The sequence below is a fragment of the Streptomyces sp. NPDC014727 genome, assembly GCF_043083485.1.
GTDB lineage: Bacteria > Actinomycetota > Actinomycetes > Streptomycetales > Streptomycetaceae > Streptomyces.
This window is the reverse complement of record NZ_JBIBYR010000011.1, coordinates 170114-227784: the sequence shown is the minus strand read 5'-3', so window position 1 is coordinate 227784 and position 57671 is coordinate 170114. Positions and strand designations below refer to the sequence as shown.

Genomic DNA, 57671 nt, shown 5'->3' with positions numbered 1-57671 from the left:
CCTCGGGTTCACCGTCATGCCGGAGCGGATGTACGGCCTGAGCTGGGCGATCTGCGCGATCGGTGCCTGGATCATCGCCTCGACGTGGGTCGTCGGCAGTGGCCCGGGCCTCGGCGTCATCCTCAACAACGTCATCATCGGCGGACTGACCGTGCTGCTGGGTCTGGTCTGCGTGGGCGCATCGATGAAGACCGGCAGGAAGACGGTCTGAGACAAGGCGCCCCGGCCGGTCCGCGTGGAGCGGACCGGCCGTCGGCGGACGGGAACGGTGACGCCGGTCAGATGCCCGGGTCCATGGGTGGTCAGGCCTGCCGGAACGGGAGGTAGTCCACGTCGTACCCGAAGTACCGCGGCCCGGCGAGGGCCAGACCGCCCGGGGTGGTCCAGCGCGGGTCGCAGGGGGCCGCGAGGACGCTGACACGCAGGCCGTAGCGCAGGCCCTCCGTCGTCACCGGGTCACCGGTGTCGGTGTCCAGCACGCAGATGAGGTCGGGCGTGGTGGCGACCGTCTCGCCGTCGCGGGTGGCGAGCAGGTGCTCGTTCTGGAAACCGAGTTCCAGGACCCGGCCCGCCTCGTCACCGATGCCCTCGATACGGGCACCGCCCCGGGCGAAACCGCCCTGGGTGCGGCGGCTGACGTAGACGACCTTGCCGGTCAGCAGATGGGTGCCGGACAGCATGGCACGGGCCGCGCCCACCGGGTCGGCGTGTGCCGCACGCGCCTCGCGGACGGCCGCGCCGAGACGTTCGGCGAGCGTCATCGTGGCGGGGACGAGACCGTCGGCGAGCTGGTCCCCCCGCATCACGGTGTCGGCGCTGGAGATCTGACAGCCGAGCTCCACGCAGACGGCTCGGGCGATGCGCTCGGCGGCGTGGTTGGAGACGGCGTCGACGATGATGCTGTTGCCCTTGTCGTCGGCGAGCGCCATCGGCGTGTTGGCCACTCCGATCAGGCCGGGCAGCACCATCTGCGCCTCGGGAAACGCACGGCCCATGGCATCGCCGTCGACCAGCGGCAGCCCCGCCTCGGCGGCGCAGGCGATGGGGAGCATGGAGTTGACACCACCGACCTCGATCGGGGCGATGTGGGTGGCGGAGCGGCCGATGTGCTTCTCCAGGGCCCGCAGCGCCGCGACTTCCTCGCCGCCGGCCGGGACGCGTTCCAGCAGCACCGTCGGCGCACCCATGCCCGAGACGGGTACGACGGTCGCGTCGGCCGGCACCTCGTCGAAGGCGACGAGCCGGACCGGGCCGTATGCACGGATGGCCTCCCGCGCCAGCAGCTTGCCGATGTACGGGTCGCCGCCCCCGCCGGTGCCGAGGATGCCCGCGCCGCGGGCGATGTCGTCCAGATTGTCGAGGTTGATCTCACGCATGTGACGCTGCTCCACGGGTGTCGCGCGCCCCGGCCGGGGCGTGGGTGCTGCCGATGCCGTTCAGGTCGAGGTCCCCGACCGCCTTGACCCTGATGCGGGTCGCGCCGCCCGGCAGATAGGCGAGCGGCACCTCCTCCACGTCGACGATGCGGACCGTGCCGGGCCTGGCGCCCGCGCTCTCGGCCCGCGCCACGGCCTCCTCGCGGGCCTCGGCGAGTACGGAGTCCCGACGCCCCTCGGGGACCTGGAAGACCCGGTCCACCTCTCCGCCGACCTGGGCGATGGCGGCGCCCACGGCGTTGGCGACGCCGAAGTGGCCGGGGCGGCGCACATCGTCGAAGCCGGGCAGCACCGAGGGCACCAGTACGCTGCCGCCGCCCACCGCGACGACCGGCAGCGGCCCCGCCGAGGTGCGCATCCGGTCGACGGTCTCGGCCAGCCGCTCGGCGATCCGGTCGAGGGCGCGGGCGGTGAACTCACGGTCCAGGTGGGCCACACGCGAGCGGTCGCCGATGTCGGCGCGTCCCGCCGCGACCGCGAGATCGGTCGCCGTCAGGGTGCTGCCGCCGAAGACGAGCGCCTCCTCGGTGAGCCGGAAGCCGACCGAGCGGGGGCCCGTCTCGCCGTCGGCCGCCACCAGGGATCCGCCACCGATGCCGAGCGAGAGGACATCGGGGATACGGAAGTTGGTGCGGATGCCCGCGGCCTCGCTCTCGCCCGCCGCCTCGCGCGGGAAGCCGCCGGCCAGTATGCCGACGTCCGCCGTCGTACCGCCGACGTCCACGACCGCGCAGTCGCCGAGACCGGAGAGGAACGCGGCGCCGCGCATCGAGTTGGTGGGCCCGGAGGCGAAGGTCGCCACCGGGTAGGCGCGGGCGAAGTCCACGTCCATCAGGGTGCCGTCGTTCTGCGACAGGAAGAACGGGGCGGTCAGCGAGACCTCGGCGAGCGACTTGGCGAAGGACTCCACGATCGCGGTCGCCAGGTCCCGCAGGGCCGCGTTGATGATCGTGGCGTTCTCCCGGGCCAGCAGCCCGACCCTGCCCAGTTCGTGCGAGAGCGAGAAGTGGACGCCGGGTCCCAGCTCCGCACCGAGGATCTCGGCGGCCTGGCGCTCGTCGTCCTCGGCGACCGGGGAGAACACGGACGAGACGGCCACCGAGGTCAGTCCGCGCGCGGCGATGTCGGCGGCGATGCGCTTCAGTTCCTCCGGGTCGAGCGGCGACAACGGCCGCCCGTCGAACTCCCGTCCACCGTGGCAGAGGTAGCCGTGTCCGCCGACGGCCGCCCGCTGGCGCTCGGGCCAGTCGGTCATCGGCGGCAGAGCGGCTGTCGCGGGCAGGCCGAGGCGTACGGCGGCGACGGGTGCGAGGCGGGCGCCCTCGATCAGGGCATTGAGGAAGTGGGTGGTGCCGATCATGACGGCGTCGACGGAGTCCATCGGCGGGTCGAGCGCCCGGATCGCCGCGGTGACGCCGGAGGTGATGTCGGAGGTGGTGGGGGTCTTCGCGGTCGCGATGATGCGGTCGTCGTCCTCCAGGAGGGCGGCGTCGGTGTTGGTGCCTCCGACGTCGATTCCGATGCGCATGGTGTGTCCGTCTTTCGTAGGGGGTGAGGTTTCAGGTGAGGCGTACGGGTCAGGCGGTGGCCTTCGACGACCAGGCCATGCCCGCTTCCGCCTCGATCGCCGCGGCAGGGCGTGCGGGCTGGTCGAACGGCAGTTCCCGGGCGCCACGCACCAGGCCGAGCTTGCCGAGGACGACATAGCCGAGCCCGGCCAGCAGCAGGGAGTCGAGCGCCGGAATCCCCCACCACTGGTAGTGGTCGCCGAGCCAGCCGAACAGGGATGCGGCGGCCCACAGGACGATCGTGGCCGGAACCCAGCCGGGTTCCGTCTCGGGCAGCCGTCCGAGGGAGCGGGACGCGTCGAGCTGCGGGCGCCACTTCTTCACCACGAAGTACTCGGCGACCATGATCCCGGCGACCGGCGGGGTGAGGACGCCGAGCACCGTCAGGAAGTCGGTGAAGCGGTCCAGGATTCCGGCCGCGGCGGCGAGGCTGCCGAGCACACCGATCGTGACGGTCGTACCGACCCGGTTCAGCCGGACCTTGAAGAGCGCCTCGACGGCGCCGATCAGGCCGAGCGAGGACGAGTACAGATTCCAGTTGTTTATCTTCACGGTGGCGGAGACCAGGACGATGACGCCGATGACGCCGGAGGAGGACGTGATGATGGCGATCAGGTCGGAGGACTTCACCGCGTAGGCGAGCAGCACACCGCCGAGGCCCAGGACGTACTCGCCGAGGCTGATGCCGACGACGGTCTGCTTGACGACATCGCCGGTGTTGCGGTTGAAGCGGGTCATGTCGGGGGTGGTGACGGCGCCGACGATGTACGAGCCGGCGACTATCGTCGCGCCGGTGGCGATGGACATGTGGGCGCCGAACGGCGCGGACGCCACCAGATCGCCGATGTTGTGCCGGGAGAACTCGACCGTCATCGCCCAGCCCGCCAGGCCCAGGAAGGCGGGGACGGTGACGAACGCGGTCCAGCCCATGGCGCGGAAGCCGCGCAGCACGAGCGCGGTGACCCCGAGTCCGCAGATCAGGCACCACGCCCAGACGGGCAGCGCGGGGACGATGGAGTGCAGTCCGGCCGCGAACACGGCCGTCTGGACACCGAACCAGCCGAAGAGGCTGACCGCGATGACGAGTCCGATGAGGGTGGAGCCGTAACGTCCGAAGCCGGTCCAGCGGACCAGCATCGAGGTGGACAGGCCCTCCCGCATACCGGCGATACCGACGAAGATGCAGACGATCTCCAGGATCACCGAGCCGAGCGTGAACGCCCAGAACGCGCCCCAGAAGGAGAGTCCGGCGCCGAGCGCGGCGCCCAGCAGGAACTGGGTCAGGTCGGAGAGCTGGCCGAAACGCTGCACGGCGACGTTGAACCAGGAGTAGCGGGCCGCGCGCGGCACCCGCTCCAGCGGGTAGTCGTCGTCCGCCTGCGACTCCTGTCGCTCCGGCTGCCGGCGTACGGATGGCTGTGGTTGCACATCGAACTGCTGGGTCATGGGGACGGTCCTCGGGTGGGCGGGGCGGGCAGGAGGGCGCAGCAGCACGGCACCGGGCTGCTCCGAAGGGGAGAAATCGGGGATGGGGAGCGGGGTTCAGAGCGGGAGTGGCGGTCCTGCGGCTCGTGCGCGAAGGAGCACCGCACCCGGCAGATAGGGCACCGGCAGGTCCGGTTCCGCGTGGGTGTGCACGCGCCGGGGATCGGCCCCGGCCCGTACGGCACCGGCGCGGGCCAGGTCCCGTACCTCGTCGCGTACGGCGTCGAGGCGACGGCCGGGGCCCCGGCGGACGATGCGGTCGTACTGCCCGCCGACCGGGCTGGCCGCCGCGCCGAACGCCCCGGCGACGCCGCCGTGTTCGGGCCGTACGACGTCGAATCCGGTCAGGGCGCGGCCGGGCACGCCGCCCGCGCCGCCGCCGACCAGGATCAGCGGGAGCAGGCCGGCCGAGGGGCGCATCCGGTCGGCTGCCTCGGCCAGTTCGCGGTGTGCGCCGGCGCCCACGGTGATCAGGTCGGGGAAGCGCAGGGCGACCGGGACGCCGCCGATGCGCTCGCCGGGACCGGCTTCCTGCGGGTAGCCGCCGGTCAGGGCGCCGACCCGGGCGCGGAGTTCACCGATGTCGGCGACCACGGCGTCGCGGAGTCCGGCCAGGAGCCCGGCGCCGCGGATGGTGCAGGCCGGGCCGCTGCCCAGGCTGAGTCCGGGCTGGCGGCGCAGATACTCCAGGCTCATCAGCGTGCCGTCGCTGCGGGTGACGAGGACGGCGGCGCCGGGGGCGAGGCCGAGGCCCGGCAGAGTGGCGGTCAGTTCGTCGGCGACCCGCGCCACGAGCACGGACAGCGCCGCGTCGAGGACCGTGGCGTTCTCGCGGGCCAGCAGGTCGAGGGTGCCGACGTCGCTGGAGAGCAGAACGGTCGTCTCCGGGCCCGTCTCGGCGCGCAGGATCTCCGCGGCCTCCCGCTCCTGGCTGCCGTCGACGGGCGAGAACACGGCGGTGACGGCGAAGGCCTCGGCACGGCCCGCGAGCGCGGCGCCGAACCGGGCGACGGCGTCGCGGTCGAGCGGTGTGGTGTCACGCGGTGCGAGGCCCCCGCCGCCCGCGACGTTCGCGGTGCCGGCGCACACGGCGTCGCGCAGCGCCTCGGGCCAGCCGAACAACGGCCGCACGGCGTCGGCGGCGGCGCCTCCGACGCGCAGCACTCCGACCCGGGCCAGTCCGTCCCGCTCCCGCACCGCGCGGGCGGCGACCCGCAGACCCACCGCGAGCTGGGTGGCACGGCGGCGCGGTTCGGCGGGCAGCGCACCGACGGCGGCGGCGAGCGACCCTACGGCGTCGCCGGGGATCGAGGGCACCTTGACGGCCCGTACCGCCCGGTCGCCGTCGAGCAGGACGGCATCGGTGTTGGTGGGTCCGACATCCACTCCGAGGATCACGGCGTGCCTCCCAGCGACGGGCGGCCGTCGGTGCTCGAAGAACCGTCCCGCACACGTCCACGGGGTCCCGGGGAACCATCGGCCCCTCCGTCGGCCCCGAGGCCCGCGAGGCCGAAGGCGGACGGGCCCGCCAGGCGCAGGCCGCTCGGCGTGTACCAGGCCGGGGCGGAGGACATCGTGACGAGATGGACGCGCAGACCGTAGCGGACCTCCTCGACCGGAACGGCCCAGCCCGTCCGTACGTCGACGAGGGCGATCACGTCCGGCACGACGGCGAGCGGTGTGCCGTCCTCCAGGGCCGCGACGAATTCGCTGCGGCACTCGACGAGCACCAGCCGTCCCGCGTCGGGGCCCGCGCCCTCCAGCAGGACGCCCGTCGCGTCGTCGCCGTCGGCGTCCTCGGTGGCGTATCTGCGGACCGAGGAGACCTTGCCGGTGAGCAGCGGGGCAGGCCCCTCACCGCGGCCGAGGGCGAGTGCGCGCGTGACCGATCCGGCGACGGCGTACCGGGCCGCCTGCCCGGCGGTGAGGGGGTAGTCGGTGGAGGCGGCACGCCCGCCGAAGGCGACGACGGCGGCGCGGGCGAACCGTTCGAGGTGCGCGCCGTCCACCTCGTCGATGACGACGGTGTGGCCGTGTTCGTCGGCGAGGACGGCCGGTCCCGGGCGCAGCCCGGCGAGTTCCAGGACGTTCTGGTCCATGCGGGGAAAGGCGCGCCCCATCGAGTCGGCGTCGAGCAGCGGCAGACCGAGCCGGGCCGCCCAGGCGACGGCCACACAGCCGTTGAGGCCGCCGATCTCGCTGCTCATCACCGCGGCCACCGGCGCACCGTGCAGCGCCTCGAAGCGGGCGCGCAGGCGTGCGGGTTCCTCCCGGCCGCCGATCCGCTCGGCGGCGACCGCGGGCGACCCCACCAGCCCGATGGGCATGACGAGCGCGTCCGCGGGCAGCGTGGCCGGGTCGACGACCGGCACCGGACCGCACTCCTCGATCGCCTGTCCGGCGACGGGAAGGGTCACATCGGCGGGTCCGCCGCCCCCTGATCCCAGGACGGCACAGCCCCGCGCGAAGTCGGCGAGTGCTCCGGCGTCCACGTTCATGAATCCAGCGTAGGGAGACGGAACACCTCTCGAATGGGCCAGCAGCCCATGATTGAACGGGACGATGTGCTTCCGGCACACTGGACGCATGCCGAGCATCCTGGAACTCCTCTCCTCCCCCGGACTCGACGAGGTCCGCCCGCTGGTGGGTCCGCTCGACGCGACGGAGGTCACGGGGGTGCGTCTGGAGGCGCGCCCGGACCGGCTCGCCGCCATGCCCACCGGGACGATCGCCGTGCTGTTGACGCCGGTGCCGGGGCATCTGCTGGACGTGGCGGTGCGGGACGCGGCGGCGGCCGGGGCCGCCGCGCTGGTGCTGACCGGCGTGACGGAGACACCCCACGGTCTGCCCGCCGAGGTGACGGCCACGGCACGGGCGCTCGCCGAGCGGGGCCGCGTCGCGGTGCTGTACGCGGAGGGGGATCTCGCCGCGCTCGTGGTGGCCGTGGAACGGGCGGTGGCCGGGTCCGCGGCCGACGCGCTGGCCCGGGTCGCCGCCGCGGCGCGGGAGGTGACGACGGTCGCGGGCGACCCGGACCGGGTGGCCGCGGCGGCGGCCCGCGCCCTCGGCGTACCGGTGGAGCTGCGGACAGCGGGTCCGGGCGAGGAGGGTGCCACCGCCGCGGGCCCGGACGGCGAGATCCGGCTCGCGGCCCCGGCCCGCCCCGGTCACGCGGGAGTGGCGGTGCGTTCCGTGCTCGCGCTGGCGGCCCTCGCCGCGGCGGGCGGCGGCCACGGCGACGTCCCTGTGCGTTCCCGTGGCCGACTGCTGGCCGAGCTGCTCGTGGCGCCGCAGGACCAGGCCGCCCGGCTGGCCGCCCGGGGCCGGGCGCTCGCGCTGCCCGTGGACGGCTGGCACATCGCGCTGCGGGTGGAGGCGAACGGCCTCGACGCGACGGACCGGCCGAGGACCCTGGACGCGGTGATGTCCCAGGCACTGACCCTGCTGCGGACCTGGGACCGGCCGACGCCGCCTCCCGGCACGCCCGCTTCCCCGTCCACGGACACCGTTCAGTGGAACGCCGCCCTGGTCGACGACGCCCTCGTCCTGCTGAGCACCTGGCCCGCCGATCCGGGGGCGGACGGGCGGCACGCCACTGTGGCCCGTGCCCGGCGCGTGGTGGACCGGCTGGCCGGACTGCGTCCGGAGGCCGGGCTCAGATGCGGTGTGGGCTCACCGCACCGGGGCCCGCTGGGTATCCGCACCTCCGCCCGTGAGGCCCGCGCGGTCGTACCGCGCGGCGCGGGGGCGGCGGTGGCCGCGCATGACGCGGTGGGCCTCGACCGCATGCTGCTGGAGTGGTACGCCTCGGACACGGCGCGCGAGGCGGTGGCCGAACTCCTCGCCCCGGTCCTGGCGTTGGGTCCGGAGCGTGCCGAGCCACTGCTGCGCACACTCCAGGGGTACCTGGACCACAACAACTCGCCCGCCCGAGCGGCACAGGCCCTGCATCTGCACCGGAACGCGGTCGGTGCCCGCATCCGCAGGATCGTGCAGCTCACGGGCGCCGATCTGAACGAGCCGGATGTCCGTCTCGCACTCCAACTGGCCTGTCGCGCGGGCCTGTCCACGCGCCCCGCCGAGCCGTCCGCACCACCGGCCGCCGGGCCCTGACCTCCGCGATGCCCCGAACGCCGCCGGGCGTACCGGGCCGTCGACGCCAGAACCGGTTGACGCGGCGCACCGAACGCTGGCACGGATCAAGGCCCGCAAGGCCGGCGCGCCGCCGAACCGCCGCCACCCGTGGAACAGCCCGAAGAACGCCGGCTCCCGACGGCCTCTGGCAGTGGCCGCCGAGGGGGAGCGCCACGACCGGGCGCTGTGGACACCGACCGCGGCGGAAACCGGCGGGGCCGGCAACTCGACGGCCCTGGTGGGCACCCCTGAGACGGTCGCGCAGGCCCTGCTCGACTACTACGACCTGGGCGTGGAGATCCTGTCCGCCCGTGGCTACGACCTGCTGGACGACGCCATCGACTTCGGACGGCGCGTCATCCCGATCGTCCGCGAGGAAGTGACGAAGCGGGACGCGGCCCATACAGCCGCGTAGTACCGGCGGTGCCGGGCGGCCCGGTGAAGCCCACCCCCGCCCGGCGCCCCCGCCGCTCCGGCTCGCCCGGCGGGGAAGGGCAGAACCGCCGCAGGTTCACCCCCGCGTCCGGCTCCGCCCGCAACACCGCGCCCTCACCCCACGGAGCTGTAGGCCACGACTCCACGCAACACCGCGTCCACCGCCTTGCGCGCACTCCGCGCCACGGAACTCCCCTCGCGCGGGGCCGCCGCCGCGATCTGCCCGAGCACGTCGATCACCTGCTTGCACCACCGCACGAAGTCGCCCGCCGGCATGTCCGCCTCGCCCAGCACCTCGTCCAGCGTCCGTCCCGACGCCCACATGTAGACGGCCCAGGCGAACCCCAGATCGGGTTCGCGCTGCCCGACCCCCTCCGCCTGGTTGATCTTGAAGTCCTCCTCCAGGGCGTCGAGCCGGCCCCAGATCCGAACCATCTCGCCCAGCGCCGTCTTCGCGGGCCCGGACGGCAGCTTGGGCGCCACCGCGTCATCGGCCTGCCGCGCCTCGTACACCAACGCGGAGACGCACGCGGCGAGTTCGGCGGGGTTCAGGCCCTCCCACACCCCGGCCCGCAGGCACTCGCTCGCCAGCAGATCCAGCTCGCCGTAGAGCCGCGCCAGCCGCCGCCCGTGCTCGGTGACCTCATTGCCGCGCAGGTAGTCGAGCTCGGTGAGCAGTGCGACGATCCGGTCGAAGGTACGGGCGATGGTGTTCGTCCGTCCTTCGATCCGCCGCTCCAGTTGCCTGGTGTCGCGCTGCAGCCGGTGGTAGCGCTCGGCCCATCGCGCGTGGTCCTCGCGCTCGTCGCAGCCGTGACAGGGGTGTGCGCGCAACTCCGCCCGGTAGCGGGCGATCTCACGGTCGTCGGCCGCGACGGAGCGCCCCTTGCGGTGCCGCTCGGGCGTTAGGTGCCCGGCCTTGGTCCGCAGCGCGGAGGCAAGATCGCGACGTGACTGCGGTGAGCGCGGATTGAACGACTTCGGCACCCGCATCCGCTCCAGGGCCGCCACCGGAACGGGGAAGTCGATCGAGGCGAGCCGCTTGACCTGACGCTCCGCGGTCAGCACCAACGGCCGCGGTCCGTCATGGTATTCGAGCCCGCGGTGCCCGTGCCCGTTGGTGCGTCCCGCGGAGAGCCCCGGGTCGAGGACCAGTGCCAGTCCGGCGAACTTTCCGGTGGGCACATGGATGACGTCGCCGGGCTTGAGCTTCTCCAGGGAGGCCGCGGCGGCGGCCCGCCGCTGCGACGCGCCCTGCTTGGCCAGCTCGTTCTCCCGCTCCTTGAGGTCGCGGCGCAGTCGCGCGTACTCCTCGAAGTCACCGAGGTGGCAGGTCATGCCCTCCCGGTACCCCTCCAGTCCCTCTTCGTTCCGCTGGACCTGCCGGGAGATCCCGACCACCGACCGGTCGGCCTGGAACTGTGCGAAGGAGGTCTCCAGCAGCTCGCGCGAACGGTGCCGACCGAACTGATGCACCAGATTGACGGCCATGTTGTACGAGGGCCGGAAGCTGGAGCGCAGCGGATACGTCCGCGTGCCCGCGAGTCCGGCCAGGGCGCCCGGGTCCATGCCGCGCTGCCACAGCACCACCGCATGGCCTTCGATGTCGATGCCGCGCCGCCCGGCCCGGCCGGTCAGCTGCGTGTACTCGCCGGGAGTGATGTCGGCGTGCTGCTCGCCGTTCCACTTGACGAGCTTCTCCAGGACGACCGAACGCGCGGGCATGTTGATGCCGAGGGCGAGGGTCTCCGTCGCGAAGACGGCCTTGACGAGCCCTCGTACGAACAGTTCCTCGACGACTTCCTTGAAGGTGGGCAGCATGCCCGCGTGGTGCGCGGCTATGCCCCGCTCCAGCCCTTCGAGCCATTCGTAGTAGCCCAGGACATGGAGGTCCTCGCCGGGGATGGACGCGGTCCGCTCCTCGACTATCTCGCGGACCAGGCGCCGCTTGTCCTCGTCGTTGAGCCGCAGTCCGGCGTGCAGGCACTGCTGCACGGCGGCCTCGCAGCCGGCCCGGCTGAAGATGAAGGTGATGGCGGGGAGCAGCCCCTCGGCGTCCAGCCGGTCGATGACCTCGGGCCTGGCCGGGGTCCAGATCCGGGCGCGCTCGCGCCGCTCGCGCTCACGATCCGCCTCACGGACCATCTTGCCGCGACGGCGTTCACGCGGGTTGTATCCCCGCTGGTTCTCCATCCGGGCGAGCCGCAGGAGGTCGGGGTTGACCTCACGGCGCCCCGTGCCCCGGCCGCCGTGATCGGTCTCCTCCTCGAAGAGGTCGTACATCCGGCGGCCCGCGAGCACGTGCTGCCAGAGCGGCACCGAGCGGTGCTCGGAGACGATGACCTCGGTGTCACCGCGGACCGTGTCGAGCCAGTCGCCGAACTCCTCGGCGTTGGACACGGTCGCCGACAGGGACACCAGGGTCACGGAGTCCGGGAGGTGAATGATCACTTCCTCCCAGACGGCGCCCCGAAAGCGGTCGGAGAGGTAGTGCACCTCGTCCATCACCACATAGCCGAGGCCGCGCAGCGCCTGCGAACCCGCGTACAGCATGTTCCGCAGCACCTCGGTGGTCATCACGACCACGGGGGCATCGCCGTTGACACTGTTGTCCCCGGTCAGCAGACCGACCTTGTCGGGCCCGTAGCGCTTGACCAGATCGGTGAACTTCTGGTTGGACAGGGCCTTGATGGGGGTGGTGTAGAAACACTTGCGGCCCTGTTCGAGGGCGAGGTGCACCGCGAATTCGCCGACGATCGTCTTGCCCGAGCCGGTGGGAGCTGCGACGAGCACCCCCTTGCCGGCCTCCAGCGCCTCACATGCCTCGATCTGGTAGGGGTCCAGATCGAACTCGTACAGCTCGCGGAAGGGTGCGAGTGCGGTGGCCAGCTCGGCGGCGCGGATCCGAGAAGCCTGGTATCGCTCAGCTGGTGAGAGGTCCTCTGTCATCTTGCTTACGAGCCTACCCGCCACCTCCGACAGTGACGCGATCTTTAAATCCCGCCGGGAGAACCTGGGGCCAGCACTCGCACCGCACCCGGCACACAGGTCGCGGTGAGCGGCAGCGCCCCGAGTGGTTCACCGTCCGCGTACGCGGTGACACCGGCCGCGGCGAGCTCGATCGAGGTGACCCGGTGCACGGTGACCCGGGGGTGGCTGAGGTGCGTCCCCTTGTAGACGCGGGGGAAGACCGTGAGGAGCGTGGTGCGGCTGCAGTCCCCGACGACGGTCACGTCGAAGAGGCCGTCGTCCATGGCGGCGTCCGCGCAGATCCGCATGCCTCCGCCGTAGGTCGATCCGTTGCCGACGGCGATGAGCGTGGCCTCGATCTCCCGGACCGGTCCGCCGTCCAGCCTGACGCGGTACGGGATGGGCTTGAACGCGGCGAGTTCGGCGAGGATCGCGAGGTCGTACTTGAACCGTCCGCCGACCCAGCGCATCCGGTTGCCCCGGTCGTTGACCCGGGAGTCGAAGCCGGAGGCGAGCACGGAGCCGAACCACCGCTCGCCGACCCTGCCCAGGTCGACCTCGCGGACGGCACCGCCCTTGAGCGCCTCCGCGGCCAGCCGTCCGGCAGCGGCCGGATCCCGTATCGGCATCCCGAGCGCGCGGGCGAAGTCGTTCCCCGTCCCCACGGCGACGACCCCGAGCGGCGTCGTCGTCCCGGCAACGGCCTGCAGGGCGAGGGACATCATGCCGTCCCCGCCCACGGCTATCAGCGCTCCGGTCCCACCGGCGACGGCCTCACGGGCCCGTCGCAGCGCGTCCTCGGCGTCCTCGCCGAGAACCGTGCGTACAGAGAATCCGGCGTCCCGCAACGCGGAAGCGGCCGGCTGCGCGGCGCGCGCGCCCCGGCCGCTTCCTGCGGTGGGATTGACGAAGAGGGTGATCTCGCTGGTCACCCGGGGACCCTACAGGTCAGGTGATGTCGTCGTAACCGTTGACCCGGTCATGGTCCGAGTTCGCCTGGTTGGGCAACGAACGGCCGGACGAGACGGGTTCGATCTCACCGATGTCCTCGGGGGTGAGGTCCAGCTCCGACGCCTCGTCGTCGGCGGGCCCCGCCGCCGCGCGCTCTGCCTTGCGTCGGTCGTTGAGCAGCGAGATCGCCGTGGCCACGAAGTAGAGCAACCAGATCGGTCCGGCGAGCATCAGCATGGTCATCGGGTCGGTGCTGGGGGTGGCCACCGCGGCGAAGACCGTGATGCCCATGATCATGCCCCGCCACCAGCCGAGCATCCGCTTGCCGGTGAGGACCCCGCCGAAGTTCAGCATGACGAGCAGCAGCGGCAGCTCGAAGGAGAGCCCGAAGACCACCACCATGCGCGTGATCAGATCGAGCAGTTCATCCAGCGGCAACTGGTTGTCGACGCCGCCCGGCGAGAAGTCCAGGAGCACCCGCGCCATCGTGGGCAGGGTCTTGTACGCGAAGAATCCGCCGGCGAGGAAGAGCGGGAAGCCCGCGCCGACGAAAGCGAGCGAGTACTTCTTCTCGTGCTTGTGCAGTCCCGGCGCGACGAAGGCCCACAGCTGGTAGAGCCAGACCGGCGAGGCAAGGACGATGCCTGCCATCAAGGAGACCTTGAGTGCGAGGGTGAACGGGGTGAGGAGGCCGTTCAGGACGATACGCGCGCACGTACCGTCGTCCTTCTTGGCGAGCTCGGCGAAGCTGGACTCGCAACCGACCGACTTCAGTACCGGGTCGGTGAAGAACTCGATGATCCCCTTGTAGAAGAACGCGGCCACGATCGTGACGACGACGATCCCGAGCAGGCCTTTCGCCAGCCGGTTACGCAGTTCACGCAGGTGCTCCACCAAGGGCATGCGGCCCTCTGGGTCCGTCTCCTGCTTGCGGGCAGACTTGAGCAACCCACGTCCTCATCTCGTGCAGCAGGCCCCACCGGTCACGGCGCCTGCGTCGGCCCGGTTCTTGTCAGCGCTTGGTCGAGTCGGTCGGCTCGGCGACCGGCCGCGAACTGGTCACGTCACCGGGCGCGGCCTTGATGGTGCGCGGGGCGGCCTGGTCCTGGGCGGCGGTGTCGTTCGCCGGTTCGGCCGGGGTGGCCGACGGGCTGCCCTCGGACTTCATGGCCTTGGCCTCGCTCTTGAGGATGCGGGCCGACTTGCCGAGCGAGCGAGCCATGTCAGGAAGCTTCTTCGCGCCGAACAGCAGAACAATGACGACGAGGATCAGGATGATCTCGGGAGCGCCGAGCCTTCCGAACATATGCGTGTACCTTCTCACCGAGGCAGCAGGGGTGGGGCGGACCGAACGTCGGACGGACGTCCGATCGTCGTACTGTCAGCGATCGTATCCCGCAGGAGTAAACGCAGGGCAATACCCATGCATCCTTGCGATTACGGCCCATGCCTCGCTCTCAGGGCCGCCGTCAGCAGCGTACCCTCCGAACCCGGGAAACTGGAGGCCGCGCCCGCGCCGATCCATCGGCCCAGCTCACAGCCTCACACGAACGTGGGGCCGGTGGATCCGGGGTCGTCCGTCCGGCACACGAGCCCGGCAGGATCCGAACGGGGGACCCCAAGGGCCGTCCCGTGAATCCTGACGGGCGCCAGGGGCCACGGGACAGTCCTCAGCGCAGCGATTCACCCGTGGCGGCAAGATCCGTCGCGGCCCGTTCGAGGACCTCGGCCGCCCGGTTGATGCGCTGGGTGGTCCGGGTCACCTGGCGGCCCAGGCGCTGGGCCTCGACGAATACCTTGACGGCCAGCACCCCGAGGACGGCGATCCCGAGAAACCCCAGGGCGATGGCGAGCATGGGCCAGAACATGCGCAGAGCCTCAATGTGTCTAGGTGTCCGAAGTTCCGAGGTCGACCGGTACGCCGGTCGGCCTAAAGGCTGGTGTGGAGACGCAACGTCCGCACCCCGCCGACGGTGAGGAGTTCGACTATCCGTTCTCCGGCGGGCTTGCGGACGGCCGCGCCGCAAGCCGGGCAGGTGAACGAGTAGAACGTCGTCCGGCGGCTGGCGCCCACGGCGAGGCGGATGGCACCGGCGGCCAGTTCGAACCGTTCGCGACAGTCCGGGCATGCTGCCTTGAACCGTACGGATTCGGGCACCACCACGGTCGGAACGCCTGACACCACAGGCATATAGCTCATATCTCCCTCGGGTATCCGCTCAGGCCGGGTCGTCGTAGGCGGCGAGCGCCGAACGGGCCGCTCTCCGCGCGCTCTGTGCCAGTTCCGGCGGGGAGACGATGCGACCCTCTCCGCCGAGCCGCAGCGCGAGTCTGCGCAGCGAGGCCGGCTCGGGGGTGCGCAGGGTGATCCGCAGGCCTCCGTCGGGCAGTTCCTGGGCGCTGTCGTGCGGATAGTACTCGGCGACCCACCGTCCGCCGGGGCCCACCTCGACCACGACCTCCGGGTCCTCGGCCGCCGGCTGGACGAGTCCTTCGGACAGATCCCGCAGTTCGAGCTCGGGCGGTGCGGCCGGCTCGTCCAGCAGCCGGATCTCGGCCACCCGGTCGAGTCGGAACGTACGCCGGTCCTCCGAGGACCGGCACCAGGCCTCCATGTACGTGTGCCCCACGGCGAACAGCCGGATCGGGTCCACCTCGCGCTCGGTGAGTTCGTCGCGCGCGGGCGAGTAGTAGCGCAGCCACAGCCGGCGCCGCTCGGAGATCGCCCGGTCGACGTCGGCGAAGACACCGCCCTCGGACTCGAAGGTGACCGAGAGCCGCGAGCTCGCCGCTCCGACCTCGCCGGCCGCGGTCTCCAGCTTCGCGGTGGCCCGCAGCAGCGCCTGCCGGTCGCTCTCGCGCAGCCCCGGCAGCGTGGCCACGGCGCGGGCGGCGACCAGGAGCGCCGTCGCCTCGTCGGCTGCGAGCCGCAGCGGCTCCGCGACGTCGTCCGGGTTGTGCCACCAGATCCGGTCGCCGTCGGTGTCGATGTCCAGCAGGTCCCCGCCCCGGAAGCTCGTACCGCACATGGGCAGCACGTCGAGGTCCGAGATCAGTTCGTCCTCGCTGATCCCGAAGGCGCGGGCCACGTCCTGGACGTGGGCACCGGGGCGCTCACGTAGATAGGTCACCAGGGAGAGCATCCGGCGGGTCTGGTCGATCGCGTTCGTGGCCATGATCGGGTCCCCTTCAGTCCTTGGCCACGGCGCGCAGCCGGTCCACCACATCGGCCCGCAGATCGGCGGGTTCCCGTACGACGACGTCCGGACCGAACTCGACGAGCCAGGCGTCCAGACCGTGTCCGTACGGAATCTCCAACTCGTCCCATCCGTCCCCGAGTTCCCGGACCGATATGGCGCGCGAGCGCAGTGGGTATCCGGCACCGGTCCGCAGCCTGATCAGCGCGGTCCGCGTCGCCGTCTCCCCCGCCCAGCTCTCCACCGTCTCCCGGACGGTCACGACGTCGGGCACCTCGGCGGTGAAGGTTCCGGCCCGGGAGCGGACCCGGCCGGTGATCCGGGAGAGGCGGAAGACCCGTTCGGCGCCGCGGTCCCGGTCCCAGCCGGCCAGGTACCAGTGGCCGCGCCAGCACTCCAGCGTCCACGGCTCGACCTGGCGCTGCTCGGGCCGGGCGGCGTTGGCCTTGCGGTAGTCGAAGGTCACCGGGCGGCGGTCCCGGCAGGCCAGCATCAACGGCTCGAACGCGGCCTCGTGAACGGGGATACGGGGTTCGAGGGCACTGTGCACCTCGTAGGTGTCCTCGGCCTCCGGCATGCCCGCGGCCCGCAGCTTCTGCAGCGCACCGCTGGCGGCACCGGCCAGCCGCGCCTGCTGCCAGACCTTGGCGGCCAGTCCCAGCGCGGCGGCCTCCTCGGCGTCCAGCGTGATGGGGGGCAGCCGGTTGCTGTCGCGGCGGGCGAGATAGCCCGTGTCGCCGTCCAGGCTCTCCACGGTCTCGATGACCAGACCGAGTTCGCGCAGGTCGTCCTTGTCGCGCTCGAACATCCGGTTGAAGGCGTCGTCGGAGCCCGCTTCCAGATAGGCCTCGATGGAGCCGCGCAGTTCGCGCTTGCTCAGCGGGCGCCGGGTCCCCAGCAGACACAGCGCCAGGTTCATCAGCCGCTCGGCCTTGGCGATCGCCATCGACGCCCTTTCTGTTTTGCTCTACGACCATCGACCGTACCGCTACGCGGTGTCCGGGCAAAAGCGAGGGCCCGCGCCTTGCGGCACGGGCCCTGGCGGCGTATGGGCGCGGATCAGACGGCGACCAGGTCGCAGACGAAGATCAGCGTCTCGCCGGGGGCGATACGGCCGCCACCGGCGCCGCGGTCGCCGTACGCGAGGTGCGCGGGAATGGTCAGCTGGCGACGGCCGCCGACCTTCATGCCCTGCACGCCCTTGTCCCAGCCGGAGATGACCTGGCCGGCACCGAGCTGGAACTGCAGCGGGGCGCCACGGTTCCAGGAGGCGTCGAACTCCTCGCCGGTGGAGAAGGCCACGCCCACGTAGTGGACGGAGACGGTGGCGCCCGCCTCGGCCACCGCGCCGTCGCCTTCCCAGATGTCCTTGATCTCCAGGTCGGCCGGCGGCTCGCCACCCGGGAAGTCGATCTCGGGCTTCTCGATGCTCACTGACTTGCTCCTCTTAATGATGAACTGGGCAACCGGGACAGTCTTACATCTTTGCCAGGATGTCCACGGCGAAGACCAGCGTGGACTTCGCCGGAATGGTCTGCTGCGCCTTGTCCCCGAAACCCTGGTCCGGCGGAATGACGAGGAGCACGCGGCTGCCGATCTTCTTGCCGACGAGACCGTTCTTGAGCCCCTTGAGGGTGACCTGGGCGAGCGGGAAGGTCTGTGTCTTGCCAGCGGAGTAGGTGCTGTCGAACGTCTTGCCGTCCTTCCACAGCAGCCCCACGTAGTTCACGACGACGCTGTCGGTGTCCTTCACGACGTCGCCCTTGGACTCCAGGATGTAATTGGAGACGAGCTTCGTCGGCGGGGCGGTCTTGGTGGGGATGGTGACCTTCGGGGCCTTGCCGTCCGTGTTGGTGCCGACCTTCGGAAGGTCGGCATTGTCCTGGGCCACCTCGGTGCCCTTGGCGGACGCCGGGATCTGCGTCGCCTTCAGAACGTCGACGACGAACACGAGCGTGGCGTTCGGCTTGATGTCGCCCTGGCCCTGCGCCCCGTAGCCGAGGTCCGGCGGAATGACCAGTTCGACCCGGCTGCCGACCTTCTGGCCGACGAGGCCCTTGTCCCAGCCCTGGATGACCATGCCGGCGCCGAGGGTCAGATCGAACGGCTGCTTGCGGTCGAAGCTGTTGTCGAAGGGCTTGTCGGAGTCCCAGGCCTGCCCGAGGTAGTTGACCTGGATCGCGTCGCCGTTCTTGAGCGTGGCCCCGTCACCCTGGCTGACGACTCTGGTCTTCAGCTCCTTGGGCGGGTTTCCGGTCCCTTTGGACAGCGTGGGCTTCTCGCCGAACTTCGCGCCCGCGGTGATGGCGGGGAACCCGTTCTCGGACGCGGCGGAAGCAGAAGCGGAAGCTGAAGCGGAGCCCTTCTCGTTGCCACAAGCCGCTGCCAGCAGCAACAGGGGGACGACGAGAAGGCCGGCAAGTCGGCGCACTTGTTCCTCAGATCTCAGACGGCACGGTTGGTTGAGTCCCCGACACTCTAGGGCGTACGCAGGGCCCCGTACGAGGAACGTACGGGGCCCGCGTCGCGTCGGAGGCCGAGGTCGTCCTGTCGCCGGCTCACATACCCGCGATCAGCTTCTCCACCCGGTCGTCCACCGAACGGAACGGGTCCTTGCACAACACCGTCCGCTGCGCCTGGTCGTTGAGCTTGAGATGGACCCAGTCGACGGTGAAGTCCCGCCGCTGCTCCTGGGCCCGGCGGATGAAGTCCCCGCGCAGCCGCGCCCTGGTCGTCTGCGGGGGCACGGACTTCCCCTCGAAGATCTTCAGGTCGTTGCAGACACGGGCGGCCTGCCCCTTGCGCTCCAACAGGTAGTACAGCCCGCGACGACGATGGATGTCGTGGTACGCGAGGTCTATCTGGGCGACCCGCGGATGCGACATGGTCATGTTGTGCTTGGCCCGGTACCGCTCGATGAGCTTGTACTTCATGACCCAGTCGATCTCGGTCTCGATCCGGTCGAGATCCTCGGCCTCGATCGCGTCGAGCGCACGGCCCCACAGCTCCAGGACCCGCGCGACGGTACCGGTACGGATGCCGCGCCGGTCGACGAAGTCGACGGCCTTCTCGTAGTACTCGCGCTGCACCTCGATGGCGGACGCCTCACGGCCACTGGCCAGACGCACCTTGCGCTGTCCCGTGGTGTCGTGGCTGACCTCCCGGATCGCCCGGATCGGGTTCTCCAGCGTCAGATCCCTCATCACGGTGCCCGCCTCGATCATCCTGAGCACCAGGTCCGTCGCCCCGACCTTGAGCAGCATGGTCGTCTCGGACATGTTGGAGTCACCGACGATGACGTGGAGGCGGCGGTACCGCTCCGCGTCCGCGTGCGGTTCGTCGCGTGTGTTGATGATCGGGCGGGAGCGCGTCGTGGCGGAGCTGACGCCCTCCCAGATGTGCTCGGCACGCTGGCTGACGCAGTAGACGGCGCCCCGCGGTGTCTGCAGCACCTTGCCCGCGCCGCAGATCAGCTGCCTCGTGACGAGGAAGGGAATGAGGATGTCCGCGAGCCGGGAGAATTCCCCGTGCCGCGCCACGAGATAGTTCTCATGGCAGCCGTAGGAGTTTCCCGCCGAGTCGGTGTTGTTCTTGAAGAGATAGACGTCGCCCGCGATTCCCTCCTCGTGCAGGCGGCGTTCGGCGTCGACGAGCAGACCTTCGAGAATGCGCTCGCCGGCCTTGTCGTGCGTGACCAATTCAGTCAGGTTGTCGCATTCGGGGGTTGCATATTCCGGATGCGATCCCACGTCGAGGTAGAGGCGGGCGCCGTTCCGCAGAAAGACGTTGCTGCTGCGGCCCCATGACACAACACGGCGGAAGAGGTAGCGCGCCACTTCATCAGGGGACAGTCGGCGCTGTCCCCTGAACGTGCACGTGACGCCGTACTCGTTCTCCAGCCCGAAAATGCGGCGGTCCATGACTGAACATTACGCCTGATGGCCTGAGCTGAAACCGGGTTCGACAGCACCGTTTCGATCATTTTCCGATCCGTGTGCGGCAACAGACGTATGTCCGGGAACTGCGAGGAACCTTCCCGTGGCCAGCAGAACCAGCAGTGCCGCCACCCCACCGGCCCCCGCGACGGCGAAACTCCACGTCGTGCCGCCCAGTTCGACGGCCGGGCCCGCCACGGCCGTTCCCGCCGCCGCGCCCACCCCGAACGTCGTCACCAGCCAGGAGAACGCCTCGGTCACCGTGCCCCGCGGAGCATGCCGGTCGACCACGATGAACGAGCAGGCGATCGCGGGCGCCAGAAAGACTCCGGCCACCGCCGCCAGAACGGTCATGGCGACCACTCCGGGAGTCAGCATCAGCGGCAGATAGCCCAGTGCCAGCAGCGCTACGATGACCCGCAGCCGGCGTTCCGGCGCCCCGGCCCACCGGCGTGCCCCGTACACCGCACCACCGATCAGCGCACCCAGCCCGAGCGCGGCCATCAGCCAGCCGTAGACCGATTCCCGGCCGTGGTCGTCGGCGTATGCCACCCCGGCCACGGTGATCGAACCGAGCGCGAGCCCGACGAAGAAGAACGAGCCGAGCAGCGCCAGCAGCCCGGGCGAACGCAGCGCGCCCAGCCAGTGCGCCTCGCGGGGCGCGGAACGCCAGGCGCGCGAGGGTTCGGAGAGGACGACCGAGAGCGCCCCCAGGACGCCGATCACGTTGATGACGAGCAGGGCGGCGGCGGGTGACCAGAAGGAGACGAGCACCGTCACCAGCAGCGGGCCCACGGTGAACATGACCTCCTGGGCGACGGCGTCCATCGCGTACGCCCGGTGCACCCGGTCCTCGGTGCCGAGGACGGACGGCCACAGGGCTCGCAGACCGCCCTCCAGCGGCGGGGTGAACACGCCGGCCACCATCACCGCCCCGTAGGCCAGCGGCAGCGACCCCAGGCCCACCAGGGCCAGCACGATCATGCCGAGCGCCGATGCCAGGGAGGCCGGGAGCTGGACGCGCGGCTGGCCGTACAGGTCCACCGCGCGCCCCAGCAGCGGCTGCCCGACCGCGGTGGCGAGCCCGTACACGGCCGCGAGCGCGCCTGCGAGGGTGTAACTGCCGCCCTCGGCGCGGGTGAACAGCACGATCGCGACCGGCGCGGTGCCGTTCGGCAGCCGCCCCACCAGGGTCCCCGCCAGCAGCCGGGCGGCATGCCGCGCCCGGAGGATGTCCAGATATCCCGCGGCCATGTCCCGCCCTTTCCTTCGGGCACGCTCCGGCGCCCTGGGGTTTTACGTATAACGTCGAGGTCCATACGTACCATGTGCCCAGTCCGCAGGTCCACCGCACGGCGCCTGCCCCCGATCGGCCCGGAGGCCCGAGTGACCAGCGCACCACAGCCCGCCCCGGCCCGGCCCACCAGCCGCGATGTCGCGCGGGCCGCAGGCGTCTCGCAGGCCACCGTCTCCCTCGTGCTCGGCGAAAAATGGCGTGGAAGAGTCTCCGAGGCGACCGCCGGACGCGTACGGGAAGCCGCCCGCGGCCTCGGCTACCAGCCCAATCTCGCCGCCCGCAATCTCCGGCTCGGCCGCACCAGGACCGCACTCCTCGTCGTGCCCGCGCTCACCAACGAGTTCTTCGCGCGCGTCTACACCGGCGCCGCCGCGGTCGCCGCCGAGCACGGCTTCGGGGTCGTCCTCTACCCGTCCCCCGAGGGCACCGGGCCGGCCAGGGACCCGTTCGCCTCGGCGCGTGCCTCCCTCGACGGGGTGATCGCCTCGTCCATGGCCGCGGGCGCGCTCGACGCGCTGCGCGGCGCCGGTCTGCCGCTGGTCATGCTCGACAGCGACCCGGCCGACACCGGGGTCGCGGCCCGGGTCAACCTGGACATCGCCGACGGCATGCGGCAGATGGCGGACCATTTGCTCGCGCTCGGCCACCGCCGCTTCGTCCACCTCGCGTCGGCGGTCGATTCCTGGACCTTCGCCGTCCGGGCCCGAGCCCTCCACGACACCCTGGCGGCAGCCCCGGGCACCTGTGTGCGGACCGTCGCGGCGGCACTCGACGTGCACGCGGGCCGGGAGGCGACGGAGCGGGCACTCGCCGCCCCCGGCCCCCGGCCCACGGCCATCGTCTGCGACGACGACATCCTCGCCGCGGGCGCCTGCAAGGCCGCTCGCAGGCTCGGACTCCGCGTCCCCGAGGACCTCTCCGTCACCGGCTTCGACGATCTGGCCCTGGCCACGGCCGTCGAACCGGAGCTCACCACCGTGCGGCTGCCCGCCGAGCAGGTCGGCGAACGCGGCATGGCGGCCCTGCTGGCGGTCCTGGACGGCCGCCCCGCGGAGCCCGGCAGCCTGCCGGTGCGCCTGGTGGCCCGCGGCTCCTCCGCGCCCCCAACGGCAAACGGCCCGCGCTCATGACGGTGCCCCGGGCCGCCGGACAAGGGCGGACCGGGGCACCGGCGCAGTGCTCGACTACTCCTCGGAGGACTCCACGTCCCCACCGGAATCGGTGGACTTGGTGACATCCGTCGTGCCCGCGGGGGACGCCGTCCCGGAGGACTCAGCCCCCTCGTCGTCCTCGTTGTCGGAGGGCGCGTCCGTCGGTGCGGAGCCGCCGTCCGCCTCCAGCAACCGCGCCAGCTGGCGGCCGACGATCCGCTTGAACTTGCGCTCCTGCGGCCTCGTACGGTCCAGGACCGCGACCTCCAGCCGCTCCGCGGGGATCTCCCGCTCGCTGCCGTTGGGATCGCGGGACAGTGCCTGCACCGCCAGCTTGAGCGCCTCGGCGAGCGACATCCCGTCCCGGTGCCGCTGGTCCAGGAAGGTGCTGATCTGCTCGGCGTTCCCACCGACCGCGACCGAGCCGTGCTCGTCGACGATCGAGCCGTCGTGCGGCAGCCGGTAGATCTGGTCGCCCTCGGGGTCGACCCCCACCTCGGCGACCACCAGCTCCACCTCGTACGGCTTCTCGGCCGCGCTGGAGAAGATGGTGCCCAGCGTCTGCGCATAGACGTTGGCCAGCCCACGAGCCGTCACGTCGTCACGGTCGTAGGTGTATCCGCGCAGATCGGCGTAGCGCACACCGCCGATGCGGAGGTTCTCGTACTCGTTGTACTTGCCGGCGGCGGCGAAACCGATCCGGTCATAGATCTCGCTGAACTTGTGCAGCGCACGGGACGGGTTCTCGCCGACGAACACAATGCCGTCGGCGTACTGCAGCACAACCAGGCTGCGACCACGGGCGATGCCCTTCCGGGCGTATTCCGCCCGGTCGGCCATGGCCTGCTGAGGTGAGACATAGAACGGCGTCGACACCGGTTATCCGTCCCTTTCTGTCAGTGACTGGAGCATCGGAGAAGCAGCGGAACGGCGGTCAGAGCAGCGCGGCGCGCGGGCCGTCGGGCTGTTCCATCCGGTGTTCCAGGATCGAGCGGGCGATCTGGGACGATTCCGCCTCGTCCAGCCTCCGGAAGCCTTCGTCGGTGATGACGGTGACGATCGGGTAGATCCGCCGGGCCACATCGGGGCCGCCGGTCGCCGAATCGTCGTCCGCGGCGTCGTACAGCGCCTGCACGACCAGGGTGAGCGCCTGCTGCTCCGTCAGGTCCTCGCGGTAGAGCTTCTTCATCGACCCGCGGGCGAAGACCGACCCGGAGCCGGTGGCCGCGTACCCGTGCTCCTCGGAACGGCCGCCGGTGACGTCGTACGAGAAGATCCGGCCCTTCTCGCGGTCGAGGTCGAAACCGGCGAAGAGCGGGACGACGGCGAGGCCCTGCATGGCCATCCCCAGATTGCTGCGGATCATCGTGGAGAGCCGGTTCGCCTTGCCCTCCAAGGAGAGCTGGGCGCCCTCGACCTTCTCGAAGTGCTCCAGCTCCAACTGGAAGAGCTTGACCATCTCCACGGCCAGCCCGGCCGTGCCGGCGATGCCCACCGCCGAGTACTCGTCGGCCGGGAAGACCTTCTCGATGTCACGCTGCGCGATCACATTGCCCATGGTCGCTCGCCGGTCACCGGCGAGGACCACTCCGCCGGGGAACGTCACCGCGACGATGGTCGTCCCGTGCGGCGCCTCGATCGCCCCCTGCAGGGGCGGCAGACTGCGGTTGCCCGGGAGCATCCCGGGAGAATGGTCGGTCAGGAAATCCATGAACGAAGAGGATCCCGGCGTCAGGAAGGCAGCTGGTAGACGCCCGGTGCTACGAGTGTTGGCTTCCACGCGTTTCCCTCCAGGTAAGCGACGGCCCTGCGCAGGGTGTCAGGAGCGTCTCCCGACGTACCGATGGCCGAATTGCAGTCGATGTGGTTACGCCACGGACCCTACCCGTCCCGTGGCGGTGATCCACATGAAGTGCGGGGGCGGCTCCGCACGGCCTGCGGCCCCGCCTGTGCCCGCGCGGTACGGGCCGGCCTGGCCCGTACCGCGCGCACGTCCCACTCCGCAGCGTTCACATTCGTGAACTACTGCCCGCCCTTTTGAACGAAGGAACGCACGAAGTCCTCCGCGTTCTCTTCGAGTACGTCGTCGATCTCGTCCAGAACCGAGTCGACATCGTCGCTCAGCTTCTCCTGGCGCTCCTTGAGGTCGTCGGACGCCTGCGCGTCCTGCGCCTGCTCCTCGACCTCCTCGGTGGAGCGCGTCGCCTTCTGCTGTCCGCCGCCGGTGTCCTTGGTCGCCATCTAGCTCACCCCGCTCGGTTCGAAGCACTTGATCAGACCCTACCCACGGGGTCCGACATTGGCCCGGTACTTGTCCAGACGTCCGGGGGTCATCCCGATGATTCCCCGATCGCGGCCGTTTCAGCCTCCCGACAGCACCTGGACCAGCTCTTCCGCCGTGCGGCAGCGGTCCAGGAGCTCCTTGACGTGATTACGGGTGCCGCGGAGCGGCTCCAGGGTGGGCACCCGTTGCAGCGAGTCATGGCCCGGGAGATCGAAGATGACCGAGTCCCAGGACGCCGCGGCCACGTCATCGGCGTACTGGTCCAGGCAGCGGCCGCGGAAATAGGCCCTGGTGTCCTCCGGAGGGGCCGTACGGGCCTTCTCGACGTCGTCCTCGTCCAGCAGGCGCTTCATCTTCCCGCGGGCCGCCAGACGGTTGTACAGGCCCTTCTCGGCCCTCACGTCGGCGTACTGGAGATCGACCAGGTGCAGACGCGCTGCGTCCCAGTCCAGGCTGTCCCGGCGGCGGTAGCCCTCCATGAGCTCCCGCTTGGCGATCCAGTCGAGCTCGCCGGACAGGCTCATGGGATCGTTCTCCAGCCGGTTGAGGGTGTCCTCCCAGCGGATCAGGACGTCCTTGGTCTGCTCGTCGGCGTCCGCCCCGTACCGTTCCTCGACGTATTTGCGGCCCAGCTCGAAGTACTCCATCTGGAGCTGCACCGCGGTGAGGGTACGGCCGCTGCGCAGCGTGATCAGGTGCTTCAGCGTCGGTTCGTGGGAGACGTGGTGCAGGGTGCGCACCGGCTGGTCGACCGCGAGATCGACGTTGATGAAGCCGTCCTCGATCATGGACAGGACCAGGGCCGTGGTGCCGAGCTTGAGATAGGTGGAGATCTCCGAGAGATTCGCGTCGCCGATGATCACATGCAGCCTGCGGTACTTCTCGGCATCGGAGTGCGGCTCGTCACGGGTGTTGATGATGGGGCGCTTGAGGGTGGTCTCCAGACCGACCTCGACCTCGAAGTAGTCGGCACGCTGACTGATCTGGAAGCCGTGTTCATGGCCGTCCTGGCCGATTCCCACGCGTCCGGCCCCGGTGACCACCTGGCGGGAGACGAAGAACGGGGTCAGATGGCGCACGATGTCGGAGAAGGGGGTTTCCCGCTTCATCAGGTAGTTCTCGTGCGTGCCGTACGAGGCGCCCTTGTTGTCGGTGTTGTTCTTGTAGAGGTGGATCGGCTGGGCGCCGGGGAGCTGGGCGGCGCGGTCGGCCGCCTCTGCCATGATCCGCTCGCCGGCCTTGTCCCAGAGGACCGCGTCGCGCGGATTGGTGACTTCCGGGGAGCTGTACTCGGGGTGCGCATGGTCGACGTAGAGGCGGGCCCCATTGGTGAGGATGACATTGGCGAGGCCGATGTCCTCGTCGGTGAGCTGGCTGGAGTCCGCGGTCTCACGGGCGAGGTCGAAACCTCGCGCGTCCCGCAGCGGGTTCTCCTCCTCGAAGTCCCAGCGGGCGCGGCGCGCCCGGTGCATCGCCGCTGCGTAGGCGTTGACGATCTGGGACGAGGTGAGCATGGCATTGGCGTTGGGGTGGCCGGGGACGGAGATCCCGTACTCCGTCTCGATGCCCATTACTCGCCGTACGGTCATGCGGCCCTCCTTGCCCGGCGGCGCCCCCTTGAGGGGGCGGCGCTCAAGTACCGCTGCTTGTCCGGTGCGTGTGCGGTGCCCGTCCCCGCACTGCGCGACCGGGCGGTACGCAAGAGCCTAGAGCGACTCTGCGGTGGTGGGGAGATCAATTACGTCATTGCTGCGGTGTCGCGAGAGCTGTCCGGAAAGCAACCGGCTGCGGATGCCCGGCCGGGCATCCGCAGCCGGTCGGCGCTCTACAGGTACTGCCCAGTATTCGCCACCGTGTCGATGGAGCGACCGGTGTCCGCGCCCTGCTTTCCGGTGACGAGCGTACGGATGAAGACGATCCGCTCGCCCTTCTTGCCGGAGATCCGGGCCCAGTCGTCCGGGTTCGTGGTGTTCGGCAGGTCCTCGTTCTCCTTGAACTCGTCCACGCAGGCCTGGAGGAGATGGGAGACGCGAAGGCCCTTCTGGCCCTGGTCGAGGAAGGCCTTGATGGCCATCTTCTTGGCCCGGTCGACGATGTTCTGGATCATCGCGCCGGAGTTGAAGTCCTTGAAGTAGAGGACTTCCTTGTCGCCGTTGGCGTACGTGACCTCGAGGAAGCGGTTCTCCTCGGATTCGGTGTACATCCGCTCGACGACGGACTGGATCATGGCGTGTGCGGCGGCTTCCTTGGAGCCGGTGTGCTCCGCGAGGTCGTCCGCGTGCAGGGGCAGCGAAGGAGTGAGGTACTTCGCGAAGATGTCCTTCGCGGCCTCCGCGTCGGGGCGCTCGATCTTGATCTTCACATCGAGGCGTCCGGGGCGCAGGATCGCGGGGTCGATCATGTCCTCGCGGTTGGAGGCGCCGATGACGATGACGTTCTCCAGGCCCTCGACACCGTCGATCTCGGCGAGCAGCTGGGGAACGATGGTGTTCTCCACGTCCGAGCTGACGCCGGATCCCCGGGTACGGAAGAGGGACTCCATCTCGTCGAAGAAGACGATGACGGGGGTGCCCTCGCCCGCCTTCTCACGGGCACGCTGGAAGACCAGGCGGATGTGCCGCTCGGTCTCGCCGACGTACTTGTTGAGGAGTTCCGGGCCCTTGATGTTGAGGAAGTAGCTCTTGCCCGCCGGCTGGCCGGTGACCTCGGCGACCTTCTTGGCAAGGGAGTTGGCCACCGCCTTGGCGATGAGCGTCTTGCCGCAGCCGGGCGGGCCGTAGAGCAGGATGCCCTTCGGCGGCCGCAGTTCGTGTTCCTTGAAGAGGTCGGGGTGGAGATAGGGGAGCTCGACCGCGTCCCGGATCAGCTCGATCTGGTCGCCCAGACCGCCGATCTTGTCGTAGTCGATGTCCGGTACCTCTTCGAGGACGAGTTCTTCGACCTCGCTCTTGGGGACCACTTCGTAGACGTAGCCGGACCTGGGCTCGAGCAGCAGGGCGTCGCCGGGGCGGATGGTGATGTCCAGCAGCGGCTCGGCGAGCCGCACCACCCGTTCCTCGTCGGTGTGCCCGATGACCAGGGCCCGCTCGCCGTCCTCAAGGATCTCCTTGAGGGTGACGATGTCCCCGGCCCGCTCGAATTCCATGGCGTCGACCACATTGAGCGCTTCATTGAGCATGACTTCCTGGCCGCGCCGGAGGTCGTCGAGCTCGACACTGGGGCTGACATTCACCCGGAGCTTGCGGCCCCCGGTGAAGATGTCGCAGGTGCCGTCCTCATTGCCCTGCAGGAACACACCGAATCCGGCCGGCGGCTGTGCGAGCCGGTCGACTTCTTCCTTGAGGGCCACGATCTGGTCGCGGGCCTCGCGGAGCGTGTTGGCGAGCCGCTCATTCTGCGCGGACACGCCCGCCAGGTTGGTCTGCAACTCGACGATCCGCTCTTCGAGAATCCTCGTATGGCGCGGAGAGTCGGCGAGCTTACGTCGCAGGACGGCGATTTCCTGCTCAAGATAGGCGACCTGGCCGGCTGGGTCTTCGGACCCCCGCCCGGGCCGGATGCCGCGGTTGATGTCGTCGTCGTGGGCTGCCACGGTCCTCACCTCCTCCAAGGGGAGCTGGACGCTTCCTGACCCTACCTGGGTGGGTGATGATTGAAACCCCTAGATCACAAAGACTGCGGGGCGTGTCCGATCTTCACCCTTGCGTTCCCCCTCGTGTCAGGGGAATACCCACCCTTCAACATCGGAAAGCGGCCGGTTGTATCGTCGAACCGGTCAACACCCGTCAGGGCTGGCTTCTTTTGGTTCGGATACGCAGGGAACGGCAGGAGAAATGACCGTGCAGCAGGACGCTCCCACCGGCAGCGACACGCAGGACCTGGAGGTCTGGATCGATCAGGACCTCTGCACGGGAGACGGTATCTGCGTGCAGTACGCACCGGAGGTGTTCGAGCTGGACATCGACGGTCTGGCGTATGTGAAGAGCGGTGACGACGAACTCCTGCAGGACAAGGGCGCGACGACACCGGTGCCGCTGCCGCTCCTCCAGGATGTCGTCGATTCGGCCAAGGAGTGCCCGGGCGACTGCATCCATGTACGTCGCGTTTCGGACAGGGTCGAGGTGTACGGCCCCGAGGCCGCGTGACCCCGCGGTTCCGGGCGGTGGAGCACGTGCAGTGACCGCTCAGGCACTGCTCGGGGCGGACCGGGTGGCTCGGACGAAGGCGCCGCCCCGCCACTGCCAGGTGACCTTCTCCTGCTGGTCGGGACAGCACTGCGGCACATCGGCCGAGGAGTAGCCGAACAGGGTGGCGGAGATGATCCCGTCACGCACCGCGAAGTCGCCGACGCTCAGCTTCTCGGCGGGGTCCACCAGGGTCGCCACGACCCGCGGTGTGGCCCCGCTTCCTCTTGTGAGGACGTAGACGCCGCTGGGCGGGGTGCCGGATCCTGCCGCGCAGTGGACCACGGCGACCGTCTCGGGCCGGCCGTCGCCGTCCAGGTCGCCGGGCTGCTGTTCGGCCACGGTGTTCCCCACCCCCCCACACTCCAGGGGGTAGGTCGCCCGCTCCGGATCGGGCGCGGCTACGGGCGCCGTGCCGTGCTGCGCGGTGGTGCGATGCGGGGTCGAGGCGGTCGCCACGGGGTCCGGCTGGAGCGTACCTGCGGCTGCGATGACGGCGGCCATGGCTGTCGCGGTGGCGAGCCAGTGCAGCGGCTTGGTGTCGGTGTGCGCGAGGTCCGGGAGCTCGGAGGTCTGCACGCGGGATGTCTCCTGTGGTTCCTGTGGTTCGAGGATCTGGGTGGGCGCTGCCGCCGGTGGGACGTCCGCGGTGGCTTGGGGTGGCCAGCATCGTGCCACACCACGCGCACCAGTGGAACGGTGGGGTCGGCCCGGACGTGTGTCCCGTACGGGCAACGAAAAGGCGCCGCCGCCGAGTTCCCGGGTCGGTCCGGGAACTCGGCGGCGGCGCCGGTACGTTGTGCGGCTCAGCCGCGGGAGGAGCCGCTCTGGCTGCCGGGACCGTCGTAGTCCTCGCCGTAGGCACCCTTGGCGGGGCGGCGGCGGCGCAGCGGGGGCTCGACCCCGTCGGCCAGGCGGCGGGCGGTGACGAGGAAGCCGGTGTGGCCGATCATGCGGTGGTCCGGGCGGACGGCCAGGCCCTCGACGTGCCAGTTGCGGATCATCGATTCCCAGGGCTGCGGCTCGGCGAAGCAGCCGATCTCGCGGATGGACTCGACGGTCCGCGCGAGCTGGGTGGTGGTCGCGACGTACGCGCACAGGATGCCACCGGGCACGAGCGCCTTGGAGACGGCCTCCAGGCACTCCCAGGGGGCGAGCATGTCGAGGATGACCCGGTCGACGTCGGTGTCGGAGAGGTTGTCCTGGAGGTCGCCGACGGTGAGCTGCCAGGCGGGGTGCGGCTCGCCGAAGTAGCGTTCCACGTTCTGCCGGGCGATCTCGGCGAAGTCCTCGCGGCGCTCGTAGGAGTGCAGCATGCCCTGGTCGCCGATGGCGCGCAGCAGGAAGGTGGAGAGCGAGCCGGAACCGACACCGGCCTCCACGACGCGGGCGCCGGGGAAGATGTCGGCGAAGGCCAGGATCTGCCCCGCGTCCTTGGGGTAGACCACGGCGGCGCCGCGGGGCATGGACAGGACGTAGTCGGGGAGCAGGGGGCGCAGCGCGAGATAGGCGACGTTTCCCGTGGTTCGGACAACACTGCCCTCGGGGGCACCGATCAGCTCGTCGTGCGGGAAGGAACCCTTGTGGGTGTGGAAGTTCTTCCCGGCTTCGAGCGTGAAGGTGTAGTGGCGTCCCTTGGGATCGGTGAGCTGGACCTGGTCCCCGACCTTGAAGGGCCCGCGTCGGCGGGCGGCACCGGTCGGTTCAGACATGTGACCAGCCTACCGGTGATTCCCCGCGCCCCGACCGCGAGCCCGGACGATGCCGGACGGTCAGGCGGCGGGCCTGGCCAGGGCCGCGACGAACGCCCGCTCGACGTCGGCGGTGGACAGCACGCCGTAGATCTCACCGGTCTCTTCGAAGACGAGGTATTCGGTGGCGGGGCTGGCCTTGAGCCGGTCCAGCAGCGCTTCGCCGGACAGCTCGGCGGAGATCTTCATGCCCGCGGTGAGGTCCTGGGCGAGGCCGCTGACGGCGACCCAGGGGCGGCGGTGTTCGGGGATGGAGACGATGGCGGTTTCCCGGACGACGGCCTTGGGTTCGCCCAGTCCGTCGACGACGACGAGGGCGCGGGCACCCGCTTCGTTGGCGCGTCGCAGGGCCTCGGAGAGCGGGGTGTCGGCCTCCACCGGGACGGCGCGCCGGGTGAGGGTGCGGGCGCGCAGCTCGGGAAGGTGCTCGCGCAGGCGTGCCATGCGCAGGCTGTTGCCCGCTCCGGTCCAGATGATGGCGGCGAGGATGGCGGCGAGCAGCGCGTCGGTGACGGTGTCCATGCCGCTGACGTCGCGGGGGTTGTTCCCGAAGGAGCCGGTGCGAGTGAGCAGCGGGAGGCCGATGAGGGTGACGACGGCGAGGGCGCGGCCGACCCAGGCGGCCGCGACGGTGCCGCTCATCGGGCGGCCGGTGATCTTCCAGACGACGGCACGGAGCATGCGTCCGCCGTCGAGGGGGAGGCCGGGGAGGAGATTGAAGGCGGCCACCAGGAGGTTGGAGATCATCAGCCCGGCGAGGAGGACTCCCGGAACGGTGCCGGGCGCGACGAACGTCATCCCGACGTAGAAGAGCCCGGCGAGCACCAGGGAGAGCAGGGGGCCCACGAAGGCGAGCAGGAATTCGCGGCCGGGAGTCTCGGACTCCTTCTCGATCTCGGAGACGCCGCCGAAGAACTGGAGCTGGATGCGGCGCACCGGCAGCTTGTAGTGCAGGGCGACGACCGTGTGCGCGAGTTCGTGGACGAGTACGGAGGCGTAGAAGGCGATCGCGAAGAAGAGGGAGACCAGGTAGCGCGCCGCTCCGAGCTCGGGCAGCACCCGTTCGAGCTGGCCGCCGAAGACCCAGGTGATCAGTGCGGCGACGATGAACCAACTGGGCGCGACGTACACGGGCACACCAAAAGGACGGCCCATGAGAAGGCCGCCTCCGGGCTCTTCGGGGCGCCGCGGTCCGCCCTTGTCGGGGCCGGCGCCGGGGGCCGTTCCCCCTGCGCCGGGCTGCGGCCGCCCGCTGTCGCCGCTCTCGTCCACGAGGTCCCTTCGGTCGGTGCCCTGCGGCACGGTCGTTCAGTGTTCGGGAGTGTGTGGTCGATGGTATGCCGCCGAGTGTCGGTGGCGGGCCGTAGGGTCTTCGACATGACCTCCCTGCCGCGGCCCGCTCAGCCGCCCACGTCCCTGTCGCCGTCGCGGGCCGGTGATTTCATGCAATGTCCTCTGCTGTACCGCTTCCGGGTCATCGACAAACTGCCCGAGAAGCCCAGCGAAGCAGCTACCCGGGGCACGCTGGTGCATGCGGTGCTGGAGCGGCTCTTCGACAATCCGGCGGCGGAGCGCACGGCCGGCCGGGCCACGGCGCTGATCCCCGCCCAGTGGGACCGGCTGCTGGAGTCGAAGCCGGAGCTGTCCGAGCTGTTCTCGGAGGATGCCGGGGGCGAGCGTCTCGCGCGCTGGCTCTCGGAGGCGGAGAGCCTGGTGGAGCGGTGGTTCTCGCTGGAGGACCCGACGCGGCTGGAACCCGCCGAGCGCGAGCTGTTCGTCGAGACGGAGCTGGAGTCGGGGCTGCGGCTGCGCGGGGTGATCGACCGGATCGACGTGGCGCCCACGGGCGAGGTCCGCATCGTCGACTACAAGACGGGGAAGGCGCCGCGCCCGCAGTACGCGGAGGGCGCGCTCTTCCAGATGAAGTTCTACGCGCTGGTGATCTGGCGGCTGAAGGGCGTGGTGCCACGCCGTCTCCAGCTCGTCTATCTCGGCAGCGGCGACATCCTGACGTACGACCCGGTCGTGGCGGACCTGGAGCGGGTGGAGCGGAAGCTGCTGGCGCTGTGGGACGCGATCCGGCTGGCGACCGAGACGGGCGAGTGGCGGCCCCGGCCGACGAAGCTCTGCGGCTGGTGCGACCACCAGGCGGTCTGTCCCGAATTCGGCGGTACTCCCCCGGTCTATCCGTTGTCGGTACGCCCGGCGGAGTCGGAGCAGGACGTGCAGGGCAGAATGGATCCGGTCCGTACCGAGGCCGGCCGGCCTGTGGCCCCCGAAGGATCTTGAGGAGACCTTGTGGCTATCCGCGTCCTACTGGTCGATGACCAACCGCTGTTGCGCACCGGCTTCCGGATGATCCTGGAGGCGGAAGGTGATCTCGCGGTGGTGGGCGAGGCCGGTGACGGTCTCCAGGCTCTCGACCAGGTGCGGGCGCTGCAGCCCGATGTGGTGCTGATGGACATCCGCATGCCGCGGATGGACGGCGTCGAGGCGACGCGTCAGATCACCGGTCCCGGCCGGGACGGTCCGGCGAAGGTGTTGGTGCTGACCACGTTCGATCTCGACGAGTACGTGGTGGAGGCGTTGCGCGCGGGCGCCAGCGGCTTCCTGCTGAAGGACGCTCCCGCCCATGAGTTGGTGCAGGCGATCCGCGTGGTGGCGGCGGGTGAGGCGATGCTGGCGCCGAGCATCACCCGCAGGCTGCTCGACAAGTATGCGGACCATCTGCCGTCCGGCGAGGAGCCGGTGCCCGACACCCTGCACACGCTGACGGACCGTGAGGTCGAGGTGCTGAAGCTGGTGGCGCGCGGACTGTCGAACGCGGAGATCGCCGCGGACCTGTTCGTCAGTGAGACGACGGTCAAGACGCACGTCGGCCATGTGCTGACCAAGCTCGGCCTGCGCGACCGGGTGCAGGCGGCGGTGTACGCCTACGAGAGCGGTCTGGTGCGGCCCGGGGCCCAGTGAACAGCCCCGAGCGGCGGCCCCGGAGACGGTCCGGGGCCCGGACGACGCCCCGGCCGGGTTCGGCCGGGGCGTCGTCCGTGCTCAGGAGGTTCGGACGGTTCCGTCGCCCAACTCCCAGAGCTGGAGGTCGGCGGAGGAGTTGACCGCCCATTCGACACCGGTGAGGTCTTCGCGCGACGCGACGTACTGCTTGCCCTGCCAGATCGGCAGTACGGGGACATCGTCGGCGACGATCTCCTGGAGCTGCTCGAAGGTCTTGGCCGAGGCGCTGCGGTCGGCCTCGCGGCGCGACTGCGGAATGAGCGTCTTCTGGGCGAGCGTCGACCTGTAGGGCGAGTTGAGGAAGTTGTTCTTGTCGAGGAACGGCGCCATGTAGTTGTCGGGGTCCGGGAAGTCGGGGAACCAGCCCATGCCGTACACGGCGTAGTCGCCGCGCACCTGTGCGGGGCGGTACTTCGCCCAGGGGGAGCTCTGGACGGTGACATCGAACAGGCCGGTGTCGTTGAACTGCTTCTTCAGGGTTTCGAACTCGGCGGCGTCGCCGGCGCCGGCACGGTCGGACGGGTAGTGGAGAGTGAGCTTCACAGGGGTGTCGATGCCTGCGGTCTCCAGGATCGCCGCGGCCTTCGTGGTGCTGGGTTCGCTGTACTTGTTGTAGAACGAGTTGGCGTGCCCGGTGATGCCGGACGGGATCAGCGAGTACAACGGCTCGGCCGTGGCGCCGTACACCTTGCTCGCGATCTCTCCGCGGTCGACGACCTGGGCCATGGCCTGGCGGACGGCCTTGTTCTTCACGGCCGGGTCGTCGGTGTTGAAGCCCAGGAAATGGATGGCGAGTCCGGGTATCTCGGTGAGCTTGATGCCGTCCTCGGGCTTTTCGAGCAGCTGCTGGGACTGCTCGGGCGACATGGTGCGGGTCATCATGTCGAGCTTCTTGTCGTCGAAGGCCTTGCCCATGGCCGTCGAATCGGGGAAGACATCCAGCTCGACCTTCTCGTTGCGCACCTTCAGATCCCCCTTGTAGTGGGGGTTCCTGGTGAAGAGCACCTTGACGACCTGGTTGTGCTCGACTACCGGCTTCATGGCGTAGGGACCGGATCCGTCCACCTGGAATCCGGTACGCGCGGACTTCGCCGCGTACTTGTTCCGCGGCACGATCCCGGCGACCGGAGTGGCGAGCTTGTACGGGAACGTGGCGTCCGGGGTGCGGAGATGGAAGACGACCTCCCGCTCGCCCTGCGTCTCGACCGTGTCGATGTTGGCGAGCAGGGCGACGGGCCCGTTGGGAGCGTTGATGCGGATGACGCGGTCGATGGAGTACTTCACGTCATCGGCGGTGACGGCTTTGCCGTCGGCGAACTTCAGACCGCTGCGCAGCTTGCAGCGGTAGCTCTCGTTCTGCGTGTCCGTGAAGGTGCAGGTCTGCGCCGCCTCGGGGACCGGCTCCCCGCCGCCGCGCGGCACGTGCATCAGGGTCTGCACGGTCTGCCGGAGCACGTTCCACACCCCCGCCTCGTAGCCGATGGCGGGGTCGAGCGGCGCGGGGGTGTCCTTGGAAGCGACGAACTGGTCCGTGGTGCCGACAACGATGGCGGCCCTGCCATCGTCCCCGTCGCCCGACGCGCCGCAGGCGGCGAGTACGGGCGCGAGCAGGCCGACGACGGCCGGCAGCACCAGAGTCTTGCGGTTCATCTTGGACGCTCTCCCTCATCCCGGCATTGAGAAAGCGAGATTAGTGCGCGCCGTCGGCAATGCCGGACCAGAGCTGGCCGGATGTGTAATCGGACGGTGATGGGAATAACGGCGAGCCGTTTTCCCCCACCGGGACCGTTTCACACAGGTCCCCACCAACCGGGACACTTCGACACCACGAAACGGACACCCGGGCGGATCTTGAAAAGCCTTCGGCTGCGATTCGGGTGACAAAGCTCACGCCCGAGTCCCCTTTTCACCCCTGCCGCGCGCCCGGCTCACGCACTGACGTACGACAGAAAGCGCACCATTCGACGCCGAGAGCTTTTCGGTTCATTCACAGAAATACTCTCGGTGCGCGGATCACTGCATTCCCGTTACCAGGCCCCGGAGAAATGCGAGATCGACTTCTTCCAGCGACCGTACGACGACCCGGCCGGACGCGGGGGCGATCGGTGCGACGGACGGGACGGCGACCACCCGGCAGCCCGCGGCCTCCGCGGCCGCGACGCCGGTGGCCGTGTCCTCGATGACCGCACAGCGCTCGGGCTCCGCCCCGAAGCCGGACGCGGCGGTGAGGTAGGGCTCCGGGTGCGGCTTGGTACGGGAGACCTCGTCGCCGGCGACGGTGAGGGAGAAGTGGTGGTGTCCCACCGAGTCCAGCACGCGGTCGATGATCCGCCGGTGCGAGGCGGAGACCAGGGCGGTGGGGATCTCGTGCCGGGCCAGTTCGGCCAGGAGCCGTGCCGCGCCCGGCATCAGCGGCACACCGCGGCCGATGCGCTCCTCGAAGCGGTCGTTGAGCAGCACGGTGAGTTCGGCGAGGGTGATGTCCGCACCGGTGACGTCCATGAGGTAGCCGGCACTGCGGGTCATCGGCCCGCCGACCACCACGTCCCGCCAGGCCTCGTCGAGCTGGTGCCCGAGCTCGGCGAAGACCTCCACCTCGGCGTCCCACCAGAAGCCCTCGGTATCGACGAGGGTGCCGTCCATGTCGAGCAGGACGGCCTGCAGCGCGGCGCCTTCGGCCGTGCGGGTCATGGACGCGGGAACCGTGCTGGTCATCCGGCACACCTTCCGTAAGGGACGAGAAGGCCGGCCGTCTTTTCCCGTGGGAAGGACGACCGGCCTGCACTGGACCGACAAGTGTACGACTTGACCTGCTACGGCGCGTTGAACGCGGTCTTACCGCGCGTTGAAGTACTTCGCCTCGGGGTGGTGGATGACGATCGCGTCGGTGGACTGCTCCGGGTGGAGCTGGAACTCCTCCGAGAGACGCACCCCGATCCGCTCGGGTCCGAGCAGCTCGGCGATCTTCGCCCGGTCCTCCAGCTCGGGGCAGGCACCGTAGCCGAGGGAGAAGCGCGCGCCGCGGTACTTCAGCGCGAACATGTCCTCGACATCGGCCGGGTCCTCGCCGCCGAAGCCCAGCTCGGAGCGGACCCGGGCGTGCCAGTACTCGGCCAGCGCCTCGGCCAGCTGTACGGACAGACCGTGCAGCTCCAGGTAGTCGCGGTAGGAGTTGGCCTCGAAGAGCTTGGCGGTCTCGCCGCCGATCTTCGAGCCGACGGTGACGACCTGGAGGCCGACCACATCCGTCTCCCCGGACTCCTCGGGGCGGAAGAAGTCCGCCAGGCAGAGGCGTCGTCCGCGGCGCTGGCGCGGGAAGGTGAAGCGGGTGCGCTCGGAGCCGTCCTCGTGGAGCAGGATCAGATCGTCGCCCTTGGACACGCAGGGGAAGTAGCCGTACACGACGGCGGCTTCCAGGAGGTTCTCGGTGTGGAGCTTGTCGAGCCAGCCGCGCAGGTGCGGGCGGCCCTCGGTCTCGACCAGTTCCTCGTACGTCGGTCCGTCACCGGCGCGGGCCTGCTTGAGGCCCCACTGGCCCTTGAAGAGCGCGCCCTCGTCCAGCCAGGACGCGTACTCCTTGAGCTGGATGCCCTTGACGACCCGGGTGCCCCAGAACGGGGGCTCGGGGACCGGGTTGTCGACGGCGACGTCGGAGCGGACGCCCTCCTCGGGCTCCTCCACCTCCAGCACCGCCGTGTCGCGCTTGGGTACGCGGCGCTGCTTGAGTTCGGGCAGGGTGGCGCCCGGGACACCGCGCTTGACCGCGACCAGGGCGTCCATCAGACGCAGCCCCTCGAACGCGTCGCGGGCGTAGCGGACCTCGCCCTCGTAGATCTCGTGGAGGTCCTGCTCGACGTAGGCGCGGGTGAGTGCGGCGCCGCCGAGGATCACCGGGTATTCGGCGGCCAGCTTGCGCTGGTTCAGCTCCTCCAGGTTCTCCTTCATGATCACGGTGGACTTCACCAGGAGACCGGACATGCCGATGACGTCGGCACGGTGCTCCTGGGCGGCGTCCAGGATCGCGGAGACGGGCTGCTTGATGCCGAGATTGACCACGTTGAAGCCGTTGTTGGACAGGATGATGTCGACGAGGTTCTTGCCGATGTCGTGGACGTCGCCACGGACCGTGGCCAGCACGATCGTGCCCTTGCCCTCGGCGTCGGACTTCTCCATGTGGGGCTCCAGATAGGCCACCGCGGTCTTCATGACCTCGGCGGACTGGAGCACGAACGGCAGCTGCATCTGACCGGAGCCGAAGAGTTCACCGACGACCTTCATGCCCTCCAGGAGGGTGTCGTTGACGATGTCGAGGGCGGGGCGGGTCCGCAGGGCCTCGTCGAGGTCGGTCTCCAGGCCGTTCTTCTCGCCGTCGATGATGCGGCGCTGGAGGCGCTCGTCGAGCGGCAGGGAGAGGAGTTCCTCGGCCTTGCCGGCCTTCATCGACTGCGTGCTGACGCCCTCGAACAGCTCCATCAGCCTCTGCAGGGGGTCGTAGCCCTCGGCGCGGCGGTCGTGGATGAGGTCGAGCGCGACCTTCACCTGCTCCTCGTCGAGGCGCGCGATCGGCAGGATCTTGGAGGCGTGCACGATCGCGGAGTCGAGGCCGGCCTTGACGCACTCGTCGAGGAAGACGGAGTTCAGGACGACCCGGGCGGCCGGGTTGAGGCCGAAGGAGATGTTGGACAGTCCGAGCGTGGTCTGGACGTCGGGGTGGCGCTTCTTCAGCTCGCGGATGGCCCCGATGGTGGCCATGCCGTCGCCCCGGGACTCCTCCTGGCCGGTGCAGATCGTGAAGGTCAGGGTGTCGATGAGGATGTCCGACTCGTGAATGCCCCAGTTGCTCGTCAGGTCCTCGATCAGCCGCTCGGCGACGGCGACCTTGTGCTCGACGGTACGGGCCTGGCCCTCCTCGTCGATGGTCAGGGCGATCAGCGCGGCGCCGTGCTCGACGGCCAGTGCGGTGACCTTGGCGAACCGCGACTCGGGGCCGTCTCCGTCCTCGTAGTTGACGGAGTTGAGGACGGCCCGGCCGCCGAGCTTCTCCAGGCCGGCGCGGAGGACCGGCAACTCGGTGGAGTCCAGCACGATCGGCAGGGTGGAGGCGGTGGCGAAACGTCCGGCCAGCTCCTCCATGTCGGTGACGCCGTCCCGGCCGACGTAGTCGACGCAGAGGTCGAGCATGTGCGCGCCCTCGCGGATCTGGTCGCGCGCCATCTCCACGCAGTCGTCCCAGCGGGCCTCCAGCATCGCCTCGCGGAACTTCTTCGATCCGTTGGCGTTCGTACGCTCGCCGATCGCCAGGTAGGAGGTGTCCTGGCGGAACGGGACGGTCTGGTACAGGGAGGCGGCGCCCGGCTCGGGACGGGGCGCGCGTGAGGTGAGCGCGGAGCCGCGGACACGCTCGACGAGCTGCCGCAGGTGCTCGGGGGTCGTACCGCAGCAGCCGCCGACCAGCGAGAGGCCGTACTCCTGGACGAACGTCTCCTGGGCGTCGGCGAGCCCCTCGGGACCGAGCGGGAAGTGCGCCCCGTCCTTGGTGAGCACCGGCAGCCCGGCATTCGGCATGCAGAGCAGCGGGATACGGGAGTGGCGCGTGAGGTAGCGCAGGTGCTCGCTCATCTCGGCGGGGCCGGTCGAGCAGTTCAGACCGATCATGTCGACGCCGAGCGGTTCCAGCGCGGTCAGCGCGGCCCCGATCTCGGAGCCGAGCAGCATGGTTCCGGTGGTCTCGAACGCCAGCGAACACAGCACCAGGAGGTCGCTGCCCATCGCCTCCAGGGCGCGCCGCGCGCCCAGTACGGCGGCCTTGGTCTGCAGCAGGTCCTGCGTCGTCTCGATGATGAGCGCGTCCGCGCCGCCGGCGATCAGTCCCTCGGCGTTCTGCTGGAAGCCGTCCCGCAGCACGGTGTAGGGGGCGTGCCCCAGCGTGGGCAGCTTCGTTCCCGGGCCCATGGAGCCGAGCACCCAGCGCTGTTGCCCGGTCGACGCGGTGAACGCGTCCGCCACTTCGCGGGCGATGCGCGCGCCCGACTCGGAGAGCTCGTGGATCCGCTCGGGAATGTCGTACTCGCCCAGGGCGGAGGCGTTGGCCCCGAAGGTGTTCGTCTCGACGCAGTCCACGCCGACGGCGAAGTACTCCTCGTGCACGGAGCGCACGATGTCCGGGCGGGTGACGTTCAGGATCTCGTTGCAGCCTTCGAGGTTCTGGAAGTCCTCAAGGGTCGGGTCCTGTGCCTGGAGCATGGTGCCCATGGCACCGTCGGCCACCACCACCCGGGTGGCGAGTGCCTCACGGAGGGCTTCGGCTCGGTTCCGGCTGTCGGCGGAAGGGGTCGGCAACGAGGCCATGGATTTACTCCCTGGGATGCGACGGCTGTCGGCTTTGCGGCTTCGGTGGAAGGCGCACCAGGCCAGCCTAGCCGGGCGGCACCCGGGGCCGTCACTCCGTCCCACGGAACGGACGGCATGCTGTGCGGGGGGATGTCCGAATCGAGTGGTGCCCGCGGTTTTCCTGTGTGATCGAGCATGGGTCGGCATCGACCGATAGTGTTCAGCATTGTCGAACCGAGGTGGAGGAGTACGGCGCGATGGCCAAGAACATCCAGTCGCTGGAACGGGCGGCGGCGATGCTGCGCCTGCTGGCAGGTGGCGAGCGTCGGCTGGGACTGTCCGACATCGCCTCCTCACTGGGCCTGGCCAAGGGCACCGCACACGGCATCCTGCGCACGCTCCAGCACGAGGGCTTCGTCGAGCAGGACACGGCGTCCGGCCGTTACCAGCTGGGCGCCGAGCTGCTGCGCCTGGGCAACAGCTACCTGGACGTCCACGAGCTGCGGGCCCGCGCGCTCGTCTGGACGGACGACCTGGCCCGCTCCAGCGGCGAGAGCGCGCACCTCGGAGTCCTGCACCAGCAGGGCGTGCTCATCGTCCACCACGTCTTCCGGCCCGACGACAGCCGGCAGGTCCTGGAGGTCGGGGCCATGCAGCCACTGCACTCCACGGCCCTGGGGAAGGTGCTCGCGGCGTACGACCCGGTGGCGCACACCGAGGCCCTGGAGGCCGAGCGGCAGCCCTTCACCCCGCACACCGTCACCGGCGCGGAGGAGTTCGAGGCGATGCTCGACCTGATCCGGGCGCGCGGCTGGGCCGCCGACGTGGAGGAGACCTGGGAGGGCGTGGCCGCGGTGGCCGCCCCGATCCACGACCGGCGCCGGATGCCGGTCGGCGCCGTTGCCGTGACCGGGGCGGTGGAGCGGGTCTGCGCGGACGGGAAGCTGCGCCCCGAGCTGATCGCCGCGGTGCGCGACTGCGCCCGCGCCGTCTCCAGGGACCTGGGCGCCCGGCCCTTCTGACCGCCGCGGCCGACGGTAGCGATCGAGTTAATCGAGTTATAGGCCACACAACCCTTGACGCCTGATTCACCTGGGAGAAACACTGCCGTTCATCGGTCGGCATTGTCGAACAGCTAACGGAAATTCGCGTTAGGGTGTGACAGCGCCAAGGGCCGGAAAACGCCCTCACGTGAGGGCGCGGACCACCGGAGGGACCCGGGGTTCGGCTTCCCTGGACGAAGGACAAAGGAGTCGCGGGTGTCCAGCTCCGACATCTTCATCGGCGAGACCATAGGTACCGCCGTACTCATCCTGCTCGGCGGTGGTGTCTGTGCCGCCGTCACTCTCAAGCGCTCCAAGGCGCAGAACGCCGGCTGGCTCGCCATCACCTTCGGGTGGGGTTTCGCCGTGCTGACCGGCGCGTATCTGGCCGGTGGGGTTTCCGGCGCGCATCTCAACCCGGCGGTCACGATCGGTCTCGCGATCGAGGGCGGCACCAAGTGGAGCGACGTACCGCTGTACCTCGGCTCCCAGCTGCTCGGCGCGATGATCGGCGCGGTGCTGGTCTGGCTGACGTACTACGGGCAGTTCCGGGCGCATCTCACGGATCCGGAGATCACGGGCGCCCAGCCGGGTGAAGAGGCCATGGTCGACCAGGCCTCCGCCCCGAAGGCGGGCCCGGTCCTGGGCGTCTTCTCCACCGGTCCCGAGATCCGCAACGCCGTGCAGAACCTCGCCACCGAGGTCATCGCCACCGTCGTGCTCGTCCTGGCGATCCTCACCCAGGGCCTCAACAACGACGGGAACGGCCTCGGCACGCTCGGCGCCATGGTCACCGCTCTCGTCGTCGTCGGTATCGGTCTCTCGCTCGGCGGCCCGACCGGTTACGCGATCAACCCGGTTCGCGACCTCGGTCCGCGTATCGTGCACGCGCTGCTGCCGCTGCCGAACAAGGGCGGTTCCGACTGGGGCTATGCCTGGATCCCGGTCGCCGGACCGCTCATCGGCGGCGCGATCGCGGGCGGGCTCTACAACGTCGCCTTCGCCTGAGCAGTGACGCACAGAGCCGTGACCCTCCAGACCACACAGACTTCCGGGAGCACACCGTGACCGACGCACACACCACCGGCCCGTTCATCGCGGCCATCGACCAGGGCACCACCTCCAGCCGCTGCATCGTCTTCGACAAGGACGGCCGGATCGTCTCCGTCGACCAGAAGGAGCACGAACAGATCTTCCCCAAGCCGGGCTGGGTCGAACACAACGCGACCGAGATCTGGGAGAACGTCCAGGAGGTCGTCGCCGGCGCCGTCGTCAAGGCGGGCATCACCGCCGCCGACGTGAAGGCGATCGGCATCACCAACCAGCGCGAGACCACGCTGCTCTGGGACAAGAACACCGGTGAGCCCGTCCACAACGCCCTGGTCTGGCAGGACACCCGCACCGACGCGCTCTGCAAGGAGCTCGGCCGCAACGTGGGCCAGGACCGCTTCCGCCGCGAGACCGGTCTGCCGCTCGCCTCGTACTTCGCGGGCCCCAAGGTCCGCTGGCTGCTGGACAACGTCGAGGGCCTGCGCGAGCGCGCCGAGCGCGGCGACATCCTCTTCGGCACCATGGACTCCTGGGTCATCTGGAACCTGACCGGCGGCACCGACGGCGGCGTCCATGTCACCGATGTCACCAACGCCTCGCGCACCCTTCTGATGAACCTGCACTCGATGGCCTGGGACGAGAAGATCCTCGCGTCCATGGAGATCCCGGCGGCCGTGCTGCCCGAGATCCGCTCCTCCGCCGAGGTGTACGGCACCGCCAAGGGCGGCGTCCTGGCCGGTGTCCCGGTCGCCTCCGCGCTCGGCGACCAGCAGGCGGCCCTCTTCGGCCAGACCTGCTTCTCCGAGGGCGAGGCCAAGTCCACGTACGGCACCGGCACCTTCATGCTCATGAACACCGGCGAGACGCCCGTCAACTCGTACAACGGACTGCTGACGACCGTCGGGTACCGGATCGGCGACCAGAAGCCGGTCTACGCGCTGGAAGGCTCCATCGCCGTCACCGGCTCGCTGGTGCAGTGGATGCGCGACCAGATGGGTCTGATCAAGTCCGCGGCCGAGATCGAGACGCTGGCCTCCTCGGTCGAGGACAACGGGGGCGCGTACTTCGTGCCCGCGTTCTCCGGTCTGTTCGCCCCCTACTGGCGCTCCGACGCCCGCGGCGTCATCGCCGGTCTGACCAGGTACGTCACCAAGGCGCACATCGCCCGTGCCGTCCTGGAGGCCACGGCCTGGCAGACCCGTGAGATCACCGACGCCATGACGAAGGACTCCGGTGTCGAGCTCGCCGCCCTCAAGGTCGACGGCGGCATGACCTCCAACAACTTGCTGATGCAGACGCTCGCCGACTTCCTGGACGCACCCGTGGTGCGGCCCATGGTCGCCGAGACGACCTGCCTCGGCGCCGCCTACGCCGCCGGTCTGGCCGTCGGCTTCTGGCCGGACACCGACGCGCTGCGCGCCAACTGGCGCCGGGCCGCCGAGTGGACACCCCGCATGGCCGCGGACACCCGCGACCGCGAGTACAAGAGCTGGCTCAAGGCCGTGGAACGGACCATGGGCTGGCTCGAAGACGAGGAGTAATCACCATGACCACCCTGCAGAGCGTCCCGGCACTCGGGACACACCCGGCCTCCGGCTCCCTTCCGAGCCGCGCCGAGACGCGGGAGCAGCTGTCCAAGGCGGCGTACGACCTCCTGGTGATCGGTGGCGGCATCCTGGGCATCTCCACCGCCTGGCACGCCGCGCAGTCCGGGCTGCGGGTGGCCCTGGTGGACGCCGGCGACTTCGCCGGCGCCACTTCCTCCGCCTCCTCCAAGCTGCTCCACGGCGGTCTGCGCTACCTGCAGACCGGTGCGGTGAAGCTGGTCGCGGAGAACCACTTCGAGCGCCGTGCGGTGTCCCGTCAGGTGGCGCCCCACCTGGCCAACCCGCTCACCTTCTACCTGCCGGTCTACAAGGGGGGACCGCACGGCGCGGCCAAGCTCGGTGCGGGTGTGTTCGCGTACTCGGCGCTCTCCGCGTTCGGTGACGGGGTCGGGCACGTGATCAGCCCGGCGAAGGCGCAGCGTGATGTGCCGGAGCTGCGCACGGACAATCTGAAGGCCGTCGCGGTGTACGGCGACGACCAGATGAACGATGCCCGGATGGCGCTGATGACGGTCCGTGCGGCCGTCGACGCGGGCGCGGTCGTCCTCAACCACGCGGCGGTGACCGGGCTGCGCTTCACCAAGGGCCGGGTGACGGGCGCCGACCTGGAGGACCGCACGGACGGCACGGAGTTCGGCGTCGACGCCCGGCTCGTGCTGAACGCCACCGGTCCGTGGGTGGATCACCTGCGCGCGATGGAGGACCCGAACGCGGCGCCCTCGATCCGTCTGTCCAAGGGCGCGCACCTGGTGCTGAAGCGCACCAGCCCGTGGAAGGCCGCGCTGGCCACCCCGATCGACAAGTACCGCATCACGTTCGCCCTGCCCTGGGAGGACATGCTGCTGCTCGGCACGACGGACGAGGAGTACGAAGGCGATCCGGCGGATGTCGCGGTCACCGAGAAGGACACCGCGCAGATCCTGGACGAGGCCGCCTTCTCCGTCAGGGACCAGCAACTGTCGCGCGATCTGATCACCTATTCCTTCGCGGGCCTGCGGGTGCTGCCGGGCGGTCCCGGCGACACGTCCAAGGCCAAGCGCGAGACAGTCGTGACGGAGGGGCGCGGCGGCATGCTTTCGGTCGCGGGCGGCAAGTGGACGACCTTCCGCCACATCGGCCGTACGGTGATGAACAAGCTGGCCGCGCTCCCCGGGCACCCCCTGGCGGACGACATGGAGCCGATGTCGCACCTGCCCAAGAAGCTCCCGCTGCCCGGCATCGCCAACCCGAACGCGGTGGCGCACCGGCTGCTGATCGACGGCGGTACGCCGGGCCCGCGGATGGCTGCCGACACGGCGCGACACCTCGCCACGCACTACGGCTCGCTCTCCTTCGACATCGCACGGCTGGCGAACGAGAACCCGGCGCTGGCGGAACGCATCCACCCGGACGCGCCGGAGATCTGGGCGCAGGTCGCCTACGCGCGTGACCACGAGTGGGCCGAGACGGCGGACGACGTGCTGCGCCGCCGGACGACGCTGACGATCCGGGGCCTGGCGACGGACGAGATCCGGGCCGGTGTCGAGGTCGTGCTCGGCGACCGGGACTGACGGGGCCGTACGCATCGGGCGGGGCGGTTCCCGGATGGGGCCGCCCCGTCCGTATGTCCGCCTGCCGGGGAGGCCTCGGGCCGGTGGGCGAGCCGTACGGACTCCGTGCGCGTGCGATCCCCCGGGACGACCTGCGGCAGACCTGGTTCATCAGTCTCTTCCGACCCCCATAATGAAGGGAGACATCGGATGTCTGATTCCAGTCCGGATCCAGGAGGACCGTCATGGCTGTCACCGACGAGGCGATCGAGAAGATCAAGGGAATGATCGTCTCGGGTGCGCTACGACCCGGCGACCGACTCCCCAAGGAGAGCGAACTCGCGGCGGAGCTGGGGCTTTCCCGCAACTCCCTGAGGGAGGCGGTGCGCGCCCTGTCGCTGATCCGCATTCTCGATGTGCGGCAGGGCGACGGCACGTATGTGACCAGCCTCGATCCGCAGCTGCTGCTGGAGGCGCTGAGCTTCGTGGTGGACTTCCACCGCGACGACACGGTGCTCGAATTCCTCGCGGTCCGCCGGATCCTGGAACCGGCCGCGACGGCGATGGCGGCAACCCGGATCAGCGAGGCCCAACTGGACGTGCTCAGCTCCCAGTTGGACGCCCTCGGTGCACAGCCATCGGTGGAGGAGCTGGTCGCCAGCGATCTGGAGTTCCACCGCGGCATCGTGCAGTCGTCCGGGAATTCGGTGCTCTGCTCGCTGCTCGACGGGCTCTCGGGGCCGACGACGCGGGCGCGGATCTGGCGCGGTCTGACGCAGGAGGACGCGGTGACCCGCACGCTCCACGAGCACCGGGCGATCGTCTCGGCGCTGCGGGACCGGGACGCGGAGGCGGCACGGGCCTGGGCGACGGTGCATGTGGCGAGCGTGGAGCAGTGGCTGCGGTCGACGCTGTAGCGCGGTCGCGGGGAAGGGGCGGAAGGGGTGTTCCCCGCCCGCCCCTTCCCCGTTGCCGGGCTCCGCCCCGGACCGCGCGTCTCGCACGCCGGCGGCGGAACCCGACCCGTTCAGTCCTGCTTCTCTCCGCTCGCGAAGCGGGAGATGACCAGGGCGACGATGATGATCGCGCCGTTGAGGAACTGGTTCCAGAGCGCCGGGACACCGCCGAGGGTCATCACATTGACCACCAGCTGAAGCGTCAGTACACCGGTCAGCGCGCCGAACAGGGTGCCGCGACCGCCCTTGAGACTGATGCCGCCGATCACCGCCGCGGCGAACACCTGGAAGATCCAGCCGTTGCCCTGGGTCGCGGCGACCGATCCGTAGTGGCCGGTGTAGAGGATGCCCGCGAAGGCCGCCAGCAGACCGCCGATGGCGAGCACGATCCAGGTGACCCGGTCCACCCGGATGCCCGCCGCGCGCGCGGCCTCCGGATTGCCGCCGATGGCGTACAGCGAGCGGCCGTGCCGCAGCCAGGCCAGCGCGGCGCCGCCGACGGCGAACAGGGCGAGGCAGATCCAGACGGCGGCCGGTGCGCCGAGCCACTCGCTCTTGCCGAGGTAGCGGAAGGACTCCGGCACGTCGGTGATGGACTTGCCCTCGGTGATGCCGATGTGGAGGCCGCGCAGCATGGTGAGCATGCCGAGCGTGGCGATGAAGCCGTTGACCCGCAGCTTCAGCATCAGGAAGCCGTTGACCGCCCCGATGGCGAGGCCCACCAGCAGACAGAGCGGGATCGCCGACCAGGTGGGCAGCAGGCCCAGGCCCGCGAAGCGGCCGCCCTCGGCGGGCAGGACCAGCCACATCGCGACGACCGGTGCGATGCCGATCGTCGACTCCAGCGACAGGTCCATCCGTCCGCAGATCAGGATCAGTGCCTGGCCCAGGACGAGCAGGCTGAGCTCCGAGGACTGCTGGACGACGCTGATCAGGTTCTCGGAGGTCAGGAACACCGGCGAGACGATGAACCCGATCACCATCAGCACCAGGATCACCGGTACCAGGGAGAAGTCGCTCCACCGGATCAGCTTCAGCCGGTCCAGCGGGCTCTCGCCCGTCAGGGAGCCCTTCGGCCCTCCGTCGATGTCGTCGGCCGCCGGGGGCCGTACCGTGCCGGTCATTCCCTTTCCCCCACACCTTCCATGGCGGCGACGAGTTCCCCGTCGGTCCACCCGCTTGCGAACGTGGCGACCACGCGCCCGTGGAACAGGGCGAGCACCCGGTCACAGACCCGCAGATCGTCCAGTTCGTCCGAGACGATCACTGCGGCGTCGCCCTCGTCGGCCACCCGCCGTACGACCCCGAGCAGCGAGTCCTTGGACTTGATGTCCACACCCGCGGTGGGGCGGACCGCCACCAGCACGCTGGGCCTGCGGGCCAGCGCGCGGGCGACCACCACCTTCTGCTGGTTGCCGCCGGAGAGCCCGGAGACGGGCTGCTCGGGCCCCTGTGTCTTGATGTCCAGCGAGGCGATCATCGACCGTGCGAACTCCCTCGTGCGGGAGGGCAGTACGGTCCCCCAGGGGCCGAGCTGGTCGGTGACCGTGAGGGTGGCGTTCTCGGCGACGCTGCGGTCCAGTACGAGGCCCTGGTCGTGCCGGTCCTCGGGGATGTAGCCGATCCCGGCGTCCAGCGCGTGCGGCACGCTGCCCGAGCGCACGGCCCTGCCGTGCACCCGGACCGTACCGCCGCCCGCCTTGCGCATGCCTGCCAGCACCTCGCCCAGGGCCGTGTTGCCGCTGGCCGCGGAGCCGGCCAGGCCGAGCACCTCACCGGGACGGACCTCCAGGTCCAGTGGCTCGAACTGGCCCTCCAGGGTGAGCCCTTCGGTACGCAGGACGGGGGCGGCCGACTCGTCCCGTACCACCGCGCCGTCGGCGCGCGCGTGCCAGGCGGAGGCGTCGGCGGACTGCTCGCCGGTCATCGCCGCCACCAGTTCCGCCTTGGCGATGTCGGCGACCGGGGCGGTCAGCACATGGCGGGCGTCACGGTAGACGGTGACCGCGGTGCACAGTTCGTACACCTCCTGCAGATGGTGGGAGATGAAGAGGAACGCCACTCCCTGACTCTGCAGCTCCCTGAGCTTGTCGAAGAGCCGCCCGATGCCGCGGGCATCGAGCTGGGCGGTCGGCTCGTCCAGGATGATCAGCCGGGCGCCGAAGGACAGCGCCCGCGCGATCTCGACGAACTGCCGCTGCTCCACGGCGAGATCGCGCGCCCGGGTGCCGGGGTCGACCTGGACGCCGTAGTCGGCCAGGAGCCGCTCCGCACGCCTGCGGAGCCTCCCCCAGCTGATCCAGCGGGAGTTGTCGTCGAACCGGTTGAGGAAGAGGTTCTCGGCGACGGTCAGATCGGGGACGACCATGGACTTCTGGTAGACGCAGGCGACCTTCGACTGCCAGGCCGTGGTGTCCCCGAAGGCGGGCGCGGGCTCCCCGCCGAACGTGACCGTGCCCGCGTCCGCCTTGTGGAGCCCGGTCAGGACGCCGACCAGCGTCGACTTGCCCGCGCCGTTGCGGCCGACGAGGGCGTGGGACTCACCGGGCCGCACGGTGAGCCGCACCCCGTCGAGCGCCACGGTGGGCCCGAAGCGTTTGACAACGTCTTTTGCCTGTACGGCGGGTGGTGGTGCCTGGTCCATGGCTAGCTCTTCTTCTCCAGCTGGTTGGCCCACAGCTTCGGGTCGTCGACGTTGTCCTTGGTCACCAGCGGCGCCGGAAGCTGATCCTCCAGACCGTTCGGGATCTTGATGATGTTCGAGTCGTGGTCGGTCGGGCCCACCTTGAAGGTCTTCCCGTCCAGCGCCGCCTTGGCGTAGTACAGCGCGTACTTCGCGTACAGGTCGGCGGGCTGGGAGATCGTGGCGTCGATCTTCCCGGCCTTGATGGCGTCGAACTCCTCCGGGATGCCGTCGTTGGAGATGATCGTGATGTGGCCCGGCGTACCGGCCGGCTTCAGCAGCTTCTTCTGCTCCAGGAGCGCCAGGGTGGGCTGCAGGAAGACCCCGCCGGCCTGCATGTAGATGCCATTGATGTCGGGGTTGGCGGCCAGGGTGGCCTGGAGCTTGGCGGAGGCGACGTCGCCCTTCCAGTCGGTGGCCAACTCGAAGACCTTGATGCCGGGGAAGTCCTTGTCCATGCAGGCCTTGAACGCCTCGGACCGGTCCCGGCCGTTGATCGAGGACAGGTCGCCCTGGAACTCGACGACCTTGCCCTTGCCCTTCAGCTGCTCGCCGAGGTACTTGCAGGCGTTGGCCCCGTACGCCTTGTTGTCGGCCCGTACCACCATGTAGATGTCGCCCTTGTCGGGGCGTGTGTCGACGCTGACGACCGGGATCTTCTTCTCGTTCAGCGTGTTGAGGGACTCGGCTATCGCGCCGGTGTCCTGGGGCGCCATCACCACGGCCTTGGCGCCCTGGTCGGTGAAGGTCTGGACGTTGGCGACCAGCTTGCCGATGTCGTTCTGCGAGTTGGTCAGCGGCAGCGCCTTGACCTCGCCCGCCTCGACCCCCTTCTCCACGTAGTTCTGGTACGAGTTCCAGAAGTCGCTGTCGCTGCGCGGCAGGTCGATCCCGACCTTTCCGCCGCCCGCGCCGTCGGCGGTGGATTCGCGGTTGCAGCCCGCGAGGGCAGTGACGGCCAGCAGTACGGCGCAGGCTGCCGCACTCGTCGTACGCACTCTCATTGGTGTCCCGTCCTTTGTGGAGTACCGGCTCGGAGCTCTGTGGGCAATGCGGCGGTGCGTGGTGCCGGGGGCGCGGCCCGGTGATGCGGCTCGGGCCCGTCCGGCGGATCAGGGCCGGACAGGCCGGGGACCGCGCGCCCCTGATCAGCTCTGGGCGGGGCGCAGGCGCAGTCCCTGCATGCCGCCGTCGACGGCCAGTGCCGTGCCGGTGACCGAGGCGGCGGCGGGACTGGCGAGATAGACGATCGCGGCGGCCACCTCGTCGGCGGAGACCAGCCGTCCCAGCGGCTGACGGGCGCTCAGCGCCGCGCGCTCGGCGGCCGGGTCGTCGGCCTGGCCCAGCAGCCGCCCGATCCACGGGGTGTCCGCCGTGCCCGGATTGACGCAGTTGACCCGGACGCCCTCGCGGACGTGGTCGGCGGCCATCGCGAGGGTCAGCGAGAGGACCGCGCCCTTGCTCGCGCTGTACAGGGCGCGCTGCGGCAGCCCGGCGGTCGCGGCGATCGAGCAGGTCTGGGTGATCGAGACGGCGCCGGGGCGGTCGATCGCCGCCCTCCGCAGATGGGGCAGGGCGTGCCGGGCGGTGCGGACCATACCGAGGACGTTGATGTCCAGGACCCGGGTCCACTCCTCGTCGGCGTTGTCCTCGACCGTGCCGATGGAACCGATGCCCGCGTTGGACACGAGCGTGTGCAGGCCGCCGAGTTCGGCGGCGGCCCGGTCGACCGCCTCCCGCACGGCGTCGTCGTCGGTGACGTCCGCCGTGACGGCCAGCACGCCCTCGGGGGCGCCCGCGGTCTCTCGATCGAGTACGGCCACCCGCGCGCCACGCGCCAGCAGCATGGTCGCGACGGCGGCGCCGATGCCGGAGGCACCGCCCGTCACCAGGGCGTTCATTCCCTCGAAGTCGCTTGTGCCGGTCATCGGGCAGCCTCCTCGGTGGTGCGGCGGGCCTGCCATACGGGGCCCTGCGGATAGCGGTGTGCGGCGATCGACTCGGGGAGCATCCGGGCGGAGAAGCCCGGGGAACTCGGGGCGGCGTAACGGCCCGACTCGATCACGGTGGGGTCGGCGAAGTGTTCGTGGAGATGGTCGACGTACTCGATCACACGGTTCTCCCAACTTCCTGAGACCGCCACATAGTCGAACATCGAAAGGTGCTGGACCAGCTCGCACAGCCCGACACCGCCCGCGTGCGGGCAGACCGGCACGCCGTACTTCGCGGCGAGCAGCAGGATCGCCAGATTCTCGTTGACGCCGGCGACACGTGCCGCGTCGATCTGGACGAAGTCGACGGCCCCGGCCTGCAGCAGCTGCTTGAACACGACCCGGTTGGCGACGTGTTCGCCGGTGGCGACCTTGACCGGCTGCCCGGCACGGACGGCGGCGTGGCCGAGGACGTCGTCGGGGCTGGTCGGCTCCTCGATCCAGTGCGGCTCGTACGGCGCGAGCGCGGTCATCCACTCCACCGCGTCGGCCACGTCCCAGCGCTGGTTGGCGTCGACCGCGATCCGGACGTCGGGCCCGACGGCCTCGCGGGCCAGGGCGAGCCTGCGGACGTCGTCGCCGAGATCGCCGCCGACCTTCAGCTTGATCTGGGTGAAGCCGTCGGCGACGGCCTCCTTCGCCAGCCTGACCAGCTTCTCGTCGGTGTACCCCAGCCAGCCGGGGGAGGTGGTGTACGCGGGGTAGCCCTCGGCGCGCAGCCGCTCGGCCCGCTCCGCGCGGCCCGGTTCGGCGGCGCGCAGGATCGCGAGGGCCTCATCGGGGGTGAGCGCGTCGGTGAGGTAGCGGAAGTCGACGAGGGAGACGAGTTCCTCGGGCGTCATCTCGGCCAGGAACTGCCATACGGGCCGGCCCGCCTGCTTCGCCGCGAGGTCCCAGGCCGCGTTGACGACCGCGCCGGCCGCCATGTGCATCACGCCCTTCTCGGGGCCGAGCCAGCGCAGTTGGGAGTCGTGGGTGAGCTCGCGGTGCAGCGCCGCGAGGTCGGCCGCGGTGCGCGGCGCCGGACGTCCGACCACATACGGCCGCAGCGCCTCGATGGCGGCGGCCATCACCTCGTTGCCTCGCCCGATGGTGAAGCAGAAGCCATGTCCCTCGAAGACCGCGCCGTCGTGCAGGCGTTCGGTACGCAGTACGACGTAGGCGGCCGAATAGTCGGGATCGGGGTTCATGGCGTCCGAGCCGTCCAGTTGTTCCGAGGTCGGAAAACGGATGTCGTGGACCTCGAAATCCGTGACGGTCTGACTCATGTGCGCCCCCAGGGGAATAACATCGGACCTCTGTTCTGGTCATCCGATGTATAGCGTCATGCGGGCCCCAACGTCCAGGGCTGGTACGAAACTGACCGAACACAGCTCGGATGTATCCAGAGACCATGCCCTGATTCGACCGGTGATGCACCCTCGTGGAGCAGGTTCACCCGGCTGTGCGCAGGGGCTGCGGCGGGAGTGGCCGGAAGCCGTAAGGTTGGTTCGTACGCAAGGGAACTTCGGAAGGAGGCCTGGGTGATCGAGCTCGAGGGGGTTCCCGAGCTGATCGACCCGGTCATGGTGGCCGCGTTCGAGGGATGGAACGACGCGGGTGACGCCGCATCCACGGCGGTCGCGCACCTGGACCGGGAGTGGAAGGGCGAGGTCTTCGCGGCGCTGGACGCCGAGGACTACTACGACTTCCAGGTCAACCGGCCGACGGTCTGGCTGGACGGCGGGGTACGCAAGATCACCTGGCCGACCACCCGCCTCTCCGTGGTCCGTATCGGCGGGGAGACGCCCCGCGATCTCGTCCTGGTCCGCGGTATCGAGCCGTCCATGCGCTGGCGCTCGTTCTGCAACGAGCTCCTGGGCTTCGCCCATGAACTGGGCGTGGAGATGGTGGTGATCCTGGGCGCGCTGCTGGGCGACACCCCGCACACCCGCCCGGTACCGGTCAGCGGGGTGACCTCCGACCCGGATCTGGCGCGGACCATGGACCTGGAGGAGACCAGGTACGAGGGTCCGACGGGCATCGTCGGCATCCTCCAGGAGGCCTGCACGCACGCGGGCGTGCCCGCGGTGAGCCTGTGGGCGGCGGTGCCGCACTATGTGTCGCAGCCGCCCAACCCGAAGGCGACGCTGGCCCTGCTGAACCGCCTGGAGGACCTCATCGGTCTGCGTATCCCGCTGGGCGAACTGCCGGAGGACGCCCGCGCCTGGCAGCTCGGTGTCGACCAACTGGCCGCCGAGGACAGCGAAGTGGCGGAATACGTGCAGACGCTGGAGGAGGCTCGGGACACCGCGGAGCTTCCCGAGGCGAGCGGCGAGGCCATCGCCCGGGAGTTCGAGCGCTATCTGCGCCGCAGGGACGTCGGACCGGGACAGTCGCCCGGCGGGCACGCGACGGAGAGCGGGGACGCCTCGTATCTGCGCGACACCTCCAGCGGTCGCACCCGCCCGCCGAAGCCGGTCCGGCCCGATGCCGACGGCGCCCCCGGTCCCGGATCGCCGCCCACGAGCGGGCCCGGCCGACGGCAAGCGGCCGACAAGGAGAACGAGGACGGCGACGGCGAGGGCCCGCAGGATTCGTCGGAGGACTCCTCGGAGGACTGACGGGACCGGTGGAGCGCCGGGCGGACACACGCCCGGCGCTCCTGTGCGGTGCGGGTCGTTCAGGAACAGGTGAACCGCGCCGCGGCCCAGTCCCCGTGGTCACCGGTCTTGGACCCATTGGTGTCCGTGACCTTCAGGTGCACATGGCGCGCACCGTCGAGCTTCACCTCGACCGGTACGGTCGCCGACGCCCCCGTCACCTTCGGCGAGGTCCACAGGACCTTGCCGTCCGCCTCGACGGAGAACGCCACTTCGCCGTAGCCGTTGATCTCGTCGTCGATCCCGACGTCCGCGGTGAAGGCGGTGCAGCGCCCACCGAGGTAGACCTCGATGTCGGAGTCGGCATGGGTGCCGATGCCCTTCTCGTACGTCTTGCCCGCCAGGGTCAGCCGGTGTCCGTCGGCCGCGCCGGACTCGCCGTTGCTGCGGTCCCGCTCGGCGGGGCCGTAGCCGTTGACGGACTTCAGCCACACCATGTCGCTCGCCCAGACCTCACCGGCGGGCGGCGGTGGCATCACTCCGGCCGCGAACCGCTGGACGGCGGTGCGGGATTCGCCGGCCGCCCGGTACCGGGCGAGTGCGGTGAGCCGCGCCTCCCCCGCCGTGGCGTCCTTCGCCGGGGTGACCGACACCTCGACCCGCCGGGTGGTGCCCGCCGGGATCCGGTCCACGGTCGCGGGCCGCGCGACCTGCCAGCCCTCGGGGACGTCCAGGGTGACCGCGGCGTCCGTCACATCGGCGTCGCCCGCGGTGACATCGACGGCGACGGTGTCCTCGGTCCCGGCACCGATCTCCTGCCCGGCCGGCGCGGAGACGGCGGCCGTGGTCGCCGCGTTCCGCCCGCCGACCGCGCTCGTCCCGCGCAGCTTCACGGAGAACTTCTGGTCGGTGGGGAGCGGCAGGGTCTTGATCTTCACGACACCGCCGCGGTCGTCCTGGTCGTACCACCAGCCCTGCTTCGCCGCCTTGTACGCGGCCGCCGAAGCCAGCCGGGGCAGCTTGCCGTCGAGCTGGACCGCGCTCGGCGCGGAGCCGGTGTGCACGCTGAACTCGTACGGACGGGTGCGCTGCTTGCCGGTGAACTGCCCCTCGCTCGCGCCGATCCGCACGGTGACGTCGCCCGCGCCCCGGAGCGGCGCCTTCACCTCGGCGGTCTGCGTGGCGTACTTGCCATCGCGGTGCTGCCGGGTGACGCCGTCGTCCTCGTAGAGCGTGAAGGACGACGTGCCCTGCGGGTAGATGTCCCAGGCGAGCGGCGAGTCGGCGGTGCGGTCCTGGTACGAGCGGATGCCCGGCCACATCGGCACACTGGCGCCCCCCTTGACGAACAGCGGCAGGGTGTCGAGCGGAGCGCTGTAGTGGTCGAGGGTGGTCGGCCCCTCGTAGGTGCGACCGCTCCAGTAGTCGGTCCAGGTGCCCTTCGGAAGATAGATGCCGTTGCGCTCGGTGCTGTCCTGGTAGACCGGCGCCACGAGGAAGTCCTCGCCGGACATGAACTCGTACTTCGCCGCGTCCGTCGCCGCCTTCGGGTCGTCCGGGTATTCGAGGACCAGGGGCCGGACCATGCCGACGCCGGTCTTCGTCGCCTCGTGCGCGTAGGAGTACTGGTAGGGCAGCAGCGACTCCTTGAGCTTGAGGTAGTCACGGTTGATGGAGGTGTACGGCTCCCCGTACCGGAAGGGCTGCTTGTCGCTGGCCGCCCAGCCGTCCATGGTCATCGTGGTGCCGAGGAACATCTTCCACTGGAGATCACGGGTGTACGTCTTGGCGCTGCCGCCGAAGATGCCGTCGACGTCGCCCGTCGTGTAGGCGAGTCCGGACATCGTGGCACCCGCGTAGGTCGGGATCTGCCAGCGGATGTAGTCCCAGGTGCCGGACTGGTCACCGGACCACTGGACGCCACAGCGCTGCGCGCCCGCCCAGCTCTCCGGGGCGTAGGTGAAGCCGCGGGCGTCGCTGTTGTCCTCGATGCCCCGGTACGCGTCCTTGCACCCGTCGAGCGCGAACTTGTAGCCCGAGCCGACCCAGGCGACGTCCAGCTTGGCGACCCTCTGGCCCGCCTTGACCTGGTCGGCGATCTTGTCGATGCCGTCCTCGGTCCACAGGCCGAGCTGCATGCCGCGGTCCTGGAGGCCCTTGGCGGTCTCGGCGAGGTCCTCGTAGCCGCAGCCGTAGCCGTCGTTGACGAGCATCCAGCCGTTCGGCATGTCGTGCTCGACGTAGCCGTCGGCGATCTTCAGGGAGTCCAGGGTGCGGCGCTCGCCGCGGTTGGCGTTGTGCAGGTAGCAGTCGGAGTCGCCCATCTCCATCCCGTACACGGGCGGCAGGAAGGGCTTGCCGGTGAGCTTCGTGTACTGCCCGATGACGTCCTTGGCGCTGTCACCCGCGAAGTAGTAGGCGTCGAAACGCTTTTCCTTCGCGCTGGTGGTCACCGGGTCGGTGAAGGCATAGGTGTTCGGCGCGTAGGTGTTGCGATAGACGCCGTACCCCGCCGAAGAGAGGTAGAACGGCACCGAGTTGGGGTGGCCGCCGTCGTTCCAGTTGTAGTCGACGCCGACCTCGACGGTCTTGTCGCGGTGCGAGGTGTTGCCGCGCCCGTTCTGCATGCCGGCACCGTAGAACTGCTCGTCGGCGCCGCGGGCCAGGGTCTGGGTGGTCTGCTTCCCGTCCCAGCTCAGTCCCTTGGCCTCGGACCAGACCCGGGTGCCGTCCGCGCGGTACAGCGCGAAGCGCAGGGGTGACTTGTAGGCGCGCAGGGTGACGCTGCCGGTGGAGAGTTCGTAGCGGTCGCCCCGCTCCTTCCACCGGGTGCGCGGCCCGGTGCCCTGGGGCAGGACGATGTCGTCGCCGGTGGGGTCGGAGAACGCACCGTCCGGGGCGAGTTCGATCCGGAAGGTCTCGTCGGAGACGAAGCTGATCCGGGCCTCGGCGGTGCCGGCCTTCAAGCGGTAGACGGGTCCGTCGGCGGAGAATCCGGTGAGGTCGCCGACGGTGGTGGTGTCCGGTTCGGCGGTGCCGGCCTGGGCGGCACCGGGCCCCGCGAAGACGGCGAGCAGCCCCAGCAAGGCTGCAACTGCCGCCGATCTGATGCTCGTTGATGATTGCATAGAGCGCTTTTAGCGCAACATCGAGCACTTGACCATGGACAAAACGGAACCGGCCCTGAACTTCGTCAAGAAGTCCAAGGCCGGCTCGGCGGATGAAGGTCAGCGGAATGTCACCGCGCGCGGCACTACAGTGCGACGCCCAGCAACGCGTCGACGGTGCGCGAGACGAGGCCGGGTGCGCCCTCGTCCGTACCGCCCTGGGCGTTCTGACACTCGGCCCAGCGGTCCACGGCGGCCAGGGCGGCCGGTGCGTCCAGGTCGTCGGCAAGGGCCTCGCGGACCTCCTCGACGAGGGCCTCGGCGGGCAGTCCGTCGGGCCGGGAGACGGCGGAACGCCACCGCCCGAGCCGCTCGACGGCTTCGGCGAGCACCTGGTCGGTCCACTCCCAGTCGGACCGGTAGTGGTGCGACAGCAGGGAGAGGCGGATCGCCGCCGGGTCCACGCCGGAACGGCGCAGCTTCGAGACGAAGACCAGGTTGCCCCTGGACTTGGACATCTTCTCGCCGTCCAGGGCGACCATTCCGGCGTGCACGTACGCCTGGGCGAACGGGTACTCGCCGGTCAGCACCTGGGCATGGGAGGCGCCCATCTCGTGGTGCGGGAAGGCCAGGTCGGACCCGCCTCCCTGGACGTCGAAGCCCATGCCGAGGTGGTCCAGGGCGATGGCGACGCACTCGATGTGCCAGCCGGGCCGGCCGGGACCGAGCGAGTCCCCGTCCCAGCTCGGCTCGCCCTCACGGGCGGCCATCCAGAGCATCGGGTCGAGCGGGTTCTTCTTGCCGGGGCGCTCCGGATCGCCACCGCGCTCGGCGGAGAGCAGCCGCATCGCCTCGGCGTCGAGGTGGGAGACCCCGCCGAAGTGCGGGTCGGTCTCGACGGAGAAGTACACGTCCCCGTCGAGTTCGTAGGCGGCGCCGGCGTCCCGGAGCCGTTCGACGAGCGGAACGATGCCCGGTATCGCCTCCACGGCACCGATGTAGT

General features: G+C 70.1%; 47 protein-coding genes and 2 pseudogenes (2 of these 49 running past the window's edge). 13 read left to right on the top strand and 36 right to left on the bottom strand.

Translation table 11 applies throughout. From position 1 onward, the window contains the following. A protein-coding gene (locus ACF1B9_RS19675; protein WP_391740287.1) for an SPW repeat protein crosses the window boundary here: on the top strand, positions 1–211 show its 3' portion. Its footprint begins 233 nt before the window's first position; only the last 211 of its 444 coding nucleotides appear in the window; its start codon lies off the left edge, out of view; it ends in the stop codon at positions 209–211. Positions 212–302: 91 nt separating this feature from the next. Here the strand turns inward: ACF1B9_RS19675 and ACF1B9_RS19670 are convergent, their stop codons facing one another. The 5 genes from ACF1B9_RS19670 to ACF1B9_RS19650 form a co-directional block, all read right to left on the bottom strand. Continuing rightward, positions 303–1376 carry a DUF917 domain-containing protein gene (locus ACF1B9_RS19670; protein WP_391740288.1) on the bottom strand — a complete coding sequence of 358 codons (1074 nt, stop codon included), beginning with the start codon at positions 1374–1376 and terminating at the stop codon, positions 303–305. Then, entirely contained in the window at positions 1369–2964 is a 1596-nt protein-coding gene (locus tag ACF1B9_RS19665) for a hydantoinase/oxoprolinase N-terminal domain-containing protein (protein ID WP_391740289.1), read from the bottom strand. The genes ACF1B9_RS19670 and ACF1B9_RS19665 overlap by 8 nt, the downstream gene beginning before the upstream one ends. A gap of 49 nt (positions 2965–3013) precedes the next feature. Continuing rightward, positions 3014–4450: a purine-cytosine permease family protein gene (locus tag ACF1B9_RS19660; protein WP_391740290.1), complete on the bottom strand. Its 1437-nt coding sequence runs from the start codon at positions 4448–4450 to the stop codon at positions 3014–3016. A gap of 96 nt (positions 4451–4546) precedes the next feature. Then, positions 4547–5887: a hydantoinase/oxoprolinase N-terminal domain-containing protein gene (locus tag ACF1B9_RS19655; RefSeq protein ID WP_391740291.1), complete on the bottom strand. Its 1341-nt coding sequence runs from the start codon at positions 5885–5887 to the stop codon at positions 4547–4549. Further along, positions 5884–6987, bottom strand: coding sequence for a DUF917 domain-containing protein (locus ACF1B9_RS19650; RefSeq protein WP_391740292.1), 1104 nt, complete (start codon positions 6985–6987; stop codon positions 5884–5886). The genes ACF1B9_RS19655 and ACF1B9_RS19650 overlap by 4 nt, the downstream gene beginning before the upstream one ends. A gap of 88 nt (positions 6988–7075) precedes the next feature. Between ACF1B9_RS19650 and ACF1B9_RS19645 the strand changes: the two genes are divergently transcribed. Both ACF1B9_RS19645 and ACF1B9_RS19640 read left to right on the top strand, forming a co-directional pair. Continuing rightward, the gene (locus ACF1B9_RS19645) at positions 7076–8602 is read left to right on the top strand and encodes a PucR family transcriptional regulator (protein WP_391740293.1); all 1527 of its coding nucleotides are present in this window, start codon (positions 7076–7078) and stop codon (positions 8600–8602) included. A 1-nt stretch (position 8603) separates the two neighbouring features. Beyond that, positions 8604–9038: pseudogene (locus ACF1B9_RS19640) on the top strand (alkanesulfonate monooxygenase); the annotation flags it as partial. A gap of 134 nt (positions 9039–9172) precedes the next feature. Here the strand turns inward: ACF1B9_RS19640 and ACF1B9_RS19635 are convergent. The 12 genes from ACF1B9_RS19635 to ACF1B9_RS19580 form a co-directional block, all read right to left on the bottom strand. Continuing rightward, the gene (locus tag ACF1B9_RS19635; protein ID WP_391740294.1) at positions 9173–12007 is read right to left on the bottom strand and encodes a DEAD/DEAH box helicase; all 2835 of its coding nucleotides are present in this window, start codon (positions 12005–12007) and stop codon (positions 9173–9175) included. Between the two features lie 44 nt (positions 12008–12051). Continuing rightward, positions 12052–12960 carry a diacylglycerol kinase gene (locus tag ACF1B9_RS19630; protein WP_391740295.1) on the bottom strand — a complete coding sequence of 303 codons (909 nt, stop codon included), beginning with the start codon at positions 12958–12960 and terminating at the stop codon, positions 12052–12054. A 16-nt stretch (positions 12961–12976) separates the two neighbouring features. Further along, positions 12977–13927: a twin-arginine translocase subunit TatC gene (gene tatC / locus ACF1B9_RS19625; protein ID WP_391740296.1), complete on the bottom strand. Its 951-nt coding sequence runs from the start codon at positions 13925–13927 to the stop codon at positions 12977–12979. Between the two features lie 64 nt (positions 13928–13991). Further along, entirely contained in the window at positions 13992–14285 is a 294-nt protein-coding gene (tatA, locus tag ACF1B9_RS19620; protein ID WP_362211480.1) for a Sec-independent protein translocase subunit TatA, read from the bottom strand. A 364-nt stretch (positions 14286–14649) separates the two neighbouring features. Next, positions 14650–14847: a hypothetical protein gene (locus ACF1B9_RS19615; protein ID WP_391740297.1), complete on the bottom strand. Its 198-nt coding sequence runs from the start codon at positions 14845–14847 to the stop codon at positions 14650–14652. Between the two features lie 62 nt (positions 14848–14909). Then, positions 14910–15170 carry a hypothetical protein gene (locus tag ACF1B9_RS19610; protein WP_391740298.1) on the bottom strand — a complete coding sequence of 87 codons (261 nt, stop codon included), beginning with the start codon at positions 15168–15170 and terminating at the stop codon, positions 14910–14912. Between the two features lie 28 nt (positions 15171–15198). Then, on the bottom strand, positions 15199–16155 hold the full coding sequence (locus ACF1B9_RS19605) for a helix-turn-helix transcriptional regulator (RefSeq protein WP_391740299.1): 957 nt from the start codon (positions 16153–16155) through the stop codon (positions 15199–15201). Positions 16156–16168: 13 nt separating this feature from the next. After that, positions 16169–17122, bottom strand: a complete 954-nt coding sequence (locus ACF1B9_RS19600; protein ID WP_391740300.1) for a helix-turn-helix transcriptional regulator — start codon at positions 17120–17122, stop codon at positions 16169–16171. Positions 17123–17235: 113 nt separating this feature from the next. Beyond that, entirely contained in the window at positions 17236–17610 is a 375-nt protein-coding gene (locus tag ACF1B9_RS19595; protein WP_351079199.1) for an FKBP-type peptidyl-prolyl cis-trans isomerase, read from the bottom strand. A gap of 43 nt (positions 17611–17653) precedes the next feature. Further along, positions 17654–18607 carry an FKBP-type peptidyl-prolyl cis-trans isomerase gene (locus tag ACF1B9_RS19590; RefSeq protein WP_391740301.1) on the bottom strand — a complete coding sequence of 318 codons (954 nt, stop codon included), beginning with the start codon at positions 18605–18607 and terminating at the stop codon, positions 17654–17656. 127 nt (positions 18608–18734) lie between these two features. Then, entirely contained in the window at positions 18735–20096 is a 1362-nt protein-coding gene (gene pafA / locus ACF1B9_RS19585) for a Pup--protein ligase (protein WP_391740302.1), read from the bottom strand. Positions 20097–20105: 9 nt separating this feature from the next. Then, the gene (locus tag ACF1B9_RS19580) at positions 20106–21365 is read right to left on the bottom strand and encodes an MFS transporter (RefSeq protein WP_391740303.1); all 1260 of its coding nucleotides are present in this window, start codon (positions 21363–21365) and stop codon (positions 20106–20108) included. A gap of 132 nt (positions 21366–21497) precedes the next feature. Between ACF1B9_RS19580 and ACF1B9_RS19575 the strand changes: the two genes are divergently transcribed. After that, positions 21498–22538 carry a LacI family DNA-binding transcriptional regulator gene (locus tag ACF1B9_RS19575; protein WP_391740304.1) on the top strand — a complete coding sequence of 347 codons (1041 nt, stop codon included), beginning with the start codon at positions 21498–21500 and terminating at the stop codon, positions 22536–22538. A gap of 54 nt (positions 22539–22592) precedes the next feature. Here ACF1B9_RS19575 and prcA read toward each other — a convergent pair whose 3' ends face one another. The 6 genes and pseudogenes from prcA to arc form a co-directional block, all read right to left on the bottom strand. Then, on the bottom strand, positions 22593–23435 hold the full coding sequence (gene prcA / locus ACF1B9_RS19570; protein WP_391740305.1) for a proteasome subunit alpha: 843 nt from the start codon (positions 23433–23435) through the stop codon (positions 22593–22595). A 58-nt stretch (positions 23436–23493) separates the two neighbouring features. Next, positions 23494–24339 carry a proteasome subunit beta gene (gene prcB / locus ACF1B9_RS19565; RefSeq protein ID WP_391740306.1) on the bottom strand — a complete coding sequence of 282 codons (846 nt, stop codon included), beginning with the start codon at positions 24337–24339 and terminating at the stop codon, positions 23494–23496. Beyond that, positions 24291–24490, bottom strand: a pseudogene (locus ACF1B9_RS19560) (endonuclease domain-containing protein); the annotation flags it as partial. The pseudogene ACF1B9_RS19560 and the gene prcB, both read right to left, overlap by 49 nt. 91 nt (positions 24491–24581) lie before the next feature. Then, positions 24582–24800: a ubiquitin-like protein Pup gene (locus ACF1B9_RS19555; RefSeq protein ID WP_108011740.1), complete on the bottom strand. Its 219-nt coding sequence runs from the start codon at positions 24798–24800 to the stop codon at positions 24582–24584. A gap of 120 nt (positions 24801–24920) precedes the next feature. After that, on the bottom strand, positions 24921–26432 hold the full coding sequence (gene dop / locus ACF1B9_RS19550; protein WP_391740307.1) for a depupylase/deamidase Dop: 1512 nt from the start codon (positions 26430–26432) through the stop codon (positions 24921–24923). A 236-nt stretch (positions 26433–26668) separates the two neighbouring features. After that, complete coding sequence (gene arc / locus ACF1B9_RS19545) at positions 26669–28435, bottom strand: proteasome ATPase (RefSeq protein WP_351087150.1); 1767 nt, start codon at positions 28433–28435, stop codon at positions 26669–26671. 241 nt (positions 28436–28676) lie between these two features. Between arc and ACF1B9_RS19540 the strand changes: the two genes are divergently transcribed. After that, complete coding sequence (locus ACF1B9_RS19540) at positions 28677–28988, top strand: ferredoxin (RefSeq protein ID WP_114243630.1); 312 nt, start codon at positions 28677–28679, stop codon at positions 28986–28988. A gap of 39 nt (positions 28989–29027) precedes the next feature. Here the strand turns inward: ACF1B9_RS19540 and ACF1B9_RS19535 are convergent, their stop codons facing one another. The 3 genes from ACF1B9_RS19535 to ACF1B9_RS19525 form a co-directional block, all read right to left on the bottom strand. Further along, on the bottom strand, positions 29028–29606 hold the full coding sequence (locus ACF1B9_RS19535) for a hypothetical protein (RefSeq protein WP_391740308.1): 579 nt from the start codon (positions 29604–29606) through the stop codon (positions 29028–29030). Positions 29607–29833: 227 nt separating this feature from the next. Further along, positions 29834–30739, bottom strand: a complete 906-nt coding sequence (locus ACF1B9_RS19530) for a tRNA (adenine-N1)-methyltransferase (protein ID WP_351087144.1) — start codon at positions 30737–30739, stop codon at positions 29834–29836. A 60-nt stretch (positions 30740–30799) separates the two neighbouring features. Then, complete coding sequence (locus tag ACF1B9_RS19525; protein ID WP_391740445.1) at positions 30800–32050, bottom strand: site-2 protease family protein; 1251 nt, start codon at positions 32048–32050, stop codon at positions 30800–30802. A gap of 171 nt (positions 32051–32221) precedes the next feature. On the opposite strand from ACF1B9_RS19525, the gene ACF1B9_RS19520 reads away from it, so the two are divergent. Together ACF1B9_RS19520 and ACF1B9_RS19515 are read left to right on the top strand one after the other, a co-directional pair. Further along, positions 32222–33067: a RecB family exonuclease gene (locus ACF1B9_RS19520; protein ID WP_391740446.1), complete on the top strand. Its 846-nt coding sequence runs from the start codon at positions 32222–32224 to the stop codon at positions 33065–33067. A 9-nt stretch (positions 33068–33076) separates the two neighbouring features. Next, positions 33077–33748, top strand: coding sequence for a response regulator transcription factor (locus tag ACF1B9_RS19515; protein ID WP_361448414.1), 672 nt, complete (start codon positions 33077–33079; stop codon positions 33746–33748). 81 nt (positions 33749–33829) lie between these two features. On the opposite strand, the gene ACF1B9_RS19510 is transcribed toward ACF1B9_RS19515, so the two are convergent. The 3 genes from ACF1B9_RS19510 to metH form a co-directional block, all read right to left on the bottom strand. Next, entirely contained in the window at positions 33830–35440 is a 1611-nt protein-coding gene (locus ACF1B9_RS19510; RefSeq protein WP_391740309.1) for an ABC transporter substrate-binding protein, read from the bottom strand. Between the two features lie 363 nt (positions 35441–35803). Continuing rightward, positions 35804–36505, bottom strand: coding sequence for an HAD family phosphatase (locus ACF1B9_RS19505; RefSeq protein ID WP_351086584.1), 702 nt, complete (start codon positions 36503–36505; stop codon positions 35804–35806). Between the two features lie 120 nt (positions 36506–36625). Next, entirely contained in the window at positions 36626–40138 is a 3513-nt protein-coding gene (metH, locus tag ACF1B9_RS19500) for a methionine synthase (RefSeq protein WP_391740310.1), read from the bottom strand. Between the two features lie 239 nt (positions 40139–40377). Between metH and ACF1B9_RS19495 the strand changes: the two genes are divergently transcribed. The 5 genes from ACF1B9_RS19495 to ACF1B9_RS19475 all read left to right on the top strand — a co-directional run bounded on the left by ACF1B9_RS19495 (position 40378) and on the right by ACF1B9_RS19475 (position 46266). Continuing rightward, on the top strand, positions 40378–41142 hold the full coding sequence (locus ACF1B9_RS19495) for an IclR family transcriptional regulator (RefSeq protein ID WP_391740311.1): 765 nt from the start codon (positions 40378–40380) through the stop codon (positions 41140–41142). Positions 41143–41379: 237 nt separating this feature from the next. Next, positions 41380–42171, top strand: coding sequence for an MIP/aquaporin family protein (locus tag ACF1B9_RS19490; RefSeq protein ID WP_376221915.1), 792 nt, complete (start codon positions 41380–41382; stop codon positions 42169–42171). Between the two features lie 56 nt (positions 42172–42227). Further along, a complete protein-coding gene (gene glpK, locus ACF1B9_RS19485; RefSeq protein ID WP_391740312.1) occupies positions 42228–43754 on the top strand; it encodes a glycerol kinase GlpK in 1527 nt (508 codons plus the stop codon). A gap of 5 nt (positions 43755–43759) precedes the next feature. After that, positions 43760–45370 carry an FAD-dependent oxidoreductase gene (locus ACF1B9_RS19480; RefSeq protein ID WP_391740313.1) on the top strand — a complete coding sequence of 537 codons (1611 nt, stop codon included), beginning with the start codon at positions 43760–43762 and terminating at the stop codon, positions 45368–45370. Positions 45371–45594: 224 nt separating this feature from the next. After that, a complete protein-coding gene (locus ACF1B9_RS19475) occupies positions 45595–46266 on the top strand; it encodes a FadR/GntR family transcriptional regulator (RefSeq protein ID WP_351086597.1) in 672 nt (223 codons plus the stop codon). Positions 46267–46376: 110 nt separating this feature from the next. On the opposite strand, the gene ACF1B9_RS19470 is transcribed toward ACF1B9_RS19475, so the two are convergent. The 5 genes from ACF1B9_RS19470 to ACF1B9_RS19450 all read right to left on the bottom strand — a co-directional run bounded on the left by ACF1B9_RS19470 (position 46377) and on the right by ACF1B9_RS19450 (position 52247). After that, positions 46377–47429 (bottom strand): ABC transporter permease, encoded by a 1053-nt coding sequence (locus tag ACF1B9_RS19470; protein ID WP_391740314.1) that lies wholly within the window; start codon positions 47427–47429, stop codon positions 46377–46379. Continuing rightward, positions 47426–48949 (bottom strand): sugar ABC transporter ATP-binding protein, encoded by a 1524-nt coding sequence (locus tag ACF1B9_RS19465; RefSeq protein ID WP_391740315.1) that lies wholly within the window; start codon positions 48947–48949, stop codon positions 47426–47428. Before ACF1B9_RS19465 ends, ACF1B9_RS19470 begins: the two co-directional genes overlap by 4 nt. A gap of 2 nt (positions 48950–48951) precedes the next feature. Next, on the bottom strand, positions 48952–49992 hold the full coding sequence (locus ACF1B9_RS19460) for a sugar ABC transporter substrate-binding protein (RefSeq protein WP_391740316.1): 1041 nt from the start codon (positions 49990–49992) through the stop codon (positions 48952–48954). Between the two features lie 144 nt (positions 49993–50136). After that, positions 50137–50916, bottom strand: coding sequence for an SDR family NAD(P)-dependent oxidoreductase (locus tag ACF1B9_RS19455; protein WP_391740317.1), 780 nt, complete (start codon positions 50914–50916; stop codon positions 50137–50139). Further along, positions 50913–52247, bottom strand: a complete 1335-nt coding sequence (locus ACF1B9_RS19450) for an L-fuconate dehydratase (protein WP_391740318.1) — start codon at positions 52245–52247, stop codon at positions 50913–50915. The genes ACF1B9_RS19455 and ACF1B9_RS19450 overlap by 4 nt, the downstream gene beginning before the upstream one ends. A gap of 255 nt (positions 52248–52502) precedes the next feature. Here ACF1B9_RS19450 and ACF1B9_RS19445 point away from each other — a divergent pair, with 255 nt between their 5' ends. Then, positions 52503–53582 (top strand): PAC2 family protein, encoded by a 1080-nt coding sequence (locus tag ACF1B9_RS19445; protein ID WP_391740319.1) that lies wholly within the window; start codon positions 52503–52505, stop codon positions 53580–53582. Positions 53583–53641: 59 nt separating this feature from the next. Here the strand turns inward: ACF1B9_RS19445 and ACF1B9_RS19440 are convergent, their stop codons facing one another. Both ACF1B9_RS19440 and mshC read right to left on the bottom strand, forming a co-directional pair. Then, complete coding sequence (locus tag ACF1B9_RS19440) at positions 53642–56689, bottom strand: NPCBM/NEW2 domain-containing protein (protein WP_391740320.1); 3048 nt, start codon at positions 56687–56689, stop codon at positions 53642–53644. A gap of 125 nt (positions 56690–56814) precedes the next feature. Continuing rightward, positions 56815–57671: the 3' portion of a cysteine--1-D-myo-inosityl 2-amino-2-deoxy-alpha-D-glucopyranoside ligase gene (gene mshC / locus ACF1B9_RS19435; RefSeq protein ID WP_391740321.1), read on the bottom strand. 373 nt of this gene lie beyond the right edge of the window; only the last 857 of its 1230 coding nucleotides appear in the window; its start codon lies beyond the right edge, outside the window; the stop codon is at positions 56815–56817.

Bases quoted from the DNA above. Each gene is read 5' to 3' on its own strand.
- ACF1B9_RS19670 (WP_391740288.1), bottom strand. From the start codon at position 1,376: ATGCGTGAGATCAACCTCGACAATCTGGACGACATCGCCCGCGGCGCG.
- ACF1B9_RS19665 (WP_391740289.1), bottom strand. From the start codon at position 2,964: ATGCGCATCGGAATCGACGTCGGAGGCACCAACACCGACGCCGCCCTC.
- ACF1B9_RS19660 (WP_391740290.1), bottom strand. From the start codon at position 4,450: ATGACCCAGCAGTTCGATGTGCAACCACAGCCATCCGTACGCCGGCAG.
- ACF1B9_RS19650 (WP_391740292.1), bottom strand. From the start codon at position 6,987: ATGAACGTGGACGCCGGAGCACTCGCCGACTTCGCGCGGGGCTGTGCC.
- ACF1B9_RS19645 (WP_391740293.1), top strand. From the start codon at position 7,076: ATGCCGAGCATCCTGGAACTCCTCTCCTCCCCCGGACTCGACGAGGTC.
- ACF1B9_RS19635 (WP_391740294.1), bottom strand. From the start codon at position 12,007: ATGACAGAGGACCTCTCACCAGCTGAGCGATACCAGGCTTCTCGGATC.
- tatA (WP_362211480.1), bottom strand. From the start codon at position 14,285: ATGTTCGGAAGGCTCGGCGCTCCCGAGATCATCCTGATCCTCGTCGTC.
- ACF1B9_RS19615 (WP_391740297.1), bottom strand. From the start codon at position 14,847: ATGTTCTGGCCCATGCTCGCCATCGCCCTGGGGTTTCTCGGGATCGCC.
- ACF1B9_RS19610 (WP_391740298.1), bottom strand. From the start codon at position 15,170: ATGCCTGTGGTGTCAGGCGTTCCGACCGTGGTGGTGCCCGAATCCGTA.
- ACF1B9_RS19605 (WP_391740299.1), bottom strand. From the start codon at position 16,155: ATGGCCACGAACGCGATCGACCAGACCCGCCGGATGCTCTCCCTGGTG.
- ACF1B9_RS19600 (WP_391740300.1), bottom strand. From the start codon at position 17,122: ATGGCGATCGCCAAGGCCGAGCGGCTGATGAACCTGGCGCTGTGTCTG.
- pafA (WP_391740302.1), bottom strand. From the start codon at position 20,096: ATGGACCGCCGCATTTTCGGGCTGGAGAACGAGTACGGCGTCACGTGC.
- ACF1B9_RS19580 (WP_391740303.1), bottom strand. From the start codon at position 21,365: ATGGCCGCGGGATATCTGGACATCCTCCGGGCGCGGCATGCCGCCCGG.
- ACF1B9_RS19555 (WP_108011740.1), bottom strand. From the start codon at position 24,800: ATGGCGACCAAGGACACCGGCGGCGGACAGCAGAAGGCGACGCGCTCC.
- dop (WP_391740307.1), bottom strand. From the start codon at position 26,432: ATGACCGTACGGCGAGTAATGGGCATCGAGACGGAGTACGGGATCTCC.
- ACF1B9_RS19540 (WP_114243630.1), top strand. From the start codon at position 28,677: ATGACCGTGCAGCAGGACGCTCCCACCGGCAGCGACACGCAGGACCTG.
- ACF1B9_RS19530 (WP_351087144.1), bottom strand. From the start codon at position 30,739: ATGTCTGAACCGACCGGTGCCGCCCGCCGACGCGGGCCCTTCAAGGTC.
- ACF1B9_RS19520 (WP_391740446.1), top strand. From the start codon at position 32,222: ATGCAATGTCCTCTGCTGTACCGCTTCCGGGTCATCGACAAACTGCCC.
- ACF1B9_RS19510 (WP_391740309.1), bottom strand. From the start codon at position 35,440: ATGAACCGCAAGACTCTGGTGCTGCCGGCCGTCGTCGGCCTGCTCGCG.
- ACF1B9_RS19505 (WP_351086584.1), bottom strand. From the start codon at position 36,505: ATGACCAGCACGGTTCCCGCGTCCATGACCCGCACGGCCGAAGGCGCC.
- metH (WP_391740310.1), bottom strand. From the start codon at position 40,138: ATGGCCTCGTTGCCGACCCCTTCCGCCGACAGCCGGAACCGAGCCGAA.
- ACF1B9_RS19495 (WP_391740311.1), top strand. From the start codon at position 40,378: ATGGCCAAGAACATCCAGTCGCTGGAACGGGCGGCGGCGATGCTGCGC.
- ACF1B9_RS19480 (WP_391740313.1), top strand. From the start codon at position 43,760: ATGACCACCCTGCAGAGCGTCCCGGCACTCGGGACACACCCGGCCTCC.
- ACF1B9_RS19475 (WP_351086597.1), top strand. From the start codon at position 45,595: ATGGCTGTCACCGACGAGGCGATCGAGAAGATCAAGGGAATGATCGTC.
- ACF1B9_RS19470 (WP_391740314.1), bottom strand. From the start codon at position 47,429: ATGACCGGCACGGTACGGCCCCCGGCGGCCGACGACATCGACGGAGGG.
- ACF1B9_RS19465 (WP_391740315.1), bottom strand. From the start codon at position 48,949: ATGGACCAGGCACCACCACCCGCCGTACAGGCAAAAGACGTTGTCAAA.
- ACF1B9_RS19460 (WP_391740316.1), bottom strand. From the start codon at position 49,992: ATGAGAGTGCGTACGACGAGTGCGGCAGCCTGCGCCGTACTGCTGGCC.
- ACF1B9_RS19455 (WP_391740317.1), bottom strand. From the start codon at position 50,916: ATGACCGGCACAAGCGACTTCGAGGGAATGAACGCCCTGGTGACGGGC.
- ACF1B9_RS19450 (WP_391740318.1), bottom strand. From the start codon at position 52,247: ATGAGTCAGACCGTCACGGATTTCGAGGTCCACGACATCCGTTTTCCG.
- ACF1B9_RS19440 (WP_391740320.1), bottom strand. From the start codon at position 56,689: ATGCAATCATCAACGAGCATCAGATCGGCGGCAGTTGCAGCCTTGCTG.